The 57,671-nt window shown below is 71.6% G+C and carries 48 protein-coding genes and 1 pseudogene (1 of these 49 cut by a window edge); 16 read left to right on the top strand and 33 right to left on the bottom strand.

The genetic code is table 11. The features are described from left to right. Positions 1 to 17: 17 nt before the first annotated feature. The 3 genes from ACQEU1_RS05445 to ACQEU1_RS05435 form a co-directional block, all read right to left on the bottom strand. Entirely contained in the window at positions 18 to 1,304 is a 1,287-nt protein-coding gene (locus ACQEU1_RS05445) for an ABC transporter substrate-binding protein (RefSeq protein WP_433196852.1), read from the bottom strand. A 246-nt stretch (positions 1,305 to 1,550) separates the two neighbouring features. Beyond that, a complete protein-coding gene (locus tag ACQEU1_RS05440; RefSeq protein ID WP_433196850.1) occupies positions 1,551 to 1,934 on the bottom strand; it encodes a VOC family protein in 384 nt (127 codons plus the stop codon). Positions 1,935 to 1,983: 49 nt separating this feature from the next. Then, a complete protein-coding gene (locus ACQEU1_RS05435) occupies positions 1,984 to 2,586 on the bottom strand; it encodes a TetR/AcrR family transcriptional regulator (RefSeq protein ID WP_433196848.1) in 603 nt (200 codons plus the stop codon). Positions 2,587 to 2,676: 90 nt separating this feature from the next. Here ACQEU1_RS05435 and ACQEU1_RS05430 point away from each other — a divergent pair, with 90 nt between their 5' ends. Next, positions 2,677 to 3,459: an MBL fold metallo-hydrolase gene (locus ACQEU1_RS05430; protein ID WP_433196846.1), complete on the top strand. Its 783-nt coding sequence runs from the start codon at positions 2,677 to 2,679 to the stop codon at positions 3,457 to 3,459. 4 nt (positions 3,460 to 3,463) lie between these two features. Here the strand turns inward: ACQEU1_RS05430 and ACQEU1_RS05425 are convergent, their stop codons facing one another. Together ACQEU1_RS05425 and ACQEU1_RS05420 are read right to left on the bottom strand one after the other, a co-directional pair. Further along, the gene (locus ACQEU1_RS05425; protein ID WP_433196844.1) at positions 3,464 to 4,183 is read right to left on the bottom strand and encodes an ABC transporter permease; all 720 of its coding nucleotides are present in this window, start codon (positions 4,181 to 4,183) and stop codon (positions 3,464 to 3,466) included. Positions 4,184 to 4,212: 29 nt separating this feature from the next. Further along, positions 4,213 to 5,094 (bottom strand): ABC transporter ATP-binding protein, encoded by an 882-nt coding sequence (locus tag ACQEU1_RS05420; RefSeq protein WP_433196842.1) that lies wholly within the window; start codon positions 5,092 to 5,094, stop codon positions 4,213 to 4,215. Positions 5,095 to 5,229: 135 nt separating this feature from the next. Between ACQEU1_RS05420 and ACQEU1_RS05415 the strand changes: the two genes are divergently transcribed. From ACQEU1_RS05415 to ACQEU1_RS05405, 3 genes are read left to right on the top strand one after another with little or no spacing between them, the layout of a single operon-like run. Further along, positions 5,230 to 6,351 carry a sensor histidine kinase gene (locus ACQEU1_RS05415; protein WP_433211337.1) on the top strand — a complete coding sequence of 374 codons (1,122 nt, stop codon included), beginning with the start codon at positions 5,230 to 5,232 and terminating at the stop codon, positions 6,349 to 6,351. Next, a complete protein-coding gene (locus ACQEU1_RS05410) occupies positions 6,348 to 6,950 on the top strand; it encodes a response regulator transcription factor (protein ID WP_433196838.1) in 603 nt (200 codons plus the stop codon). The genes ACQEU1_RS05415 and ACQEU1_RS05410 overlap by 4 nt, the downstream gene beginning before the upstream one ends. 12 nt (positions 6,951 to 6,962) lie before the next feature. Continuing rightward, positions 6,963 to 7,616 carry a GOLPH3/VPS74 family protein gene (locus ACQEU1_RS05405; protein WP_433196836.1) on the top strand — a complete coding sequence of 218 codons (654 nt, stop codon included), beginning with the start codon at positions 6,963 to 6,965 and terminating at the stop codon, positions 7,614 to 7,616. Positions 7,617 to 7,622: 6 nt separating this feature from the next. On the opposite strand, the gene ACQEU1_RS05400 is transcribed toward ACQEU1_RS05405, so the two are convergent. Then, positions 7,623 to 8,402, bottom strand: coding sequence for a helix-turn-helix transcriptional regulator (locus tag ACQEU1_RS05400; protein WP_433196834.1), 780 nt, complete (start codon positions 8,400 to 8,402; stop codon positions 7,623 to 7,625). Between the two features lie 196 nt (positions 8,403 to 8,598). Between ACQEU1_RS05400 and ACQEU1_RS05395 the strand changes: the two genes are divergently transcribed. Next, positions 8,599 to 9,633: an SDR family oxidoreductase gene (locus tag ACQEU1_RS05395; protein ID WP_433196832.1), complete on the top strand. Its 1,035-nt coding sequence runs from the start codon at positions 8,599 to 8,601 to the stop codon at positions 9,631 to 9,633. On the opposite strand, the gene ACQEU1_RS05390 is transcribed toward ACQEU1_RS05395, so the two are convergent. The 9 genes from ACQEU1_RS05390 to cmdF are packed head-to-tail and all read right to left on the bottom strand — an operon-like array spanning position 9,621 to position 19,087. Further along, complete coding sequence (locus ACQEU1_RS05390; protein WP_433196830.1) at positions 9,621 to 10,433, bottom strand: VOC family protein; 813 nt, start codon at positions 10,431 to 10,433, stop codon at positions 9,621 to 9,623. The genes ACQEU1_RS05395 and ACQEU1_RS05390 overlap by 13 nt on opposite strands. 22 nt (positions 10,434 to 10,455) lie before the next feature. After that, on the bottom strand, positions 10,456 to 11,649 hold the full coding sequence (locus ACQEU1_RS05385; RefSeq protein ID WP_433196828.1) for an MFS transporter: 1,194 nt from the start codon (positions 11,647 to 11,649) through the stop codon (positions 10,456 to 10,458). Next, on the bottom strand, positions 11,646 to 12,191 hold the full coding sequence (locus ACQEU1_RS05380) for an adenylyl-sulfate kinase (RefSeq protein ID WP_433196826.1): 546 nt from the start codon (positions 12,189 to 12,191) through the stop codon (positions 11,646 to 11,648). The genes ACQEU1_RS05385 and ACQEU1_RS05380 overlap by 4 nt, the downstream gene beginning before the upstream one ends. After that, the gene (locus ACQEU1_RS05375) at positions 12,188 to 12,928 is read right to left on the bottom strand and encodes an NTP transferase domain-containing protein (RefSeq protein WP_433196824.1); all 741 of its coding nucleotides are present in this window, start codon (positions 12,926 to 12,928) and stop codon (positions 12,188 to 12,190) included. Before ACQEU1_RS05375 ends, ACQEU1_RS05380 begins: the two co-directional genes overlap by 4 nt. Beyond that, on the bottom strand, positions 12,925 to 13,521 hold the full coding sequence (locus ACQEU1_RS05370; protein ID WP_433196822.1) for a gamma-glutamyl-gamma-aminobutyrate hydrolase family protein: 597 nt from the start codon (positions 13,519 to 13,521) through the stop codon (positions 12,925 to 12,927). The genes ACQEU1_RS05375 and ACQEU1_RS05370 overlap by 4 nt, the downstream gene beginning before the upstream one ends. Further along, a complete protein-coding gene (locus tag ACQEU1_RS05365) occupies positions 13,518 to 15,866 on the bottom strand; it encodes a PEP-utilizing enzyme (protein WP_433196820.1) in 2,349 nt (782 codons plus the stop codon). Before ACQEU1_RS05365 ends, ACQEU1_RS05370 begins: the two co-directional genes overlap by 4 nt. Then, positions 15,863 to 16,651, bottom strand: coding sequence for a class I SAM-dependent methyltransferase (locus tag ACQEU1_RS05360; protein WP_433196818.1), 789 nt, complete (start codon positions 16,649 to 16,651; stop codon positions 15,863 to 15,865). The genes ACQEU1_RS05365 and ACQEU1_RS05360 overlap by 4 nt, the downstream gene beginning before the upstream one ends. Before the next feature lie 17 nt (positions 16,652 to 16,668). Continuing rightward, on the bottom strand, positions 16,669 to 17,493 hold the full coding sequence (locus ACQEU1_RS05355; RefSeq protein ID WP_433196816.1) for a sulfotransferase domain-containing protein: 825 nt from the start codon (positions 17,491 to 17,493) through the stop codon (positions 16,669 to 16,671). 13 nt (positions 17,494 to 17,506) lie between these two features. Then, on the bottom strand, positions 17,507 to 19,087 hold the full coding sequence (cmdF, locus tag ACQEU1_RS05350; protein ID WP_433196814.1) for a tyrosine 2,3-aminomutase: 1,581 nt from the start codon (positions 19,085 to 19,087) through the stop codon (positions 17,507 to 17,509). A gap of 310 nt (positions 19,088 to 19,397) precedes the next feature. Here cmdF and ACQEU1_RS05345 point away from each other — a divergent pair, with 310 nt between their 5' ends. From ACQEU1_RS05345 to lnt, 5 genes are all read left to right on the top strand, one after another. Next, on the top strand, positions 19,398 to 19,982 hold the full coding sequence (locus ACQEU1_RS05345) for a TetR/AcrR family transcriptional regulator (protein WP_433196812.1): 585 nt from the start codon (positions 19,398 to 19,400) through the stop codon (positions 19,980 to 19,982). Between the two features lie 44 nt (positions 19,983 to 20,026). After that, on the top strand, positions 20,027 to 20,797 hold the full coding sequence (locus tag ACQEU1_RS05340) for an SDR family NAD(P)-dependent oxidoreductase (RefSeq protein WP_433196810.1): 771 nt from the start codon (positions 20,027 to 20,029) through the stop codon (positions 20,795 to 20,797). 94 nt (positions 20,798 to 20,891) lie between these two features. After that, complete coding sequence (locus ACQEU1_RS05335) at positions 20,892 to 22,460, top strand: sigma-70 family RNA polymerase sigma factor (protein WP_433196808.1); 1,569 nt, start codon at positions 20,892 to 20,894, stop codon at positions 22,458 to 22,460. A gap of 99 nt (positions 22,461 to 22,559) precedes the next feature. Then, the gene (gene mptB, locus ACQEU1_RS05330) at positions 22,560 to 23,966 is read left to right on the top strand and encodes a polyprenol phosphomannose-dependent alpha 1,6 mannosyltransferase MptB (RefSeq protein ID WP_433196806.1); all 1,407 of its coding nucleotides are present in this window, start codon (positions 22,560 to 22,562) and stop codon (positions 23,964 to 23,966) included. Then, on the top strand, positions 23,953 to 25,428 hold the full coding sequence (gene lnt, locus ACQEU1_RS05325; RefSeq protein ID WP_433196804.1) for an apolipoprotein N-acyltransferase: 1,476 nt from the start codon (positions 23,953 to 23,955) through the stop codon (positions 25,426 to 25,428). Before mptB ends, lnt begins: the two co-directional genes overlap by 14 nt. Before the next feature lie 24 nt (positions 25,429 to 25,452). Here lnt and ACQEU1_RS05320 read toward each other — a convergent pair whose 3' ends face one another. From ACQEU1_RS05320 to ACQEU1_RS05275, 10 genes are all read right to left on the bottom strand, one after another. Beyond that, positions 25,453 to 26,376 (bottom strand): ArsR/SmtB family transcription factor, encoded by a 924-nt coding sequence (locus ACQEU1_RS05320; protein WP_433196802.1) that lies wholly within the window; start codon positions 26,374 to 26,376, stop codon positions 25,453 to 25,455. Positions 26,377 to 26,556: 180 nt separating this feature from the next. Further along, positions 26,557 to 27,015 carry a peptidase inhibitor family I36 protein gene (locus tag ACQEU1_RS05315; protein ID WP_433196800.1) on the bottom strand — a complete coding sequence of 153 codons (459 nt, stop codon included), beginning with the start codon at positions 27,013 to 27,015 and terminating at the stop codon, positions 26,557 to 26,559. Between the two features lie 102 nt (positions 27,016 to 27,117). Continuing rightward, positions 27,118 to 28,548 (bottom strand): phenylacetate--CoA ligase family protein, encoded by a 1,431-nt coding sequence (locus ACQEU1_RS05310; protein WP_433196798.1) that lies wholly within the window; start codon positions 28,546 to 28,548, stop codon positions 27,118 to 27,120. After that, entirely contained in the window at positions 28,548 to 35,435 is a 6,888-nt protein-coding gene (locus ACQEU1_RS05305) for a beta-ketoacyl synthase N-terminal-like domain-containing protein (protein WP_433196796.1), read from the bottom strand. The genes ACQEU1_RS05310 and ACQEU1_RS05305 overlap by 1 nt, the downstream gene beginning before the upstream one ends. Before the next feature lie 108 nt (positions 35,436 to 35,543). Continuing rightward, a complete protein-coding gene (locus ACQEU1_RS05300; protein WP_433196794.1) occupies positions 35,544 to 36,818 on the bottom strand; it encodes a cation:proton antiporter in 1,275 nt (424 codons plus the stop codon). 16 nt (positions 36,819 to 36,834) lie between these two features. Beyond that, on the bottom strand, positions 36,835 to 38,130 hold the full coding sequence (locus tag ACQEU1_RS05295; RefSeq protein ID WP_433196792.1) for a cytochrome P450: 1,296 nt from the start codon (positions 38,128 to 38,130) through the stop codon (positions 36,835 to 36,837). Then, a complete protein-coding gene (locus ACQEU1_RS05290; protein ID WP_433196790.1) occupies positions 38,124 to 39,119 on the bottom strand; it encodes an alpha-hydroxy acid oxidase in 996 nt (331 codons plus the stop codon). The genes ACQEU1_RS05295 and ACQEU1_RS05290 overlap by 7 nt, the downstream gene beginning before the upstream one ends. Further along, positions 39,116 to 40,666 carry an NAD(P)-binding domain-containing protein gene (locus tag ACQEU1_RS05285; RefSeq protein ID WP_433196788.1) on the bottom strand — a complete coding sequence of 517 codons (1,551 nt, stop codon included), beginning with the start codon at positions 40,664 to 40,666 and terminating at the stop codon, positions 39,116 to 39,118. The genes ACQEU1_RS05290 and ACQEU1_RS05285 overlap by 4 nt, the downstream gene beginning before the upstream one ends. Next, positions 40,651 to 42,183 carry a class I adenylate-forming enzyme family protein gene (locus ACQEU1_RS05280; protein ID WP_433196786.1) on the bottom strand — a complete coding sequence of 511 codons (1,533 nt, stop codon included), beginning with the start codon at positions 42,181 to 42,183 and terminating at the stop codon, positions 40,651 to 40,653. Before ACQEU1_RS05280 ends, ACQEU1_RS05285 begins: the two co-directional genes overlap by 16 nt. After that, positions 42,170 to 43,711 (bottom strand): NAD(P)-binding domain-containing protein, encoded by a 1,542-nt coding sequence (locus tag ACQEU1_RS05275; protein ID WP_433196784.1) that lies wholly within the window; start codon positions 43,709 to 43,711, stop codon positions 42,170 to 42,172. The genes ACQEU1_RS05280 and ACQEU1_RS05275 overlap by 14 nt, the downstream gene beginning before the upstream one ends. Positions 43,712 to 43,774: 63 nt before the next feature. Between ACQEU1_RS05275 and ACQEU1_RS05270 the strand changes: the two genes are divergently transcribed. Beyond that, positions 43,775 to 45,271, top strand: a complete 1,497-nt coding sequence (locus ACQEU1_RS05270) for an aromatic amino acid ammonia-lyase (protein ID WP_433196782.1) — start codon at positions 43,775 to 43,777, stop codon at positions 45,269 to 45,271. A gap of 257 nt (positions 45,272 to 45,528) precedes the next feature. Here the strand turns inward: ACQEU1_RS05270 and ACQEU1_RS05265 are convergent, their stop codons facing one another. The 5 genes from ACQEU1_RS05265 to ACQEU1_RS05245 all read right to left on the bottom strand — a co-directional run bounded on the left by ACQEU1_RS05265 (position 45,529) and on the right by ACQEU1_RS05245 (position 50,867). Next, positions 45,529 to 46,758, bottom strand: a complete 1,230-nt coding sequence (locus tag ACQEU1_RS05265; protein ID WP_433196780.1) for a sensor histidine kinase — start codon at positions 46,756 to 46,758, stop codon at positions 45,529 to 45,531. Then, positions 46,755 to 47,444 carry a response regulator transcription factor gene (locus ACQEU1_RS05260; RefSeq protein ID WP_433196778.1) on the bottom strand — a complete coding sequence of 230 codons (690 nt, stop codon included), beginning with the start codon at positions 47,442 to 47,444 and terminating at the stop codon, positions 46,755 to 46,757. Before ACQEU1_RS05260 ends, ACQEU1_RS05265 begins: the two co-directional genes overlap by 4 nt. Before the next feature lie 217 nt (positions 47,445 to 47,661). Beyond that, positions 47,662 to 48,453, bottom strand: coding sequence for a glycoside hydrolase family 20 zincin-like fold domain-containing protein (locus ACQEU1_RS05255; RefSeq protein WP_433196776.1), 792 nt, complete (start codon positions 48,451 to 48,453; stop codon positions 47,662 to 47,664). A 34-nt stretch (positions 48,454 to 48,487) separates the two neighbouring features. Beyond that, positions 48,488 to 50,182 carry a HAMP domain-containing sensor histidine kinase gene (locus ACQEU1_RS05250; protein WP_433196774.1) on the bottom strand — a complete coding sequence of 565 codons (1,695 nt, stop codon included), beginning with the start codon at positions 50,180 to 50,182 and terminating at the stop codon, positions 48,488 to 48,490. Continuing rightward, positions 50,172 to 50,867 (bottom strand): response regulator transcription factor, encoded by a 696-nt coding sequence (locus tag ACQEU1_RS05245; protein ID WP_433196772.1) that lies wholly within the window; start codon positions 50,865 to 50,867, stop codon positions 50,172 to 50,174. The genes ACQEU1_RS05250 and ACQEU1_RS05245 overlap by 11 nt, the downstream gene beginning before the upstream one ends. A gap of 80 nt (positions 50,868 to 50,947) precedes the next feature. On the opposite strand from ACQEU1_RS05245, the gene ACQEU1_RS05240 reads away from it, so the two are divergent. From ACQEU1_RS05240 to ACQEU1_RS05225, 4 genes and pseudogenes are all read left to right on the top strand, one after another. Further along, entirely contained in the window at positions 50,948 to 51,982 is a 1,035-nt protein-coding gene (locus ACQEU1_RS05240; RefSeq protein ID WP_433196770.1) for a peptidoglycan-binding protein, read from the top strand. Further along, positions 51,979 to 52,647: pseudogene (locus ACQEU1_RS05235) on the top strand (ABC transporter ATP-binding protein); the annotation flags it as partial. The gene ACQEU1_RS05240 and the pseudogene ACQEU1_RS05235, both read left to right, overlap by 4 nt. A 179-nt stretch (positions 52,648 to 52,826) precedes the next feature. After that, the gene (locus ACQEU1_RS05230) at positions 52,827 to 53,996 is read left to right on the top strand and encodes an ABC transporter permease (RefSeq protein ID WP_433196768.1); all 1,170 of its coding nucleotides are present in this window, start codon (positions 52,827 to 52,829) and stop codon (positions 53,994 to 53,996) included. 14 nt (positions 53,997 to 54,010) lie between these two features. Next, positions 54,011 to 54,547, top strand: a complete 537-nt coding sequence (locus ACQEU1_RS05225) for a hypothetical protein (RefSeq protein WP_433196766.1) — start codon at positions 54,011 to 54,013, stop codon at positions 54,545 to 54,547. Positions 54,548 to 54,584: 37 nt separating this feature from the next. On the opposite strand, the gene ACQEU1_RS05220 is transcribed toward ACQEU1_RS05225, so the two are convergent. From ACQEU1_RS05220 to ACQEU1_RS05210, 3 genes are all read right to left on the bottom strand, one after another. Then, positions 54,585 to 55,604: an LLM class flavin-dependent oxidoreductase gene (locus ACQEU1_RS05220; protein ID WP_433196764.1), complete on the bottom strand. Its 1,020-nt coding sequence runs from the start codon at positions 55,602 to 55,604 to the stop codon at positions 54,585 to 54,587. Beyond that, on the bottom strand, positions 55,601 to 56,185 hold the full coding sequence (locus ACQEU1_RS05215; RefSeq protein WP_433196762.1) for an NADPH-dependent F420 reductase: 585 nt from the start codon (positions 56,183 to 56,185) through the stop codon (positions 55,601 to 55,603). The genes ACQEU1_RS05220 and ACQEU1_RS05215 overlap by 4 nt, the downstream gene beginning before the upstream one ends. Positions 56,186 to 56,258: 73 nt before the next feature. Continuing rightward, positions 56,259 to 57,038 (bottom strand): alpha/beta fold hydrolase, encoded by a 780-nt coding sequence (locus tag ACQEU1_RS05210; RefSeq protein WP_433196760.1) that lies wholly within the window; start codon positions 57,036 to 57,038, stop codon positions 56,259 to 56,261. A 67-nt stretch (positions 57,039 to 57,105) separates the two neighbouring features. On the opposite strand from ACQEU1_RS05210, the gene ACQEU1_RS05205 reads away from it, so the two are divergent. Next, on the top strand, positions 57,106 to 57,671 hold the beginning of the coding sequence (locus ACQEU1_RS05205; RefSeq protein ID WP_433196758.1) for an ABC transporter substrate-binding protein/permease. The gene runs 904 nt beyond the window's last position; only the first 566 of its 1,470 coding nucleotides appear in the window; it begins with the start codon at positions 57,106 to 57,108; its stop codon lies off the right edge, out of view.

Raw genomic sequence — 57,671 nt, 5'->3', positions numbered from 1 at the left:
GATTCGACTCGAACCGGTCATTCGGCGGCTTTCTTCGCCTCCTTGACCGCGGTGTTCCAGGCGTCGGCCGGGTTCTTGCCCTGCTCGACCGACTGCAGGGCGGGGCCGAACGCGGTCTCCTGGATCTGCCCGTCGGCAGGCCCCTTGTACTGCGCCGCCTTGACCTTCTGCACCTGCGCGGCGAACAGCGCGCCGGCCTTCACGTTGTCGAAGTAGGTGTTGACCTGCTCCAGCAGTGCCCTGTTCTCCAGGGCGTCGACCTGGCTGGGGAAGGTCCCCCTGGCCCGGAACGCCTTGATCTGCTGCTCGGGGGCCGTGAGCCAGGCCGCGAGCTCCGCCGCCTTGCCGGGGTTCCTGCTCTGCTTCGGCACGGTCAGGTAGGAGCCGCCCCAGTTGCCGCCGCCGTCCGGGAACGCGTCGGTGACGGCCCACTTCCCGGCGTTCTCCGGCCCCGCCTGGGCCTCGATGACGCCGAGCATCCACGACGGGCACGTCTTCGTGGCGAACCTGCCCAGCTTGAACCCGGTGTTCCACTCGTTGCTGAAGGCGGTCAGCTTCGCCGACTGCCCTCGCGCCACGGCGTTCGTGACGGCGGTCCAGTCGTACCTGATGTCCTGGTTGGACTCGACGACGAGCGTGTCGGAGGTGTCGAAGTAGCCGACGTCGTGCTGGTTGTGCATGGCGTTGAAGATCTGCGCCGCGCTGTCGAACCAGGCGACGCCGGAGACCGCGGCCACGAACCTGTCGCCCGCCGCGAAGTAGCTGTCCCAGCTGGAGAACAGGCGCTTGACCTCGTCGGGATCGGACGGCAGCCCTGCCTCGGCGAAGAGGTCCTTCCGGTAGCACATGGCGAGCGGGCCGATGTCCGTGCCGTAGCCGATCAGCCTGCCGTCCCTCGTCGTGGCGGCGTCGGCCTTCCACTTGAGCCAGCGGTCCGGCGTGACCTCGTGCGGGCCGACGTCCAGCAGGTCGTGGAACTGGTCCGACTTCGCCATGACCTGGCTGAGGTAGCCCTCCTCGACCGCCTCGACGTCGGCGAGCCCGGATCCCGCGCCGAGCTTCGTGAACAGGTTCTGGTGGTGCGGAGCGCCCTGGCCCGTCTTGCGCTGGACGATCTCGACGTCCGGGTGGGCCGCCTCGTACTCGGCGAACAGGTCCTCGTAGCCGAACTCGTTGAACGTGGCGATGGTCAGTTGGGTCCTGCCATCGGCGGTCCGGTTCGCGGATCTGCCCGCGCCGCAGGAAGCGACGGCGACGGACAGGACGACCCAGACCACCGCTGTGACCCAGCGGTGGGAACGCACGGAAGAACTCCTCGGGCGACGGCGGCGGATCCTGGGAGCGTTCCCAGGTTGCGGGAGTGTGAATTCCGCGCGGAAAAGTGTCAAGTGTCACCGCTCGCCGGGTGAGCTGAGGCGTTCTAGTCGTTAGGCAGCAAAGAGAACAGCGTCAACGCTGGTGAGTCGCGACCTTCGATGAGGGGTGGCCGAGATGGGAACGCTCCCAGAAATCGGCCGATTTCAAGGCCGGTGTAGGCGCCGCGGCACCGTTCAGGCGACGCAGAACTCGTTGCCCTCGGGGTCGAGCATCACGACGTGCCCGAGCACGTCGCCGTCCTGTTCCTCGCGCACGGCCGTGGCCCCGGCGGCGACCAGTTCGGTCACCTTGGCGCGGATCAGGTGCTCGCGCTCGACCATGTCCCACGGACCTTGGCCCGCGACCCGGATGTCGATGTGCATCCGGTTCTTCGAGGACTTGCCCTCGGGCACGCGGAGGAACCCGATCGCGGGACCGCGGCCGTCCGGGTCGACGATGGAGGCGCCGTCGGGGAAGTCGTAGCCGGCCTCCTCGACGTAGCCGAGCGCCGTCGCCCAGAACGCCGCCAGTGCACGTGGGTCGGCCGCGTCGCAGCCGAGCGTCCAGTGGGAAGCCATGCCCGGCAGGCTACCGGCGCACGGCTTCGGGTGCTGGGGAAACCGGACCTCAGGCCTGCACGAGCGCCCGTTCCATCGCACGGCGGGCGTGGGTCGCGGCCGACGGGTCCTGCTGCAGCTGCACGGCCGAGTTGAGCGCGAAGCCCGCGGCCAGGATCTCGAAGAGCGCCTGGCCGACGTCGAACGGCCGGGGGAGCTCGCCGCCCTCCACGGCGGCGTCGAGTTCGGCGCGGAGCTGGTCCTGCCAGCCGGACCACGCCTCGACGACGGCGTCGCGGACCGCGCCCGGCCGTCCGTCGTACTCGCTGAGCGCCGCCGTCAGCAGGCAGCCGCCGGGCAGCAGCGGTTCGGTCAGGTACCGCACGGAGTTGTCGCACAGCACGCGCAGGCGGCGCAGGCCGGACGGCTCGGCGAGGGCGGGCTCCACGTGCAGGCGCCAGAAGTCGACGAACGCCTTGTCCACAGTGGAGATCTGCAGCGACTCCTTGGTGCCGAAGTGCTTGTGCACCCCGGACTTGCTCATCTCCAGCTCCTCGGCGAGCCGGCCGATGGTGATGCCCTCGAGGCCTTCTTCCGAGGCGATCTCGGCGGCGCGGGTGAGGATCCGCGCTCGGGTCAGGAGCGCCTCGGCGGCGGAACGGCGCGGCGACATGGGACGAGAATAGCGTACGAGCGTTCGATATTGATTTGGAGAACGCTCGTACGCTAAATTCCGCCGAAACCACCGACGGAGGAGTGCGGGATGCGGGTGCGACGACTGGGCTGGGCGGGCGTGGAGGTCGAGGCGGCGGGCAGGAGGCTGCTGATCGACTACGTGCAGGACCTCTCGCCGCTGTTCACGGGCTGGAAGGCGGGCGTCGGGGTGGCGGCGGCGAGCGGTGAGGCCACGGCGGCGCTGGTCACGCACCTGCACCGCGACCACACGGACGCGGCGGCGCTCGCGAGCGTGCTGCCGCCGGGCGCGCCGGTGCTGCGGCCCGCTCGCGGTCACGGCGACGACGTGGACAACGTGGCGACGTTGCTGAGCGAGCGCGAGATCGTGGACCACCGGCTCGCGGCCGAGGTCGTGGACACCTGGTCCACCAGGGAGTTCGGGCCTTTCCGGGTCACCGCCGTGCCGTCGGCCGACGGGCTGGGCGACCCGCAGCTGAACTGGGTGGTCGAGGCGGACGGGCAGCGGATCTTCCACGGCGGCGACACGCTGTTCCACGGCTGGTGGTGGCTCGTGGCCCGGCGGTTCAGCCCGTTCGACGCGGTGTTCGTGCCGGCCAACGGCGCGGTCGTCGACGCGCCGCACCTCCAGCCTCCGAGCCCGGTCACCGCCGCGATGGACCCGTTCCAGGCGGCCGCGGCGGCCAACATCCTCGGCGCCCGGCACGCGGTGCCCATCCACTACGAGACGGAGCAGCCGTTCAAGATCCCCGGCTACGTCGAGGTGGCCGATCCCGAGCGGGAGTTCCGCGAGCACGCGGGCGAACGCGCCCACGTGCTCGCGGTGGGGGAGTGGCTCGACCTGGCGGCGTGAGCCGTCACCGGCGCGGTTCCCAGCGGAACATCCGCGAGGCGGCCACCGCCGCCACGACCACCCAGGCGAGCGTCGGGAGCAGCAGGACCAGCGAGTCCGCGACCGGAACGCCGCCGGTCCACGCGTTCACGACCAGCTCGGTCGCCGCTCCGCCCGGCAGCAGCCGCTTGAGCAGCGTCAGCTCGCCGGTCCCGGTGATCCCGACCCAGCTCGCGGCGGCGATCACGCCGAGGCTGACGGGCAACGTCGTGACCTGCGCGTGTTCCGGCGAGTTCGTCAGCCCCGCGGTGGCCAGGGCGAGGCCGACCATCATCAGCACGGTCGTGACGACCGCGAGCGCCAGCAACGCGAGGTTGTCCGGTGTGGTGGTGACCGCGGCGAGCACGGCCATGATCGCCACGACCTGCACCAGCGCCACCGCGGTGGCGGGCAGCACGAGCCCGGCGAGGATGCCCGCGTCGCTCGCGGCGGTGGAGCGCAGCCGCTTGAGGAACAGGTTCTGGCGGCGGGAGGCCAGCGTCGTGACCGAGCTCGCGTACAGGCCGAACGCGCAGACCGTGAACATCACGATCGCCGCGATGTAACCCAGGCTGCCGAGCTGGGAGAAGACCTCGTGCTGGTAGATGAAGAACGCGCTGACGGCGATGGGCATGACGAAGCTCGTGACCAGCACCGACCGGTTGCGGAAGAGCTGGGCGAGTTCGCTGAGGAAGATCGGGAGCACTGCAGTGTCCTTTCCGGACTGAACGGGGATCAGGAACCGATGGCGCGGAAGACGTCGTCGAGGCGCGTGGGTCCTGCTTCCAGGTCGCGCAGCTCGACGGCGTTGTCCTCGGCCCAGCGCAGCAACGCCGACATCGCCTTCTGGAGCTCGAACGTCTCGACGAGGTACCGGCCGTCCGCCTCGCGGGTGGCGTCGAGCGGCAGCACGGGCGCTCCCGTGCCGACGCCGAACCGGATCACCGACGGCAACGTCCTGGTCAGCTCGGCGACGGTGCCCTCGCGGTGGAACCGGCCGCGGTGCATGAGCCCGATGCGGTCGGCGTGCTGCTGCGCCTCTTCGAGGTAGTGCGTGGTCAGCACGACGGTCGTGCCCGCCTCGCGCATCCGGTCCACTGTGGACCACAGGTCGTCGCGGGACTGGATGTCGAGGCCGGTCGTGGGCTCGTCCAGGAACACCAGCTCGGGCGTGCCGTACACGGCCGTGGCGAAGTCGAGGCGCCGCTTCTCGCCGCCGGACAGCTGCGAGACCCGCGTGTCCGCCTTGCGGGTGAGGTCGACGACGTCGAGCACGCGGGCGACCTCGTCGGTGCGCCGGGTGAGCGAACCGACCAGCCGCACGGACTCCGCGACCGTCAGGTCCGGCGTGAACCCGCTGTCCTGCAACATGATCCCCATCCGCGGGCGCACGGCGGCACGGTCTGCCGGCGAGTGCCCGAAGACCCGCACGGTGCCGCTGGTGGCCGCGCGATGCCCCTCGACGGTCTCCAGCGTCGAGGTCTTGCCCGCGCCGTTCGTGCCCAGCAACGCGTAGAGCTCACCGCGCCGCACGTGGAACGACAGGTCCTGCACGGCGTGGAAGTCGCCGTAGACGACGTTCAGCTTGTCCACTTCGATGACGGGTGTGGTCGACATGCCGTTGATTCCACCGGCCGCGACGATCCGGCGGCAGTGTCACCACGTCATCACCCGGCCATGACATTTGTGCCCCGAAGGCATGACGTGGCGTCACTGGTGGCGTCCCGCGACCGGGGAAATACTGGGCAGGTGATGACGCCCGTACCGCCCAGCTACGCCTCCTCCGCGCGGGGACGGATGAGCAGGCTGAACATCACCACGCAGCTCGCCGTGATCATCCCGGTCGGGACGGCGCTGGTCGTGTTCGACTCCCAGACCTGGTGGGAGGCCGCCGTCCTGGTCGTGGGCGTGCTGACGTCCATTGTGGCCGTTGTGCGCTGGGCGAGGGACGACATCCACGTTCACGCGTTGCCGTTGCTGGGAACCAGTGCGGCCGTGTGGGTCTTCGGCGCGCTGGTCAGCGGTAGCGCCACGGCGTTCTACAGCATCACGGTCGTGGGCCCGCTCATCGTGCCGCAGATGCGCCGCCACCGGATCGCGGCGGCCGCGGGGCTCGTCGCGTTCGTCGCGGTGGCGGGCGCGTCGAGGTTCCTGGTGTCGCAGGGGAACGCGCTCGCGATCGCGTTCGAGTTCGTGCTGGTCCCCACGGCCGTCATCGTGGTGACGCTCGGGTTCATGTTCGCCAACGACGCCTTCTACCGCGTCCTGGCTGAGCTGGACGAGGCGCGCGAGCACGAGCGGGAGCTGGCCGTCGCACGGGAACGCATCCGCTTCGCGAGCGAGCTGCACGACATCCAGGGCCACACGCTGCACGTGGTGAAGCTCAAGACCGCGCTGGCCGAGAAGCTGGTGCGCCGCGACGCGGACCGCGCGGAGGAGGAACTGCGGGAGATCCACGCCCTCGTCGGCGACACGATCCGGCAGACCAAGGAACTCGCCTACGCGCAACGGCGGCTCAACCTCGCCGGCGAACTGGAGAACGCGAAGAACCTGTTCGAAGCGGCGGGAATCCGCGTGCGGATCGTGCGCACGGCGGCCGTCGGCGACGCGGCGGGCGAACTGCTGGGCCAGGTCCTGCGCGAGACGACCACCAACATCCTCCGCCACGCCCAGGCCGCGCAGGTGCGGATCACGCTCTCCGAGTCCGCGATCACGATCGTCAACGACGGCGCGTCCGGCGACGACCGGCCGGACCTGCGCGGACTCTCCACGCTGAGGGACCGCCTGGCCGGCTTCGGCGGCGAACTGACGGCGACCAGGGCGGACGGCGAGTTCACCACGGCCGCGACCCTCCCGGCGGGGGTGGCGCGATGACGACCGTGGTGCTGGCCGACGACGAAGCCCTGCTGCGCAAGGCGATGGCGGCGCTGCTGCCGATGGAGGGCGACATCACCGTCCTGGCCGAGGCCGAGGACGGCGCCCAGGCCGTCACCGCCACCCTCGAACACCGCCCGGACGTCCTGGTGATCGACCTGGAGATGCCCACCATGGACGGCCTGGACGCCGTCGCCGAGATCCGCCGTGCCCTGCCGTCCCAGGTGGTGCTGATGCTGACCAGGCACGCCCGCCCCGGCGTTCTGCGCAAGGCCCTCAAACTCGGCGTGCAGGGCTTCGTCAGCAAGTCGGCCGACCCCGCCCACATCACGACGGTGATCGCGGCACTGCACGGCGGCAGGCGCTGGATCGACCCGGACGTCTCCGCACTGGCCGTGGCCGACGACTGCCCGCTCACCGACCGCGAGGTCGACGTCCTGCGCGTGACCGCCCAGGGCTACTCGGTCGCCGACATCGCCCGCAAGCTGCACCTGGCCGAGGGCACGGTCCGCAACTACCTGTCGAACGCGATGCAGAAGACCCAGACCAAGACCCGTCACGAAGCCGCCCGCTACGCACGTGAACACGACTGGCTCTAGAGAGGAACGCGCATGCTGATCGTCGAGGACCTCGCCCTGCTGCTGATGGACGACGAGTCCGGCACCCCGGCCGCCGCCGGCACGCTCTACCCCACGATGGGCGGCGCCGTCCTGGTCGAGCTCGCCCTCGCCGGCCTGGTCGACGTCGAGGACAGGAAGGTCGTCGCGACCGGCGAGGCGCCCGACGACCCGCTGCTGCGGGCCGGCTACGACAAGGTCACCGAGAAGCCCAGGTCCGTGGACTCGCTGCTGCCGAGGATCGGCGCCGACACGTGGTCCGCGGTGGTGGACCGGCTCGTGGAACGCGGCCTGATCGCCAGGGAGAAGAAGCGGGTGCTCGGCGTGTTCCGGATGAACACGCTCCCGGCCACCGACGCCACGCACGAGCAGGAGGTCCGCCAACGCATCCGCGCGGTGCTGGTAGACGGCGAGACCCCGGACCCGCGCACCGCCGCGCTGACCGCACTGCTGTCCGCGAGCGGCGCCCTCCCGGTCCTGCGGCCGCCGCTCGCGTGGTCGGGCGAGGTCAGCAAGCGGGCGAAGGAGCTGGAGCGGGGCAACTGGGGCGCGGAGGCGGTGAGCGCCGCGGTGACCAGGACGGCGGCGGGGATCGCCGCGTCGACCGCGGCGGTCACGGCCGCCGTGGTGGTCACGACCGTGACCTGACAGCCGTCACGCGCCGTGCACCAGCCGGACCGAGGCCGAGCCCAGCAGCGCGAGCTGGTCGGCGGCCTCGGTGCCGGCGTCCGGGTGGTAGACGACGAGCATGATCCCGTCGGTCCCGCTGACGAGGTACTTCTCCCGGTTGAGCGTGAGTTCGCCGAGCTGTGGGTGCAGGAACCGGACGGTGGCGCTCATCCGCGGGCGGACGTCGTGACGGGCCCACAGGCGTTGGAAGAGCGGGCTCGCCAGGGTGAGCTCGCCGACGAGCTCGATGAACCTCGGGTCGTCGGTGGCCGTGCCCGCGGCCTGGCGGAACCCGGCGATCAGGTACGCGGCGGCCATCTCCCAGTCGGGGAACATCTCCTGTTCCTCGGGGTCGAGGAACACGTCGCGCAGCCGGTTCGCGCCGGGGGTGAGCCGCGGTGAGAGGGCGGTCGCCAGCGGGTTCGCGGCGAGGACGTCGAGGTAGCGGCCCTCGACGAACGCCGGGAACGGCAGTATCGCGAGCAGCTTGGCCGTGCCAGTGGGCACGACCTCGCGGCGGGCACGGCGGCGTCGGCGGGGTTTGTCGGCGGCGAGACCGAGCAGGTGCTCCCGCGTGTCGTCGTCCAGGCGCAGCACGTCCGCCAGCGACTCCAGGACCTGCACCGACGGGTGGCGGTCGCGGCCGCGTTCGAGCCGCAGGTAGTAGTCGGCGCTGATGCCCGCGAGCATCGCCACCTCCTCGCGGCGCAGCCCTGCAACCCGCCGCACCCCGTGCACCGGGATGCCCGCCTGCTCGGGCGTCACGAGCTCCGTCGCGCCCGCAGGAACTCGCCGAGCAGGTTCGGATCGTCGGTCATGCCACCACGGTAGGACGGCGGGCCGGTGCGTGAGGGGTCCTGTCACTCCCCAGGCCGCAAGGGGCCCTGGCAGTGCGGCACGTTCGGGCGAAACATCGTCGGTGACCGCATCACACCGCACCTGACCAGGGAAAGTGAACGACATGGCTGACGTTCTGGTGACCGGGGGCTCCGGCTTCATCGCAGGCCACATCATCATCCGGCTGCTGGAGGAGGGTCACGACGTCCGCACCACCGTGCGGTCACCCGGCAAGGAGAAGGCCGTCCGCGCGATCCTCGCCGACGCGGGCTTGAAGGACGACTCGGCGCTCACCTTCGTGGCCGCCGACCTGATGGACGACGAGGGCTGGGCCGAGGCCGTGGCGGGCCGCGAGCACGTCCTGCACGTCGCGTCGCCGGTGCACCTGCAGCGCGTCGAGAACGAGAACGACGTGATCGACCCCGCGCGCGAAGGCACCCTCCGCGTGCTGCGCGCGGCCCGCGACGCCGGGGTGCGCCGCGTCGTGCTCACCTCCGCCTTCCACGCCGTGGGCTTCGGGCACCCGCACACGCACGGCACGTTCACCGAGGAGGACTGGTCCGTCCTCGACGGACCGGGGATGGACGCGTACGGCAAGAGCAAGATCCTGGCGGAACGCGCCGCGTGGGACTTCGTCGCGCAGCAGGGGAACGGGATGGAGCTCGTCACGTTGCTGCCCGTGGCCGTGATGGGACCGGTCATGGGCGACGCCATCTCCGGCTCCAACCACGTCGTCCAGCGCATCCTGGACGGGGGGATGCCCGCGTACCCGAACATGTTCATGCCGATCGTCGACGTCCGTGACGTCGCCACCGCGCACGTGCTCGCTATGACCGCACCGGACGCGGCCGGCCAGCGGTTCCTCGTCGCGAGCGGTCCGTCGATCGCCCTGAAGGACGTCGGCGCGCTGCTGAAGGACGACCTGGGCGACGCCGCGAAGAAGGTGCCGACGCGCACGCTGCCCGACTTCGTGGTCAGGATCGCGTCCCGCTTCAACCCCGAGCTGAGGTCCGTCGCCGCCGACCTCGGGTTCGTCAAGGTCGTCTCGAACGACAAGGCGCGCCGCGTGCTCGGCTGGCAGCCCCGCCCGGCGCGCGAGGCCGTGATCGCGGCCGGCCGGAGCATGGTCGAGAGGGCGCTCGCCGGTCAGTCGTCGTAGGGGTCGTCGGCGGGCGAGGCGGTGTCCCAGTCGGTGGCGAGGTCGGGGTCGATGATCGCGAACCGGGTGCCGAGCGGGTCGGCGAGCACCGCCACCTGGCCCAGGGGAGAGGGGTGGGGCTGGAAGCGCAGGCGCGCGCCCGCCGTGCGGGCCCGGTTCAGCGTCTCGGAGAAGTCCAGGCCCGCCGGGACGGTGAAGTGCGCGATCCAGCGCGGCGGCACGGTCGCGGGGGTGTCCGGTGCCATCCGGACGCGGCCGATCACGGTGTCGCCGCCGGTGGAGTAGACGACGTGGTCGACGGCCTTGCCGTCGCCGACCTGCTGCTGCCGGTAGCCGAAGAGCGCCCGGTAGAACGGGTCGGCCTGGCGCGGGCCGCGGGTGACGAACTCGAGCCAGCCGAGTGAGCCGGGCACGCCCGCGGTGAACCCGCCGCCGTCGACGGGCTGGGCGATGCCGACGGTCGCGCCGCCGGGGTCGTCGACCAGCACCTTGGCCACGAGGCCGGGCACGGTCTGCGGGCTCGCCTCCAGCACGGTGCCGCCGAGCGTGCGCACCCTGGCGCTCGCGGCGGTGAGATCGGCGACGGCCAGGTACGGCGTCCAGTCCAGCGTGGCGCGGTCCAGCGGGCGGACGCCGGCGACCGGCTCGCCGTCCAGCAGGGCGACCGCGTAGTCCCGGCCGGCGTCGTCCCGCGTCCAGTGGTGCTGCCAGCCGAACACGGTCTCGTAGAACCGCGTGCTGCGCTCGGTGTCGTTGGTGGCGAGCTCGACCCAGCAGGGATGTCCCGGTCGGATGATCATGGGATCGATTGTGCCCTGACGCTCAGGGGCGCCGTCCGCAGCGCCGCAGCAGCACCCCCGCGAGAGCCGACACCAGCGCGAACAGCAGGACGGGCAACCGGTAGCCGCCCGCCTCCTGGCGCAGCAGGCCGAGCACGATCGCGCCGCTGGACGCGCCGATCCCGGTCCACAGGTAGATCGTCCCGGCGATCCGTTCGAGGTCGCGCAGCCCGAACGTCTCCGGGGTCAGCAGCAGCACGACGAGGGAGCTGTTGCCCACCGCGATGCCGAGCAGCGCGGAACCGGCGAACAGCACCGGCATCGTGCCGCCGACGCCGAGCAGGACGAACCCGGCCGCCTGGAGCACGCAGGTCAGGGTCGCCAGGTACGTCGTGGGCCACGACCGCAGCAGCAGTTCCGCCGCCACCCGGCCGATCCCGGCGAACGCGGCCACCACGGCACCGGGCAGCGCGGGCGAGCCGACCGCGGACTCCTGCCAGACGAACAGGACGTGGTAGACGCCCGCGAGCTGGGTGAGGGTCAGCAGGGTGCTGCCGACGAGCAACGCCCAGAACACCGGGGTGCGAACGGCCTCGCGCAACGGTGTGCCGTCGTGCACCGGCGGGGTCGCCGCGCTCGGAGGCAGCGCGGGCCGGCGCAGGAAGACCAGGGCGTTCACCGCGACCAGCAGGGTGAACCCGAGCACCATCAGCACGGCCGCGCCGCCCAGGCCGCCCGCGGTGAGGCCCCAGCCGACGATCGGCGCCCAGACCATCCCGCCCGCGCTCGACCCGATGAACGCGACCGAGAGCACGCGGTCCCGGTTGACGGTGCTCTTGATGACGAACGTGCTCACCACCAGGGTGCCGCAGCCGGCGATCGCGATGCCCAGCAACGACATCGTCAGGTAGAGCTGCCACGCCGTGCGGGAGGTGGCGATGAGGGCGATCGCGACCGCGCAGGCGAGCGCACCGCCCGCGACCACCCGCCGTGCGGGCAGCCGGCGGCACAGGACGACCACGAGCGCCGCGGCCAGCGCGTTCACCAGGCACTGCAGGCTCGCCGCGAGGTCGAGCTGGGTGGTGGGGATCGACCGCGCCCGCACGATCGCGTTGAGCAGCACCGGCTGGCCGTAGGAGAGGATCCCCATGCTGGTGCCGAGCAGCACGGCCGAGGCTGCCGCGAGCGTGCGGTCGTCCTTGCGCCACAACGGTTGCCGCGTGGCCGTTCCGCTCACGACCACCGGCCGGTGACGGCGTGCACGATCCGGTCGGCGGCGTGCTCCGCCGTGGTGTCCCCGAAGTTGTCGATCACCAGGTCGGCCGCTTGGGGGAACTGCGCGAGCTCGTCCACCCCGACGACGTTGCGCAGCGGGGCCAGGCCCGGTTCGAGGTTGCCGTGGTCGTAGAAGGCGGACCTGCCCGCACGGCTCTTCAACGCGGCCAGCGGCACGCGCAGCCAGACCTCCAGGTAGTGCTCGACGTTCTCCCGGTTCCAGCGCTGCACGTCGTGGAAGAGGGAGATGGTGGCGCACAGCACGAGGTGTCCCTGCCCGGCCAGTTCGCGGGCCAGCCGCGCGTAGTACGCGGCCACCTCCCGCCGTTCCGCCTCGGTGTAGCCGGGGGAGGCGGGCATGATCCGACGCATCCGGTCGCCGTCCAGGAGCACCGGCCGGCGTCCGGCGCCGACCAGCCTGCCGGTGACGAGCGACGCCACCGTGCTCTTGCCTGCCCCGGACAACCCGGTGATCCACACGACTCCCGCGTCCACTCCGGTCACCCCTCCTGTGCGTCGAGCAGGTCGAGCACGGGCAGGCCCGGCTCCACATCGGACGGACTGTCGAACTCCCACCACGGGCCGTCGTTGCGCACCCCCGCGACCAGCACGCCCTCGGCGCGGATCAGGTGGCCGAGCAGGCCGGTCATGTCGAGCGCCGCGACCCGCGCGTCGGCGGCACGGGCCCGCCGCAGCACCGCCCACGACGGCGGTGTCAGCCGCAGCAGGCCCATGTACTGGCCCTGCACCTCCGTCAGGTCGCGCGGCCGTGAGCCGATCTCGGTGACGAGGCCGTCCGCGTCGATCCGGAACGACTCGGCGTCGCTGCGCGGATCGTCGAACCGTTGCCGCCACACGTCTTCCCAGCCGGTGTCGTACGCGACGGCGAGGTCGGCCGAGGAGTGCACGAGGCGGCGGACGGTCGTCGCGGAGTAGACGATGTCGCCGTAGGACACGACGACCGGGCCGGAGGTCAACCAGTCGTGCGCGGCCGCGAGCGACTCGACCATCGTGCTGTGCTGCCAGTCCGGGTTCTCGAACGTCCGCAGGCCGCTGCCGGCGAACCTGCCTCCCTGCCAGCCGGTGACGACGCCGATCTCGCCGGCACCGCCCGCGCGCAGGGCGGCCACCTGCCGGTCGAGCAACGTGCGGCCGCGCAGCTCCATCAGGCACTTGGGCCGGTCGTCGGTGTGCGGCGCCATCCGCGCGCCCCGCCCGGCCGCCAGCACCACGGCCCTCACCGCCGCACCCGCTCGAACAGGCGGTGTACCAGCAGAACGTCCCGCGGGTCGGGCGCGGGTTCCCGTTCCGGATGCCACATGATCCCTTCGACGCGGGCGTCCCGGTGCCGGACCGCCTCGACGACGTCGCCGCACCACGCTGTCGGGACCAGCGCGGCGGGCAGTCCGTCGACCGCGAGGTCGTGGTAGCTGTTCACCACCCGCTCGCCCTCGGCGGAGGTGATGCGGTGACGGGTGCCGACGTGCCCTGCCACCGGCCTCAGCCAACCACCGAAGGCGTCCGCGATCAGTTCCATGCCGCGGCACACGCCGAGCACGGGCAGGTCCTGCTCCATTGCGAGCGCCAGCAGGGTCCGTTCGGTCAGGTCGCGTTCGGGCTGGTCCCCGCCCAGGTCACCGCCTCCCGTGAACAGGAACCCGTCGAGGTTCAGCTCGTGCGTGGCGTGGACGGCCGCCGCGGCGTCGTTGGGCAGGGGGACCGCGACGACACCGCACGCCGTGAGGAAGGCCCACCAGCGGGAGTCCAGGGCCCACCGGCGTTCCCCGGTGCGGTCGTCGTCCACGCACCGCTGGGTGATCCCGATCCTGGTCACGCGATCACCGTCACCAGGCCGCCGGCGGCGTCGAGTTCGAGCACGCGGGCGCGCGACCACTGGTCGAAGAGCGCTGGGCCCGCGCCGATCACCGCCGGGATGCCGAGTTCGAGCGCCCGGATCGCCATGTGCGAGTTCGCGCCGCCGAACGCGGTGACGAGCCCGGCGATGCCGCGGGTGAACAGCCAGTCGTAGCCGGGGTCCGCGCTCGCGACCAGCACGATGGCGCCGTCCGGGGTGTCGCCGTCGTCGACGCGGGCGACCCGCGCCGTCACCTTGCCCCTGGTGACGAAGTTCGGCCGGATCTGCGGCAGGGCGAAGCTCCGCACGTTCGCCGGGCCGGTCACGAGCGGGGGCAGCACCACGGTCTGGCTCACGGCGTGGGCCGCCCGTCCCCGTGCCGCGACCTCGCGCAGCACCGGCAGGTCGTGCGCCGGTCTCCCGGTGAGCGATCCCAGTGTTGGCACGTCGAGGTAGCTCAGGTCGTCGACGCCGCAGCCGGACCGTTCGCCGAGCCGCCGCACGCCGGTGAGCACGTCCCCGAGCACCGAGGTGAAAGCCAGCTTGCCGTGCTCGCGGCCGCGGATCGCCGTGGCCAGGAACTCCATCAGCCGGTCGGCGTCGAAGGAGAGGCCCGCGCGGCGCAGGAGCGCCTCGATCCGGCGCCGCTGGTCGCCGGTCAGCTCGAACGGCGTGGCGGCACGGACCGGACGCTCTCGCGAGGACCAGTCGAAGTAGCGTTCCGGGGCCTCGTCGTAGCGCGGCGACCGGATGTCGTACGTGCCGGGCCGCAGGTGGCCGTAGCGCTGGAGGAACTCCGCGCGGTCGAGCACCGCGAAGTCCTGGCGCATCTCACCGGCCACCAGCCCGAGGCCGCCGACGAAGCGGGCGCGGTCGGCGAACGAGAAGACACCTTCCCGCACCAGGTCGTCGAGGAAGTCGGTGGCCACGAACGCGGCCCTGGCCAGCGCCGCGAACGGGCTGGAACCGTAGCCGGCGCACACGTCCAGCCTCGCCACCAGCGCCGGGCCGCAACAACCGAGCTCGGGCCCGCCGCACTCCGCCGCGTGCACCTCGTCGGTGGTCATCACGGTCAGCAGGCGCAGCCGCGCGACGTCCTGCTGCCACAGGTCGCCCAGCACCAGGTCGTCGGTGAACCGGCGCAGGACGTCCGCCAGCAGGTCGCGCTCGGCGGCGCTGAAGCCGTTGGGGCTCAAGGCTTCCAGCCGCCGCGCGGTGCTGAAGGTGCCGGCCGGGACGGCGAGGTGGGACTCGACCTTGTCGTGCAGGTACGGCTTCGCGACCAGTTCCTCCAGCCAGTGCCGCACGAGCCGGTCGGCGAGCTCGCCGGGCACCTCGCGCGGCACGAACGAGGTGAGGCTCGCGGCCACGTCGACGTACGGCAGCCCGGAGAACTGGACCATCAGCTCCGTGCCGGTCAGGTCGCGGTACCTGTAGCGCGACCGGGCGGCGGCCCAGACGCGGTCGGTGATCAGGTGCCGGTACAGCGAGCACGCCAACGGCCTGGGCCGCAGCCCGATCATCTCGGCGGGGTTCCAGTCCGGCATCACGCCGTAGACCGCGAGACCGCCGAGGGCACCCGAGCGTGCCGCGACGGTCTCGGCCAGCTGCCGAGCGGTGTCGTCCACCGTCACGCGATGCGCGTCCGGTGCCACCGCCGTCCTGCCCACCGCGAGGGACCTGACCTGGAGCAGGATCAGCTCGCCGAGATCGGACAGCGCGAACTCGACGTCCAGGTGCTGCTCGTCGCCCAGCAGCCCGCGCAGCTCCGCGAGCAGGTCCCAGACCGCGCCCACGAGGGGATCCGGCGCCTCCTCCGAGCTCGCCCACGCCACCCCGTACGAGAGGTGCAGGTCCGCCTGCCCGTCCCCGGTCACGGCGTCGGTCCGGTCGGTCCCGGTCCAGTTGACGACCCGGTACGGCGCGCCGCTGCTGGGATCGCAGGTGAACGCGACCCCGCTCGCCCGGACGTGCTCGAGCAACGGCTGGATCAGCACCTGGTCGTCCGCGTCCGCCCGCCCGTAGGACGCGAACACCTCGGTCACGGCCGGCACGACCTCGGCCGAGGTCCGCGCGGGCACCGACTGGAACCGACCGGCGTGGGAGCCGGTCGCCGCGTCCTCGACCACCGCGCTGCTGCGCACCATCAACGGTCCCGCCGCCCACTCGTGCCGGCGCAGGTCCGCGAGCAGGCGGTCCGGCGCGTTCCGCCACTCCCGCAGGGTGAAGTGCGTCAGCGGCAGCACCCGCGCCGTCGTCAGCAACGGCCGCAACCACAGCAACGTCTCCGCCTTGGTCCCGAGCCGGACCGGGGACGCGGTCACCCCTCGCTGCCCTGGGCCACCCACGCCCTGGTGGTGTACGGGACGTCTATCCAGTCGCCGGCCTCGGAGCGCACCAGAGCACGGATCTCGTCCACCAGGTCCGCGAACCCGTCGCCCGCCTGGAGGCCGAGCGTCGAGTGGGAGGCCCAGGCGTCGCACCACGGTTCGCTGGCGAGGCGGAAGACCTCGGTGCCGGACAGCGCGACGGCGTTCTCGAAGAGCCCGCTCGCCGCGATGACCTCCGTCTGGTCCGCCCGCCGGGTTCCGTGGCTGTAGCCGGGGACGCGGTCGCGGATCAGCCCCTCGATCCGTTGCTGCAGCGGGTCGTCGAGCACCCGGTGGTTCCACAGGCACGCGAAGTACCCGCGGTGGCGCAGGATGCGGGCCGTCTCCGCGAGCGCCCGCGGCTGGTCGGTCAGGTTGAACGACGAACCGAACGTCACCAGGGCGTACGCGCCGGACTCCCGCCCGGACGACTCGCCCGTCCCGTCGTACCAGCGCACCCGCGAGTGTCCATGCGTCCGTTGCTCACCGAGCGCGCGCATCGCGGGTGTCGGCTCCACCGCGTCGACGGAGAAACCGCGCCGGAGCAAGGGTTCAGTGAGGTGCCCGGAACCCGCGCCGACGTCGCAGACCGGGTCGCCCGGCCGGACCTCGGCCACCCGCAGCAGGGCGTCCACGACGGCGGGGACGTACTCGGCGCGGTGCCGGTACGTGGCCGCGAACGCCGAGTAGTCGGACTCGGGGCGCAACGCGGACGGGAGGTCGGTGAACCCGTGGGGCATGCGGTGCTCCTGTTCCGTCAGTTGATCCGGTAGCCGAGACGCGCCGCCGTCTCGACCAGGTGCGGCACCCGGAACCGGTCCGACAGCGCGTCGCGGCCGAACCACTCCCGCCACTCGTCGACCTGGCCTCGGCGCATGATCATGGGAGCGTTCTCGCCGGCGACCTCCTGCTCACGAGCGCGCATGGCCGCGAAGCTGCTGCGCTCGACCGCCCGCGCGACCGACTGCTCGTCGGCGTCGAGGCCGAGCGTGCGCAGCAGCCGCGTCATCGCGTCGGCGGGACGGGTCTTCAGCTCCTCGAAGCGGACGACGGCCGAGCGGGGCGCGCGGTCCGCCGCGTCCAGCCAGGCGCGGTGGAAGTCCACCCAGCCGTCGACGGTGATCGGCGGTTCGCCCACCTCTCCCTTGCCGTCGAGGAACTCCGGGAAGCTCACGTCGTCGATGGCGAGGTAGGAGAGCAGCGTGGGCGCGAACCCCTGGAAGAACCGGTACGACGAGTGCAGCGCGTCTCTCGGATCCCGCACGAGCAGCACCACGGTCTCCGGCGCGATGTCCGTGAAGTACTCCGGGCTCAGGTGGTTCTTGAAGAACCTCCTGGCACCGGGAACGGCGGTGGACGGCCCGGTGGTCCGGCTGCGGTAGTGGCGCGTCTTCTCGTCGGCGGGCGCGTGCGGCAGTCCGTCCGGCCCGATCTCGTCGACGTGCGGGTCGACGAACGTGTGCCCGAGCTCGCGCAGCACGTTGCCCAGCAGCGCGGCTCCCGAAGCCGGGTAGGCCGCCACGATGACGTCGTCGGCGACGACCAGCCCGGCGTTGCGCAGATGCCGTTCGCGCATGGTCATGGTGTCGCCCCGCTCAGAGGTCGGCGGGGACGTCGAGGGCGGGCAGCAGCGCGTCGGCCTCGTCGGCCAGCGCGGTGTCCCTGACCGCGGTGAGGAAGTCCGCCGCGACGCCCTTGTCGTCGCGGAACGCGGGCACCCTGGCGGCCAGCAGGTCCAGCAGTCCGCGCACGCCGGGGCTGAACCGCTCGGCGCCGGTGATCGAGGCCGCCTGGTGGCAGGCCGCCACGAGGACCGAGACGATGACGTTCACGTTGTCGATCAGGCGCAAGGACTTCCTGGCCGCGATCAGGCCCATGCTCACCACGTCCTGGTTCTGGCCGTTGGACGGGATCGACTTGACCGACGCGGGCGCGGCCAGGTCCAGGTTCTCCGAGGCGATGCTGGTGGCCAGGTACTGCGAGCCCTGCAGGCCCGAGTAGAGGCCCTCGTCGCCGAGCGCGAGGAACGCCGGGAAGGCCTTGTTGAGGTGGGGGTCGAGGATCCGGTTGAGCTGCCGTTCGGCCAGCACCCCGATCTCGGTGAGCGCGATGTTCAGGAAGTCGGACGCCATCGCGAGGTACTGGCCGTGGAAGTGGCCGCCGTGGAAGACGGTCTCCGGCGTCTCGAAGATCAGCGGGTTGTCGTTGCAGGAGTTGAGCTCCTCCTCGACGATCCGCCGGCAGTAGGCCATGGCGTCGAGCACGGGCCCGAGGATCTGCGGCACGCAGCGCAACGTGTAGGCGTTCTGCAGGTAGTCGTCGACCGCGCCGACGTCGTCGCCCGCCTTCGCGCTGACCAGGGCCATGATGTCGGAGTGCTCGCGGGTCAGCCCGCTGCCGGCGAGCAGCCGCGTGATCACGGCCGCGACCTCGCTCTGCCCGCGGTGGTTCTTCAACGCGTGCCCGCGCTCGGCGAACGCCCCGGTGGACCCGCCCATCACCTGGATGAACGCGGCCGACGCCCACAGCGCGAGGCGGAGCAGCCGTCTGCCCCTGACCAGCGCCAGCGCCGAGACGCCCGCCATCGCCGAGGTGCCGTTGATCAGGGCGAGCCCGGACTTGTAGCCCATCCTGACCGGCTGGAGGCCCTCCTCGGCGAGCACCTCGGCCGAGTCGCGGACCACCCCGTCCTTGCGCACGCGGCCCGCGGCGATGAGCGGCAGCGCCAGGTGCGCGAGCGGCGCCAGGTCACCGCTCGCGCCGAGCGACCCCTGCTGCGGGACGACCGGGTGCACGCCCCGGTTCAGCAGCTCGCCCATCAGCCGCAACGCGTCCGGCTCGATGCCCGAATAGCCCTTGATCAGGCAGTTGAGGCGGGCGACCTGCATCGCGCGCACCGCGTCGTCCGCGAAGAGCTCGCCCCCGCCCGCCGCGTGCGTGCGCAGCAGGTTCTCCTGCAGCTCCGTCTCGAAGCGCGGCGGGACGTTCATGTAGACCATCTCGCCGAAGCCGGTGTTCACGCCGTAGATCGGCGTCCCGGCGGCGCCCCACTTCTGCACGCGCTCCCTGGCCAGCTCGACCTCGGTCATCTGGTCCTCGTCGAGTTCCACGAGGACCTCGTGCCGCGCCACGAGGGCGACGTCGTCGACGGTCAGGCCCTCGCCTCGAATGAGCACAGGAATCTCCATTCGTGTGCGGAGTGGTCGGCGCTGAACGCATTCCCGTCAGTGCCGGGATTCGCGCGCTTCGATCTTCGATTCGAAGGACGCTAGCAGGGAACGGGCCGGTAGGACTGCTGCCGAGGCTGTCGTTGAGTGTTTTTGATAATCAGCGTTGCGGCAGTGCGCAATCCTTGCTATTGATTTCAGAGGGGCGCGCGCGAACAAGGTCGCGATGAATTTGGCGCCGTATACGAACAATGATCGCGGCTTTGCCGACGTGACGCGCTGTGTGGACTGCCAGGTCCAGAAAACGTACCGTGGGGGAGTGAAGCTCACCGCGAAGGGCCAGGCGACCCGGCAGCGCATCATCGAGGGCGCGGCGGCACATCTGCGCAGCGACGACGCGGGCGGCGTGACCCTGGACGACATCAGGGCGATCACCGGCACCAGCAAGGGCCAGATCTTCCACTACTTCCCGGACGGCAAGGAGGAGCTCTTCCTCGCCGTCGCCCGGTTCGAGGCGGAGCGCGTGCTCGCCGACCAGCGCCCGCACCTCGGCGCGCTGACGTCGTGGACCGCCTGGGAACGCTGGCGTGACGCCGTTGTCGCACGATATCGGGCGCAGGGCCGCAGCTGCCCGCTCGGCGTGCTGATGAACGAGCTCGGCAGCACGCCGGGCGCCCACGAGGTGATCAGCACGCTGCTCGCCCAGTGGCAGGCCGAGCTGCGCCAGGGCGTGCTGGACATGCAGGCCGCCGGCCTCGTGCGCGCCGGCGTGGACGCGGACCGCATGGCCGCGGCCCTGATCGCGGGCATCCAGGGCGGTGTGCAGGTGCTCCGCTCGTCCGGCAGCGCCACCCACCTGGAGGCCGTTCTGGATCTCCTCATCGACCACCTGCGCGGCCACTGACTCTGGACTTGCGGGTCCAAAATTGGGCTCCTAACTTCGAGTGCATGGCACAACGACTGCAGGGCAGGACCGCCCTCATCACCGGTTCCACCAGCAACATCGGCCGCGCGATCGCCCTCGCGTTCGGCAGGGAAGGCGCGCACGTCGTCGTCTCCGGCCGTGACGAGACGCGCGGCGCGGAGGTCGTCGCACAGATCCGCGCCGGTGGCGGCAAGGCCGACTTCGCCCGCGCCGACCTCGACGGTTCCCCCGCCGCGAGCAGCGCGCTCGCCGAGGAGGCGCGGACGCTGCTCGGCGGCCGCGTCGACATCTTGGTGAACAACGCCGGGATCTACCCGTCGCCGAGCACCCTCGACACCGACGAGAGCACGTTCGACCGCATCTACGACGTCAACGTGAAGGCGCCGTTCTTCCTCACCCAGGCCCTGGTCCCCGGCATGATCGAGGCGGGCGCCGGCGCGATCGTCAACCTCGGCTCCTGGATCACCCGGCTGGGCGTGCCGCGCGGCTCCGTCTACAGCTCGACCAAGGCCGCGATGGAGACGCTGACCCGCGCGTGGGCCTCGGAGTTCGGCTCGCAGGGCGTCCGGGTCAACGCCATCTCGCCGGGTGTCATCGCCTCGGACGCGTGGGACGAGGCCTCGCGAAGCATCTCGAACGCGATGATGCGCGGTACTCCCGCAGGCGAGGCGGGTGCGCCGGACGCGATCGCGCACGCGGCCGTCTACCTGGCTTCGGACGACGCCGAGTTCGTGCACGGCGTCGTGCTGGACGTCGACGGCGGGCGGACCGGAGTGGCGGTCGTCGCTGTGTGACCTGGGTCACCTATCGCCCCGGTTTCTGTGACCTGAGGTGAGACTCGCCGGTCTCCCATGGCGTAGAGGAACTCGGTCGGCGAAGGGTGCGGAAGTGACGGGTCGGGAGTGGCTGGGGCAGGTGGACGCGGAGCAGGTGGAGGCCGCGCGGACCGGTGATCGGACGGCGCTCGACGCCGTGGTCGCGGGGTGCCTGCCACTGGTCTACAACGTCGCCGGTCGGGCGTTGCACGCCGACGCCGAGGTCGACGACGTGGTGCAGGAGACGATGGTCCGGGTGATCCGGGGCATCGACGCGCTGCGCGAGCCGGACCGGTTCCGGTCCTGGCTGGTGGCCGTCACGATCAACCAGGTCCGCGAGCACTACCGCCGCCGCGACCTCGCCCCCGCGCCGCTGGAGGAGTACGACAGGGCCGACCCCGGCGCCGAGTTCGTCGAGACCGCGTTGTCCCGGCTGCACTTCGCCCAGCAACGCCGTGAGGTCGACGAGGCCGCGCGCTGGCTCGACCCGGCCGACCGCGAGCTGCTGGCGCTGTGGACGCTCGAACGCGTCGGGCAGCTCACCAGGGCCGAGGTCACCGACGCGCTCGACCTCGGCGCGCACGCCGTCACCGTGCGGGTCAGCAGGCTCAAGGGCCGCCTCGAAACGATCCGGCACCTGGTGCGCGCCCTGTCGATGGAACCGCGCTGCGCGGGCCTCGACCGGGCCGCGCAGGGCTGGAACGGCGAGCCGAACCCGTTGTGGCGCAAGCGACTCCTGCGGCACGTGGACGACTGCGGACGGTGCGGCCGCGGCGTGGACGACGCCATGCCGGTCGAGCGCATCCTCACCGGCGCGGCGCTGCTCATCGTCCCGGCCGCCTACCTGCCGCGGCTGCTGGAGAACCTCGGGGACGTGACGCCCGAGCTCGTCGCGCACTCCGTCGAGGCCCCGACGCACCTCGCCGAACCGGTCGGCGTGTTCGGGAAGCTCGCCGCCAAGCCGGTGCTCGCGGTCGCGGGTGCGGCCGCAGTGTGCGCGCTCGTCGGTGTGGTCGGCACGATCGTGTTGTTCCCGTCCGACCCGCCGGCGGCGGTCGCCGTGCCGAACACCCCGCCGCCGACGACGTCCGTCACGTCGACGGAGCTGTCGAGCGCGGCGCCCACGTCGTCGTCGGCTCCCACCACGACGTCGACCACGACCACTACTACGACGACGACCACGACGACGCAGGCCCCGCAACAGGTCAAGGTCGCGACGGCCGAGGAACGCGTCCTGGCGTTGATCAACGACACGCGCGCCGCGGCCGGACTGCCCGCGCTGACCGTCGACCCGGCGCTGGTGACCGCCGCCGACCGGCACACCAGGGCGATGATGAGCGACGGCTGCGGCCTGTCGCACCAGTGCCCCGGCGAGAGCGGCCTCGGCGAACGCAGCAGCGCGGCCGGCGTGAAGTGGAGCTCCGTCGCGGAGAACGTCGGCATGGGCGGTCCGGTCAAGGACAACGTCGAGGCGATCTCCAAGATGGCGCTCGGCCTCACCCAGGGCATGATCGACGAGAAGCCGCCGAACGACGGCCACCGCAAGAACATCCTCAGCAAGTCGTCCACGCGCATCGGCATCGTGGTGATCCGCGACGCGAAGGGCACCGTGTGGATGACGCACGACTTCGCCGGAAGTTGAGCGTGAACGCCGGTTCAAAAAAGATCATCCTGAAGTAGTACGCGGGACGCGACCCCAGCCCGACGCGTGACGATCCGTCCGGAAAGCACTGTCTTCCTCGTGCAGACCGTCACTCTCCGTCCCACGACCACCGACACTCCGGAGCTGTTGCGCTGGACGGGTTTCGGCGGTGCGCTGCTGCTCACCGCCGGTGCCTGGGCCGTGAGCGCGAGAGCGGGCGCGGTGGCGCTGGGCGTGGCGATCGCGGGTGCCGGGCTGGTCGTGCTGACGTGGGCGCTGCTCGGCCGCACCCGGCCGGACGCGTCGTGGCTGCGGCGCACGCTGGCGTGGTGGTGCGGCCCGTTGCTGGTCGCGCCGCCGTTGTTCAGCCAGGACGTCTTCAGCTACCTGGCCCAGGGCGAGGTGGCGCGGGGCGGCTTCGACCCGAACGTGGTCAGCCCGGCGCTGGGTGCGAGCGCGGAGGCGGTGGCGCGGGTCGGCGTGTACTGGCGGGAGACGCCGTCGCCGTACGGGCCGTTGTTCAGCACGATCGAACGGGCGATCACCAGCGTGACCGGCGGAAACCCCGTGGCGGGCATCGGGTTGCACCGCCTCGCGGCCGTCGCCGGTCTGCTGCTCGTCGTGTGGGCCGTGCCGCGGCTCGCCGAGATGGCCGGGGTGCGCGAGAGCGCGGCGTTGTGGCTGGGCGTGATGAACCCGTTGGTGCTGTGGCATCTCATCGGCGGTGTCCACAACGACGCGTTGATGCTCGGCCTCATGCTGTCGGGCACTGTCGTGGCGTTGCACGCGTTGCCCGAGCTTCGCTGGTGGCAGTACACGGCCGGAGTCGTCCTCATCGGACTGGGCGCGCAGGTCAAGCTGCCGGCGCTGGTGGCGCTCGCGGTCGTCGGCACCGCGCTGGCCCGCAGGCTCGGCGGGGGCTGGGTCCGGCTGATCGTCTCCGGGCTCGCGATGCTCGCCGCGTTCGTGGTGGTCTCGGTCGTGACGTCACTGGCCGGGCAGACCGGTTTCGGCTGGGTGCAGGCCCTCGGCACGCCGTCGAAGGTGAACAGCTGGATGGCGCCGACGAACTGGCCGGGCTATCTGGCGGGTGCGGTGTTCGGCCCGCAGACCGGTCAGGCGATGATTTCCTCGGCACGGATCGCGGGGCTCGTGCTGATCCTGGGCGCGGTGGTGGTGCTGGTCGGCCGCCAGCTGCGCGGACGGATCTCCGAGGTGACGTCGCTGGGGTTGATGATGAGCGTGATCGTGGCGCTGGGGCCGGTGGTGCAGCCCTGGTACCTGCTGTGGGCGCTGGTGCCGCTCGCCGCCTGCCTGCCCGAGGGCGTGTGGCGGGACCGTGCCGCCGTGCTGGCCGGGGTGTTCGCGCTGGTGGTGCCGCCACTCGCGGGCAACTTCACCGGGCGCGTGCCGGAGCTCGTGGCCGCCTACGTCGTCGGGATCGCCCTGGTCGGCGGCGCGTACCTGGTCCTGCGCCGGGCTCGGGTGTCCGTTGCGCAGGCTTGACCTCGCGCGCTACGGCGCGGCTCTGGTCTCCGGTGGTGCGTTGGCCCTGAGCTTTCCCCCGCGCGTGCTGTGGTGGCTCGCCGTGCCGGCGTTCGTTGTGCTGTGGCTGGTGCTCCGAAGCGCCGGTGCGCGGCGGTCGGCCGGGCTCGGGTTCGCGTTCGGGCTGGCGTTCTTCCTGCCGCACCTGTGGTGGATCCAGCACTTCCTGGGCAACGACTTCGGGCCGTGGCCGTGGCTGGTGCTCAGCGCCCTGATGGCGTTGTTCATCAGCGGGGTGTGCGCGCTGTTCCCGTTGGTGTCTGTTCTGCCCGCCGCACCTGTGTGGGCGACTTTGCTGTTCGTGTTGCAGGAGACCCTGCGCGGACTGATCCCGTTCAACGGCTTCCCGTGGGGCCGCGTCGCGTTCGGCCAGGTGGACGGCCCGTTCGCGCGGCTCGCCGTGCTCGGGGGCGCGCCGCTGGTGACGTTCGCGGTGGTGTTCACCGGCTTCGGCCTGGCCGCGTGGTTGCCGCGGTGGACGCGTGCGTGGGCCCTCGTGCCGGTCGTCGCCGCTCTGGTCGTGACGCCGCTGATCTCCGTTGAGGCCCAGACCGGCCAACGCACCATCGCCGTCGTGCAGGGCAACGCGCCGGACGTGGGCCTCGGCCTGCTCTCCGAGAACGCCACCCTGCGCGCCAACCACCTGCGCAAGACCGCCGAGCTGACCGCGTTGATCCGCGGCGGCGCCCTGCCCAAGCCCGATCTGGTGGTGTGGCCGGAGAGCGCCACCCGGACCCGCGACCGCGACCCGGTGATCGACGCCGCGATCGCCGACCTGGGCGTGCCGACGCTGGTCAGCGCCCTGCGCAACGGCGAGAACTCGGTGATCACCTGGGACCCGAAGACCGGCCCCGGCCAGTCCTACGCGAAGCAGGAGCTCGTGCCGTTCGCCGAGCACATCCCGCTGCGCCCGCTGGCCCGGATCTTCACCCCGTTCGCCGACCAGCCGGACCTGGTCGCGGGCAGCTCACCGGGCGTGCTGGACGTCGCCGGAACCCAGGTGGGCGTCGGCATCTGCTACGAGGTCGCCTACGACTACGTGCTGCGCGAGAGCACGGCCGAGGGCGCCCAGGTGCTGGTCGTGCCGACCAACAACGCCTGGTACGGGCGCGGCGAGATGACCTACCAGCAGCTCGCCATGGCCCGGTTGCGCGCCATCGAGCACGGCCGCGCGGTCGTGGTGGCGGCGATCAGCGGCGTGAGCGCCGTGGTGCGGCCGGACGGCAGCGTCGTGAAGTCGACCGGCATGTTCACCGAGGACCTGATGGCGGACTCGGTGCCGTTGCGCACGGACCTGACGTTCGCGACCCGGTTCGGCGGTGCGCTCCACGTGCTGCTCACCGCCGGAGCTCTCGGGGCGTGCGTGGTGGGTCTGTGGACGCGGCGGCGAGCACGGCGGGAGCCTGCGGCTGCCCCTCGCTGAACCGGCGGAGGGGCAGCCGCCGACTCAGTTCTTGCCGAGCAGCGCCGACCCCAGCAGCGTGCGCTGGTGCAGCACCGACAGCCCCTGCCGTTCGGTCGTGAGCAGACCCGCCTCCCGCAGCACCGACGTGTGCCTGCTGACCGCGGACGGCGACGCGCCGAGGCGTGCCGCCAGCTCGGTCGTGGTGGCACCGGTGCCGATGGCGGCGAGCACCGCCGATCTCGTGCTGCCGAGCAACGCCGACAGCGCGTTCTCGTCGCGCCGCCCGCTCGCGAGCTGCCGCTGCCAGGTCCAGTCGTGGTGCAACGGGTACACCACGGTCGGGGGAAGACCCGGATCAGCGAACGCGACGGGTGTCCGGCGGCAGAAGTACGACGGCACCAGCCGCAGACCGCGTCCGCCGAGGTGCAGCTCGCGGTCGTGCGCGTACTGGACCTCCAGCACGGGCGGCCGCCAGTTCATCAACGGCCACATGCCCTTCAGCAGTCCCTCCACCGTGGACGCGAGCCCGTTGCGGTGCACGCGGTCCGTCTCGACGGCCTCGTCGATCAGCTCCGCGTACGGCTCGACGACCGCGCGGTGGTAGCGGGCGAGCGCTTCGGTGAGGCCCAGCAGGGACTCGCCGTCACCCGCCGCCAGAGGACGTGTCCACGACGGTGTGGGACGCACCTCCTCCAGCCGCCCGAACTCCTCCCGCAACCGCTGCCGGGGCGTCGACCGGATCGCGGCGAGCGCGCTCCCCAGTCCGTTCGCCCCCTCTGGCGGCGTGAGGAAGTCGGGGAAGTACGGCCCTTTCGGGGCCAGCACGGACAGCATCCGGACGCCCGACGTGATCACCTGCCGGTCGCCGTTGCGGCGGATGTCGCGCAGCCACGGCTGCAACAACAACCCGCTGTCCAACTCGGTCAGCCGAAGCCAGCTGAACACCATTTCCCAGAGTGGGTCCACCCTTTCCGCTACCTGCGTACGCTCCAGATCACCGTCGGAAAAATGGATGCGCAACACAGCAACCTCCCCAGGCCAGGTCACCGCGCATAACGATACTGGGCGTGTCACTCCGCCATTTATCGCAACGAAAACCGGACGCGAGACCAGGGTCTTCGCGTCCGGTTCACGTTGTTTTCAGGCTCAGCCGCAGCTGGTGCTCACCCACTGGTGCGAGCGGACCTGGTAGGTGCCCGCGAGGTCACCCTTCTGGCCCTGCTTCGTGCAGCCGATCGAGTTGTTGTAGCCGGTGTTGCGGTAGAACCTGACGCCCTTGGCGGAGGACGTACCGCGGTTGTAGACCGACTTGACCTCCTTGGTCGTGGCCCAGGAGCACTTGATGGCGCCGGCGGTCCAGTCCGAGTCGGCCACGTCCCACATGCAGCGGCCGCCCGTGCCGCCGAAGCCGTTCCAGAAGCAGACGTTGCCGGTGTTGCAGTCCCACGCGGCGAGCGCCTGACCGGTCTCCGAGTCGAACGCCGCGCCCACGACGGCGGCCTCGGCGGCCGGTGCCTCCGCCTGCGCGCTCGGCGCAGCGATGGCCACGGTGAACAGCATGGCGAGTGGCATCAACGCCAGCACAACGCGCCTGACAATGCTCAAGATATTTCCTCCCTAACCGCACCCCGGAATTCGGTCAGGCGCAACTTTAAGCAGCGGGAGGATGTTTCGAAAAGCTATTGCTCTGTGGCGCAAAAGCACATTTCAGGCTCGTCGGGTGTACCTGTGTTTCACCCCGACCGGGAAGTGGTCCGGATCGCCGTGCGGCCGCAGCACGACCTCGGGCAGCTGCCGTTCGGCGGGCACGTAGTGCGCGAACTCGCTGTTGAGCCTCAGCAGCTGCGTCCTGACCGCCTCGGCGATCACGCCCGCGTCCGGTTCCGCGCCCGGCGCGGCCTCCACGGTGATCCGCAGCCGCCGGTCCCGATCCTCGTCCTCGACCGACTCGATCACGAACTTCCCGGTGACCGTCTCGCTGATGCCCGGCTGTTCCAATCCGACCGTCACGTTCTCCGGATAGACGTTCGCGCCGAAGAACGACACCGTGAACAACGACCGCCCGAACAGGAACACGAACGGCAGCTCCGGCCCTTCGTGCGGGGTGAACCCGTTGCGGGAGCAGATCTCCAGCATCTCGGCGTGGCCGAAGATCCCGCCCTCGTCGCCGATCCGGTACCGCAGCAGCGGGATCCCGCCATCCGCCGTGAACACCAGCGTGCCGTCGTGCACCTCGAAGAACCTGCTGCCGGGGTCGTACTGCACCAGCGTCGGCAACCGCGAGTCCCCGAACACCTCGCGCGCCTCGTCCGGATGCTCGGCGAAGAACTGCCGGATGCTCACCGACTGCGCCGTCTCGTTCCCCAGCACCCCGGAATCGGCCGTGCCGTAGAGGGAAGCGACGTCCTTCTTCGGATTCGCGATGCCCGCCCTGGCCGACACCAGGTCCCGCCACTGCTCGCTGAACACCTCACCGGCCAGCACCAGCTTGATCCGGTACGCCTCCCAGCCCGTGCCGCTGTCGATGACGTCCTTGACGAACGGCGGGTACCCCAGCAGCACCACCTGCTCGAAGTGCGGCGCCAACTCGGGCAGCACGCGCAGGATCTCGGCCTTGTTGTTGCCCGGCGCCACCACGGTGATCGGGCACCCCTTGGCCGCCAGGTGCCGCACGCAGGCCTGCGTGAACAACCCGCCCACCCACGTGCCGAGCGGGAAGCACACCACGGCCAGCGTCTTGGTCGTGTCGGCTTCGAACCCGCCGACCAGCACCTGCTCGAACCGCCTGGCGGTGTGCAGCTCGTCCTCCAGCGCCCGCGGCCAGACCGTCGGCCTGCCGCTGGAGCCCGACGACACCGCGATCATGTCCGAGCCGGTGAGCTCGCCGTTGCGGCAGAGTTCGGGCAGCGGGTACCGCTCGTGGTAGCTCGCCTTGTCGAGCAGCGGCAGCCGCTGGAAGTCGGCTTCCGTCCGGATGGTCGCAGGGTCGATGTCGTTGGCCTGCAGGAGTTTCGCGTACGCCGGCACGGTGGCCGCGGTGCGGTGGAACAGGTCCAGCACCCAGTCCGGGTTCGCGTCCCCTGACTGGAAGAACTCGTCGAACGCCTGGTGCACGCGCGTCTGCCGGCTGGTGTCCATCAGCCGAGCCTAGCCAGCCAGTCCTTGATCGCCTGGGCCGTGGTGGCGGCGTGTTCGGCGAGCACGGTGTCGTGGTCGCCGGGAATTTGCCTGGTGTCGCAGGGGAATGGCCACCTCGCTCGCCAGTCCCCGTCCCGCATCTCCGGGGTCGGGCCTGCCTGGAGCAGGAGGGTCGGCGTGGTGGACGGCTGCGGGCGCCAGCCGTCGAAGAGGCGCACGTAGCCGCCACCGGCGAGGGTCGCGGCGTCGGTGGGGAGGTAGTTCGGGATTCTGGTTTCCGCGGCTATCAGGGCGAGGGCTCGTTCGTCGTCTCTCGTGAGGACGCCTTCGTCGGTGTCGATGAGGACGACGGCTTTCGCGTTGACCCGGTCGGCCAGGGCTTGGGCGACCACTCCACCCAGGCAGTGTCCGATGAGGACTGCGTTGTTCGGGATCGCTTGGGCGTGGTGGGTCAGGAGGGTTTCGACGTCCGCGGGGAGGGCCGGGTCGTCGAAGCCGGGGTAGGGCAGGAGCAGCACCTCGTTGTCGAAGTGACTGGCGAGGGTGAGGGGCAGGTGGTCGGGCGGGGTGAGGTAGCTCGGGAGGTAGACGAGGGTCGGCGAGGTCGTGCCTTCGGTGAGGCGGAGCGGGGATCGGCGGGGTGGGGTGGTGGAGGTGGGGAGGGCGTAGGAGGCGAGGTAGCGCAGGGCCATCGCCTCGCGCGGGCCTTGCCGGTGGAGGACGCGGTGGTAGAGGGCGCCGATGCCTTCGCTGCCGCCGAAACTGTCAGACCTGCTTGAGACGATTGGAGTGGGGACCCGATCCCCCCAGGGGGCCTGCGAGTCTGGATCGATCCCCGAGGCGGGCCGGCCGGCCAGCGCCGCCTGCACGTGGGCGACGAGGTCGGGGAGGGTCGGGTGGTCGAACACGAGGGTGGCGGCCAGCTTCAGGCCCGTGGCCGCGTTGATGCGGTTGCGCACCTGCAACGCCGTCAGCGAGTCGAAGCCGAGTTCGCCGAACTCCCTGTCCGCGGGCAGCGCCGACGCCTCCGGGTAGCCGAGCACCGACGCCACCGTCGCGCGCACGCCGGCCTCGACGTCGTCCCATCCCGCCGTGGGAGGCGGGGCGGGGGCCAGTTGGATCGGCACCAGGACCGGCTCGGCGGTGCGGAGGGCTCGGTCCAAGGCGGCCATTCCGGTTTCCGGGGACATGGCGACCACGCCGTCCGCCGGTAGCTGCGCGCCCATGCCGGACTCGGTGTCCCACAGGCCCCAGGCGAGGGAGAGGGCCGGGAGGCCGCGGGCCGTTCGGTGGCGCGCCAGGGCGTCCAGGTAGGCGTTGGCGGCGGCGTAGTTCGACTGGCCCGGGCGGCCCAGCACGCCTGAGGCCGAGGAGTACAGGACGAAGGCCGTCAGCGGGAGGGCGGCGGTCGCCTCGTGCAGGTGCCAGGCGCCTTGTGCCTTCACGGACATCACGGCGGCGAGGCGGGCCGGGGTCATCGAGGTCAGGAGGCCGTCGTCCAGGACGCCTGCCAGGTGGAAGACGGCGCACGGCGGGTGGGTGGCGACGAGGGCGAAGACCGCGTCGCGGTCGGAGACGTCGCAGGTCTCCACCGACACCTGGCAGCGGAGGTCGGCCGCCCAGTCCGGCTTGCGGCCGGAGCGGCTCGCCAGCACCAGGTGCGGGGCCTTCGTCGCCAGGTAGCGGGCCAGGGGTTCGGCCAGGGCGCTGGTGCCGCCGGTGATCAGGACCGGGCCGTCGAACGCGGGGAGCGGGGCCGAGGGTGGAGGTGCCGAGGCCAGTTCTGGTTGCAGGATCGCCGAGTCGGTGATGGCCAGGCGTGGGGTGGTGGTGACCAGCGGGGTGGCGGACGGGGTGCGCAGGTCGACCAGGGACAGGGTGGGGTGTTCGGCCTGGGCGCTGCTGACCAGGCCCCAGATCGCGGCGGCGGTCAGGTCCGGGTCGGCCGTGGTGGCATTGCGGGTGACGACCGTCAGCCGTTCGGAGGACGTCGCCAGCCAGGATTGGAGGTGCTCCAACGTCGCCGTCACGTCGGTTGCCTCGTGCAGCGTGCCGTCCACGCGGGTGGGGGACGCCGGGACCCAGGTGAGCTGGTGGACCACGTCGAGCCGAAGCGGGCGAGTGGTCAGGGACTCGATCCGGGCGACCAGACCTCCGGACGTGTCGGTCACCAGGACGCGGAACGTGTCGGGCGCCGTGCGGGTCAGTTGGGCGCGCACGGCCGTGGCGTCCGGTTGGACGAGCTCGATGCCGTTGAAGGCGAACGGAACGCGCACGTCGGCGGTGTCCGAGGCGAGCAGGGAGGCGTGCAGGGCCGCGTCCAGCACGCAGGGGAACGGGCCGCCGGGCAGGGAGATCTCGGCGAACACGGAGTCGTCCGACCGCCACAACGCCGTGACGCCCTGGAAAGCCGGGCCGTAGTGGTAGCCGCGGGCGGCCAGGGCCGGGTAGTCGACGGGGACCGGTGTGGCGCCCGGAGGAGGCCAGGCGGCAGGGGAGTGCACCGGGCCGTGCGCGCGAACGGCGGTCGTGGAGACGTGACGGGTCCAGCCCGAGGCCGAGCGGGACCAGATGCTGACGGTCCGCTCCTGGTCGACCAGGACCTGCACCTCGACGTCCGCGTCCAGGACCAGGGGTTCGTGCACCACGAAGTCGTCCAGGCGGTCGCCGGTCGCCTGCCACGCCATCTCGACGAACGCCGTGGCGGGCACCAGCACGTCCGTGCCCACGTGGTGGTCGGCCAGCCACGGGGAGCGGACCGCGGACAGCACCGGCCCGGACGGGGTGGTGCCGGACGGGAGCCAGTAGCGCTCGCGTTGGAACGGATAGGTAGGCAGGTCGCAGCGTCGAGCCAAGGGCAGAGCGGCGCTCCAGTCGACCGGGACTCCGTGCACGTGCAAGGTCGCCAGCCCGTCGAGAACGCCGTCGGACAGTGCCACGAACGTCCCCGATGCGGACTCTTGCGCCAGCAGCGCGAGGGTGGCGGACGGGCCCACCTCGGCGTACGCGGTGGCACCGAACGCCGAGAGGGCGCGGATCGAGGAGGCGAACAGCACGGTCTCGCGGGCCTGCCGCACCCAGTAGCCGGCGGCGGCCACGGCCGAGGTCTCCGCAGCGCCGGTCAGGGTCGAGAAGAACGGGATCCGCGGCACCGAGTACGTGATCGACTCGGCCACCGACCGGAACTCGTCCAGCAGGTCGTCCAGCAGAGCGGAGTGGAACGCGTAGGTGCCGAGCGGGCGTCCTGGCACGTCGGCCAGCGCGGCGGCCGGGCCGGAGAGAACGGCCGAACGAGGCCCGTTCACCGCCGCCACCGAGACGCCGAGGGAGTCCGCCAGCCGTTGTGCCTCAACGGGATCGGCGCGCACCGCCACCATCGCGCCGCCGCGCAGGGCCGCCATCGCCCGGCCTCGGGCCGTCACCAGGCGCACGGCGTCGGCCAGGGAGAAGACGCCGGCCACGCAGGCGGCGGCCAGCTCACCGACGGAATGGCCCGCCACCGCGGCCGGGCGGACGCCCGCGGAGTCGAGCAGCGCGCACATCGCCACCTCGTAGGCGAACAGCGCGGGCTGGGTGTACTCGGTCGAGTCCACCAGCGGTCCGGCGATCGCCTCTTCCAGCGGAAGGTCGAACATCGAGCACACGTCCGAGAACACCCTGCGGAACACCGGGAACGACGCGGCGAGGTCGGCCCCCATCCCCGGTGACTGGGAACCCTGTCCCGTGAACAGGAAGGCGAGCGAGGACCGTTGCACGGTACCGACGACTACAGACGGGTTGGGCACGCCGGCCGCGAGGTCGCGCAACGCCGAGACCGAGCCGGACAACACCGCCGCCCGGCGAGCCAGATGAGCCCTGGACGTGGCGAGCGAGAACGCGATGTCCACAGAGGACCCCTCGACGCCGAGCAACGCGGCGGCGTGCGCCCGCAACCCCTCGTCGTCATCCCCGCTGACCAACCAGGGAGCAGACCCGACACCGGGAGCCTGAACCGGCCGGGCGGGCGGCTCCTCCACGATCACGTGCGCGTTCGTGCCGCTGATCCCGAACGACGAGATGCCCGCACGCCGAGGCCGGTCACCAGGCCAGGGCACCGAGGAAGCCAGCAGTTGCACACCGGACCACGTGACGTGTGGCGAAGGCGTGTCGGCGTACAGGGATCGAGGCAGCACCGAGTGCCGCATCGCCCACAGCACCTTGATCAGCGACGCGATCCCGGCCGCCGCCTGCGTGTGGCCGATGTTCGACTTGACCGACCCGAGCCACAACGGCCGTGCGCGCCCCGAACCGTAGACCGACACCAGCGCGGACGCCTCGATCGGATCTCCCAGCGTCGTCCCGGTCCCGTGGCCCTCGACTACGTCCACATCGGACCCGCGCACCCCGGCGTCGGCCAGCGCGGCACGGATCACCGCCTGCTGGGCGGGCCCGTGCGGCGCGGTCAGCCCGTTCGACGCGCCATCGGAGTTCACCGCGGACCCGCGCAGCACCCCGAGCACCGGATGCCCCAGCCGCAGCGCGTCGGAAAGCCGTTCCAGCAGCACGAGACCGGCGCCCTCGGACCACCCGGTGCCGTCCGCCGAAGCCGAGAACGACCGGCACCGGCCGTCCGGTGACAGCGCCCGCTGCTGGCTGAACGCGACGAACGGCCCTGGCGTGGCCATCACGGTCACGCCACCGGCCAGCGCGAGCGAGCACTCGCCGTCCCGCAGCGAACGGGCGGCCAGGTGCATGGCGACCAGCGACGACGAGCAGGCGGTGTCGATCGTCATCGACGGCCCGCGCAGCCCGAGGACGTAGGAGATCCGCCCGGACGCCACGCTGCCCGTCGAACCGAGGGCGAGGTGCGACTCGATGCCGTGCCCGTCCACCCGCCCTGCGTGGTTGTTGTGCATCAACCCGACGAAGACCGCGGTGTCGGTCCCGGCCAGCGAGGTGGGCGCGATCCCGCCGCGCTCGACCGTCTCCCACGCGACCTCCAGCAGCAGCCGTTGCTGCGGGTCCATCGTGACCGCCTCGCGCGGTGAGATGCCGAAGAACCCGGCGTCGAAATCGGCCGCGTCGTGCAGGAAACCGCCACGGCGCACGTAGGTCGTGCCCACGGAGTCGGGCGACGGGTCGTAGAGCGAGGTGTCCCAGTCGCGGTTCGCCGGGAACTCGCTGGTCGCGTCGACCCCGTCCGCGACCAGCCGCCACAGGTCCTCCGGCGACTTCACCCCGCCGGGAAAACGGCACCCCACGGCCACGATCGCGATCGGCTCGGCCCCACCGCCCGCGCCGGCGTCGGGCACGACGGCACCGCCGCCTTGCAACGACTCCAAGTGCGCGGCGACCGCGGCCGGCGTCGGGTGGTCCCACACCAGGGTCGCCGGCAGCGGCAACCCGGTCCGCTCGCTCAGCCGATGCCGCAACGTCATGCCGTCCGCCGACGTCATCCCGGCGTCGGCGAACGCGATGTCCAGGCCGGCGACGCCGAACGCCGCCACCTCGTCCAGCACGAGCCGGGAGAACGACCCGGCGAACGGCACCGCGGCGGCCCGCAGCACGTTCCGCCGCGCCTTGCCCGATCCGGTGCGGGGAACGGCGTCCACGAACCGCACCTCGACCGGAACCTTGTGCGCCGACAGCACCTCCGCACAAGCTCGCAGGAGCACGGCGCCGTCGGCGGACCCGACGACGAACGCGACCGGCACCTCGCCGAGCACCGCGTCCGGCCGCGCCACGACGGCCGCGTCCCGCACCCCCGGCAGCCCGAGCAGCACGGACTCGACCTCCACCGGGTCGACGTTCTGCCCGCCACGGATGATCAGGTCCCCGACCCGCCCGGTCACGTGCAGCGCGCCGTCCTCGCCGAACCGCCCGAGGTCACCGGTCAGGTACCAGCCGTCCCGCAGCACCCGCGCCGTCTCGTCCGGCCGCCCGTGGTAGCCGGAGAAGAGGCCGGGCGACCGGACCTGGATCTCTCCGTCCACGATCCGCACCGACACGCCCGCGGCCGGCGCCCCGATGCTGATCGCCCCGCACGTCTCGGTGGTGCCGTAGAGATCGAGCAGGGGAGCTCCGAGTGCCGCGCTCACGTCGGAGATCAGCCCAGGATCACTCGGTGCTCCGGCCGTGAGGCAGAACCTCAACGACGGCACGGGAGCGGGCGACGACTCCAGCAGCAGCCGGTACGTGGTGGGAACGCCCGTGAGCACGGTCGGCTCGTACGAGGCGAGCAGGCGGTTCAGCTCGGCCGGTGACACTCGGCCGCAGACGCGGGCCTGAGCGCCGAGCGTCAGCACGGCCAGCAGGCACATCGTGTGCGCCCAGCTGTGCGCCAGCGGCAACGGCCACAGCAGCCGGTCGGCGGAGGACATCCCGAGCACCGGCCCGTAGCAGGTCGACGGCGACCACAACCCGGCCCGCTGGGTCGACACCGCGCCCTTCGGCGCCCCGGTCGTGCCCGACGTGTAGAGCATCCACGCGGGCTCGTCGAGACCCAGGTCGTCGCGCGGCAGCCCCGCGCCCGACGACGCCAGCGCCTCGGCATCGGTCAGCACCCGCAGCCCGGCGGGCAGCTTCGCCACCAGATCCAGCGAGGTGACCACCAGCGACGGCGTGCAGTCCGCCAGCAACGCGCGCAGCTCCGCGGCTGTCGCATGTGGACTGAGCAGCACGCAGACCGCGGCCGCCCGCGCCACCGCGAACACCGCCTCGACCAGGTCCACGCCGTCGTCGAGCAGCACCGCCACCCGCGCCCCGCGCTCCACGTCCAGCCCCGCCGCGAGCCGCCCGGTGCGGCCGGAAAGCTCGGACCACGTGACGGTCCTCCGGTCGTCGCTGTAGGCGTCCCTGGAACCGAACTCGCGGGCGTTGCCGGCGAGCAGCTCGGAAATCGATCTCAAAGCAAGTACCTCCCCGCGATCGAAGGTAGCGAAACGATCACGGGGAGGAATGCCAGAACTTTGTGCTCTATAACTTCAGTGTAGGCTGAACAAAAGCTTGACCAGGGGTCAACGAACCGGCACAGGTGCCTTCACATCGGCCTCGACGTCGAGGTGGTCGGGCAGCGAGGCTCGGTAGATCGGCATCGCCGCGGCCGTGGTGACGATCGCGACGGCCACCAGGATCGCGAACATCTCCGGCGTGACCAGCTCGTAGGCCAGCCCGATGTTGATGAAGATGAGGATCATCAACCCGCGGGCGTTCATCAGGCCGCCCACCGCCGACGCGTACCGCCACGAGTAGCCCTGCGCGCGCACCACGAGCCCGCAGCCCAGGTACTTGCCGGCGAACGCGGCCAGCATGATCACCGCGAGCGGGAGCCACAGCGCGCCGCCGGAACCGAAGCCGGACACCTGGGTGTTGAGGCCGCTGAACGCGAAGAACACCGGCAGCAGCAGGATCGAGTTGAGGTCGGTGAGCTTGGTCTCGAGCTCGTGGCGGACCACGGCGGACTTCGGCATCGCGAGTCCGGTGATGAAGCCGCCGAACACCGAGAAGACGCCGATCCAGTCGGTGAACCAGCCCGCCACCAGCACGACCAGCAGGATGATCGCCATCATGTCGCGGCTGAGCTTGCCGTCGCGTTCGGCGCGTTCACCGAGCTTGGCGAGCCACTTGCGGCCGAGGGTGAGCATGAGGACCGCGAAGATCGCCGCGCCGATGATGGTGCGCAGGGCTCCGGACGGGCTGCCGGAGGCGCCGACGGCGATGATCAGCGCGAGGAACGCCCACGCCACGGCGTCGTCGATGGCGGCGGCGACCAGGGTGAGGCCGCCGATCGGGGTGTTGGCGATGCCGCGTTCCTGCAGGATCCGCGCCAGCATGGGGAACGCGGTGATCGACAGGGCGCCGCCGACGAACAGCATGAACACCCAGAGGCTCGATCCCTCGGGGCTCAGGGTGTCGAAGAACAGCACGGCGGCGCCGGCTCCGAGCAGGAAGGTCGGCACGATGCCGGAGACGGCGAGCACGCCTGCCTTGCGCGCGTTGGGTCCGGTGGTGAGGCCGTGGTCCAAAGAGGACCCGACGAGGAACATGTAGAAGGTGAGCCCGATCGTGCTGAGCACGTAGAGGGTGCTCTTGACGTCGGCGGGGAACAGCTGGGCCTGCACGCCGGGGGCGACGGCGCCCAGCAGCGCCGGTCCCAGCAGGACGCCGGCGACCATCTCGCCGACGACCCTGGGTTGTCTGATCAGCATGGCGAGGCGCCCGCACACCGTGGTCGCGACGAGCACGACGGCCAGCGCGGCGAAGACCTGCAACGCGAAGTGGATCTGGTTCACCGGGATCTCCTGGGGATCAGTGCCGGACCGGGCAACCCTGCGTGTCGTGGGTGTCGAAGTAGCGGCCCGCCGGCCGGAGGTGGTGGGCGTGCAGCACCATCGCGGTGCCGAGGACGAGCTGGACGACGCTGCGCCAGACGTCCTCCCAGCGGTCGCGCAGGCGCAGGTACCGCAGGCGCCGGTGGGGTGCGGGGCCGTCGCGGACGAGCAGGCACGGGCCGCGGCTGGGCAGCGAGCGGGTGTGCGTGACGGTGGAGTGGAGGGTGACGCGGCGCAGCACCTCGCGGGCGGAGGCGCGCATGGCGATGGGGGAGAGCCGCCAGGCGGGGCAGGGGCGGTTGGCGGCGACGCCGAACGGGATGTGGTGCTCGGTGCGGGCGGCGGTGTTCTCCCAGCGGCCGGGGTCGAACGCGCCGGGGTCGTTGTAGCCGGTGGCGTGGTAGGCGGGGTAGCTGAAGCACAGCACCGATCCGGCGGGGAACGAGGTGTGCTCGTCGAGCACGATGTCGTCGGTGGTGATGCGGTGGGCGATGCCGAACAGCGGGTAGAGCCGGAAGGTCTCGTCGAGGACGTGCGCGAAGTAGCGGTCGTCGTGGATTCTTCGGGCCACGCCGGGATGGTGGGCGAGGGCGAGCAGGAGGTGGGCCATCGCTTCGGCCATCTGCACGACGGCGGTGTTGAAGTAGGTGCCCTGCAGGTAGTGGACCTGCTCGGTCTCGGACAGGGTCTCGGGCAGCGGGTGGCGGACGTCGGGCAGCCGGATCTTGAGGTAGCGGGTGAGCCGGGCGCGGCGGGCGGGGTGGCGCAGGCCGGTGCACTTCAGGGAGGTCACGACGTCGGTGGCGTGGTCGACGATGAGGTCGCGGGCGTGGCGGGGGCAGGGTTCGCCGAAGACGAGCTCGTAGAAGTACTCGGCCCACACGGGCATCATCAGTTCGCGCAGCCGGACGTGCGTGACGCGGCCTTTCAGGACCTCGTCGAGGACCTTGGCCGTGCAGCGGGTCGCGGTGGCGGCGAGGTCGGTGCTGGGTCCGGCGAGGAACGTGCGGGTCGTGCGCGCCACGTCGTCGTAGCGCGGGCCTGCTTCGAGGTGTTCCTGGTGGACCTCGGGGCCGGGGGAGAGCCAGTACCAGAAGAGGTCGGAGAGGCCGGCGCCCTTGCTGCGGCCGTTGGCGGCGGGGTGGCTGTAGAGCTCCTGGAAGCGGTCGGGGCCGACCTGGTCGTTGGGGAACGTGATGGCGTTGTCGCCGTTGACCTTCTCGAACACCTTGGCGCGCAACGCGACCACGCGTGCGGGTAGCCAGTTCAGCACCGCGCCACCACCATGTCCGGGGTCAGGTCGCCGCCGCAGAGGGTGAGGACGTGCAGGAACTCGTCGCGCAGCACGTCGAGGACGCGGCGCACGCCCTGTTCGCCGTCCGCCGCGAGCCCCCACAGCACGGGCCTGCCGAGGCCGACGCCGGTTGCGCCGAGGGCGAGGGCCAGGGCGATGTCGCCGCCGCTTCGGACGCCGCCGTCGAGCACGACCGGTACGCGTCCGGCGACGGCGGAGACCACGGCGGGGAGTGCGTCGAGTGCGGCCGGGACGAGGTCGAGCTGCCGGCCGCCGTGGTTGGACACGACGATGCCCGCGACGCCGTGCCCGATCGCGACGACGGCGTCCTGCGGGTGCAGGATTCCCTTGACCCACAACGGAAGCGTGGTCATCTCGCGCAGCCGGTCGACGTGGTCCCACGAGAGCGTGGGCGACATCTCGATGGCGCGCAGCGAAACCCCGGCCAGGTCGCGCATGTTCTCCGCGGCCAGTCCGGCGGGCAGGTCGTGGAACCCGTGCGCGAGGTCACGGCGGTGGCGGCCGAAGACGGGGGAGTCGGCGGTGATCACCACGGCTTCGCAGCCCGCCCGTTCGGCGCGCCGCACCAGCGCCTCCGTGACGTCCATGTCGGGCTGGACGTAGAGCTGGAACCACACCGGCCCGGTGGCCGCCGCGACGACGTCGGCGATCGGCACGGTCGAGGCCATGCTCGACACCAGCACCGTGCCGGACAACGCCCGTGCGGTCGCCAGTTCGCCGTCGGGGTGGGCGAGCTTGTGGAACGCGGTGGGGGAGATCAGCACGGGGAAGTCGTCGTGGATCTCCTCGCCCCGCAGCACGCGGGGCAGCAGGGCGAGGCGGCGGAAGGCCGCCTCGTTGTCCGCGAGCACGACCTCGTCCCCGACCCCGCCCGCGAAGAAGTCGTAGTGGACGGGGTCGAGCACCGCGCGTGCCTTGTCGTGCAGTTCCGCGAGCACGGGGTTCACCGGAGGTACTCCCGCAGCGGTGCCTTGTGGACGTTCTCGCTGTCCCACTCGTTCTCGAGGTTCTCGGTGACGTGGTGCTCGTCGACCAGGTCGCCGCCGCGGTACCGGCGCACGACGGGGTGCAGGTAGCGGCCGTCGAGCCCGCTGGTGTCCTGCTGCGAGGTGCGTCCTGCGGTGATGTCGAACGGGTTGACCTTGTCGTGGTCGGCGCCGTACTCCAGCGTGACCGTCAGGTACGACTCGACGTCGCCGAACTCGCCGCGTGCGACAGCCTCGGGCAGGTGCGCGAGCGGGACCTCCTCGACGTAGCGGACCGTGCCGTCCTTCAACGTCAGCACGGCGTCGGCGAGGAACGCGAACAGCTGCCACAGCGCGGAGGTGCGGTTGACCCGTTCGACGATCGCCTCGGTGACGGCGTCCGCGGTGGGCTCGACGGTCCGGCTGGGCCAGTCGACACCGTGGTAGCGCTGCTCGGCGATGCGGTGCAGCGCGCGCACTCCGTAGCGGAAGCCGTGGATGAACCCGCTGGTCGACTTCTTGAAGTCGCGCATCTGCGTGATCGTGCCCGCGAAGAACATGTCCGGGACGTTCACCGACTCCCACGCCGCGGTCTGGTCCGGGAAGCGGTCCTTGATCGTGAGCCGCGGGCGGCACTCGGGGGAGAAGATCGAGGCGTCGAACCGGAAACCGGTCGCGAGGATCACCCGGTCGTAGCGGATCTCCTTGATCACCTCGTCGACCCGCTGGAAGCTGACCTTCACGTAGAGGTCGTCGCCGTCGCGGCGGATGCCGACGATGTGCCCGTCCAGCAACGCGTTCTGCGACTTGAGCTGGTAGGTGTCGAGGAAGTTGTTGTTGACCGCGCGCAGGTGGCCGACGAAGTGCGTCTGCCACGCGAGCTTCAGCGATCCGGGTCCGGCGAGGTGGATGACGGAGGTGGTCTCCATCAACGCGTCGGCGGTCTCGAACGCCGAGTTGCCGCGCCCGATGATCAGGACCTTCTTGTTGACGAAGTCCTGCGGGTCGACGGAGACGTCGTAGTAGTGCTCCGCGTGCTCGACGCCGTCGATGTCGGGCACGTACTGCTGCGAGACACCGGTCGCGACGATGATCCGCTTGGCGCGGTAGGTGCCGCCGTGCTGGTCGGTCACCACGAAGTCGTCCGGCCGGGTCACCGAGACGACCCTGGTGTCGTAGCGGATCGGCAGGTCGTTCTTGACGGCGAAGTCGCCGAGGTAGCGGACCATGTCGTCGGCCTGCGGGAAGTAGCGCGGGGTGTAGGAGGTGAACAGCAGCGCGGGATCGTCGGACAGCAACGAGTTCCAGTCGACGCGCAGGTTGAGCTCGGGGTCGTCCCAGCCCGTGTAGACCTTGTTGATGGAGATCAGCTGCCGGTGCCGGGGGAAGCGGGTGAAGAACGTCCCCGCGGCCGCGCCGGACTCCAGCACCAGGTGGTCGCGTCCGGCCTGCTTCAGCAGGTAGGACGCCTGCAACCCCGCCGGGCCCGCGCCGATCACGAGAACCTCGGTCGTTACCTCGCTGGACAAGACCTTCTCCTTAGCTCGCGCTTGTCGGGTTTGCCGCTGGGGGCGACGGGGACTTCGGTGATCGCGGTGACCTTCCTCGGCGCGCTGGCCGCGCCGAGCCGTTCGGTCACGAGTCGCTGGAGCTCCTGGAGTCCGGGCGCGCGGTCTCTGGGCACGACGAACGCGTGCGGTGCCTCGCCGGTCTCGTCGTCGGGCACCGCGACGACGTAGGCCTCCGCGACGTCCGGGTGCTCGGCGATCACCTGCTCGATCGGGCCGATGTAGTGCAGGGTGGCGTTGACGATCACGACGTCGCGGGCCCTGCCGGTGAGCCGCAGGTAGCCGAACGCGTCGAAGCGGCCCAGGTCGCGGGTGCGGACCCAGCCGTCGGCGAAGACCTCCGCGGACTGCTCGGGATCGCCCCAGTAGCCGCAGGCCTGGCCGGGGGTGCGGACGAACAGCTCGCCGTCGCGCACCTCCACGTCGACGGGCGGTTTTCCCACCGTGCCGGGGGGATCGTCCGGGGTGGCCATCGAGATCATGCCGGTCTCGGTCTGGCCGTAGCCGTGGAACAGCACCGGCCCCAGGGTCTCCAGGGCCTCGCGGTGGCGGTCGGGGGTGAGCGGGGAGCCGGAGACCAGCAGGGCCCTGAGCGACGACAGGTCGGCCGGGGATTCCTGTTGTGCTGCCACGAGTTTGGCCAGGCCCGGGACGGTGATCACGCGGGCGGTGGCCTTCAGGTCGGTGATCGCGGTGGCCGGGTCGTCCGCCACGACGATCGTGCCGCCGGCGGTGAGGGTGAGAACGGCGTACTCGAACATGACCTGGCTCGACAGCGAGCCGAACACCAGGTAGCGGCCGAGTCTCGTGGCCAGGTCCCGGATCGCGGGCGGCCAGGCTTCCGGGTGCGCGGTCCAGGAGTCGGTCATGGACGCGTAGGTCTGGGCGCACGCCTTGGGGGCGCCGGTGCTGCCGCTGGTGTGGATCAGCCGGGCGATGTCGCCGGGGCGGCCGTCGCACCGCAGCGGGTCGGGGGAATCCGGGAGGCCGGGGGAGTGCGCGAGCAGATCTTCGACGGCCAGGCGTGTGAGCGGTCCGTTCGCACCGCCCACCGCCGCTCCGCCGCCCACTGCCGCTCCGCCGCCCACTGCCGCTCCGCCGCCCACTGCCGCTCCGCCGCCCACCACCGCCGTGCCGCCCACCACCGCCGTGCCGTCAGTCACCACCGCCGTGATGTCCAGCCCGAGCAGGTGGGCGACCTGGGCGTCCGTCAGCCCAGGTCGCACCCCCACCACCCGCGCTCCCACCACGTGTCCCGCGAGGATCGTCGCGAACGCCTCGACGTTCACCCCGAGCAGCAGCGCGAGCCCGTCACCGGGCCCGATTCCCCTGCGGCGCCACCCGGTCGCGATCCGCGCGACCAGGTCCAGCAGCGCGGTGCCGGTCACCACGCGGGTGCCGTGCTCGAACACCGGCCGGTCCCCGGCGGCGCCGAGCACGTCCAGCACCGCCCGCGGGAACGGCTCACGCGCCGGCAAGGCATTCCTTCACGAACACCACCAGCGGCTGCTGGTGCACCTCCGGCAGGTCCCAGTGGTTCTCGAGGTTCTCGGCGAGGTGGTGGGTCGCGGCGAGCACGCCGTGCCGGTAGTAGCGGACCACCGGGTGCAGGTAGCTCGCGTCGGCCGCGTTCACCGGGTCGTTCTCGGCCACCCGCGGGATGGTGATGTCGAACGGGTCGATGGTGTCGTGGTCGGGCCCGTACTCGAGCGTCGCGACGAACCGGTGCTCGGCGGGGCCGAGGCCGCCGTCCGCGACGAACGCGACCGGCACCTCCTCGGAGTAGCGGGCCCGCGCGCCGGTGACGCTCACGACGTCGCCCATGACCGCGAACTGCTGCCACAGCGCGGAGGAGGTGTTGACGCGGGCGATCACGGCGTCGCTGATGGCCTCTGGGGAGAGGTCGAGGTCCTCGCCGTGCCAGTCGACGCCGTGGTTGCGGGCGCTCAGGACGCGGTGCAGCGCGCGGGCGCCGTAGCGGAAGCCGTGGATGAACCCGCTGGTGGACTTCTTGAAGTCGCGCGACTGGGTGATCGTGCCCGCGAAGTAGAGGCCGGGGATGTTCGTGGACTCGAATCCTGAGGTCTGCTGCGGGAAGCGGTCCTTGATGATCAGCGTCGGGGCGCAGTCGTCGGCGAAGATCGAGGCGTCGAACTTGAAGCCGGTGCACGCGATGATGCGGTCGTACTCCAGTTCGCGGACCTTCTCGACCGTGCGGGCGTAGCGGAACTGGATCCGGAAGCCGCCATCTGGCCGTTGCTCGATGCGTTCGATCGACCCGTCGATGACGGCGTTCTCGCTCTTGAGCTGGTAGGTGTCGAGGAAGTTGTTGTTCACCGCGCGCAGGTGCCCGACGTAGTGCGTCTGCCAGGCGAGCTTCACCGAGTGCGGGCCGGCGACGTGGATGACGGCGGCGTGCTCGACCAGCGCGTCGGCGGTCTCGAAGCCGGAGTTGCCCTTGCCGATCACGAGCACCCGCTGGTCGGTGAACGACTCCGGGTCCGTGTCGAACGTGTCGTAGCGCTCGGCGTGCTCGATGCCGGGGATCTCCGGCACGTACAGCTGCGAGACGCCGGTGGCCATGACGACGTTCTTCGCGTGCCAGGTCCGGTCACCGGCTGCCACGACGAACCCGGTGCCGTCGCGGGAGATCCGCGTGACCTCGACGTCGTAGGTGACGTTCAGGCCGGCCGCGCAGTCCTGGAAGTAGCGGACGATGTCGTCGGCGTCCGGGAAGTACTTGGGCGTGTAGCGGGTGAACAGCAGGTCCGGGTCGTCGAGCAGCAGCGAGTTCCAGTCCATCCGCATGCGCTGCTCCGGGTCGCGGAACCCGGTGTGGACCTTGTTGATGGAGATGAGCTTGCGGTGCCGCGGGTAGCGGGTGAAGAACGTGCCGGCCCCGCTGCCCCGTTCGAGGACGGCGTAGTCGCGACCGTCCCGCTCGAGCAGTGCGGCGAGCTGCACACCGGCCGGTCCGGCGCCGATGATCAGGTAGTCGTGAGCCATGGACGGGGAAGCTACCCACGCGATCTCAGAACTTTCTGAGATCGGCTGCCTACCGTCCGTGCGGTGACCACGACCGCTTCAGACACGTCCGTGGACCTGGGTTCGCCCCTGACTCCAGCGCACCTCGCCCGCGCTTGCGCGCCGTTGCCCGTGCTGGCCGGCACCGACGTCTTGGACCGCGTCCAACGCGGCCGCGCCTACCTGCGCACGGTGCTGGCCGACGACGAACGCCCGGTGTACGGCGCCAAGACCGGGTTCGGTGCCCTGGTGGGGTTCGCGGGCCGCGCCACCGAAGCCGACCAGTGCGACAACACCCTCGCACACCTCGGCGCGGGCCAGGGCCCCGACCTGCCGCTGGACATCACCCGCGCGGCGATGCTCGTGCGCACCTGGTCGCTCGCCCAGGGACTGTCCGGCGTGTCCGCGCACGTCGTCTCGGGCCTGTCCGCGATGTTCGCGACCACGTTCGTCCCGGCCGTGCCGCGCTACGGGTCCGTCGGCGCCAGCGGCGACCTGATCCCGCTCGCCTACGCGGCCCAGGCGTTGCGCGGCCGCGGCCACGCCTACCTCGACGGCGTCCGCCGGCCCGCGGCCGAGGCGCTGACGGCGGCCGGACTGTCACCGCTGGAACTGGACGGCCGCGACGCCCTGGCCCTGGTCAACGGCACCTCGGTCACCACCGCCGCCCTGTCGCTGGCACTGTCATCGGTGCGGGCCTCCCACCGGGCGCTGGCCTCGCTGACGTGCCTGCTGGTCGACGTCGTCGGCGCCGACCCCGGCTTCGCCGACCCCAGGCTGATCTCCGCGTTCGGCCACTCCGGCGCCGTGACCGTGGCCTCGTGGATGCGTTCCACACTGGACGGGACCGCGCCGAGCGGACTGCGGGCGTTGCAGGAGCCGTACAGCATCCGCTGCTCACCCCAGCTCCTCGGCGCCGCCGAGGACGCCCTGCGCTACGTCGACGGCGTCGTGGCCGCGGACCTCGGCGGCGTCAGCGACAACCCGCTGTTCTTCCCGTCCGACGACCTGGTCGCGCACGGCGGCAACTTCTTCGGCCAGCCCGCGGCCTTCGCCGCCGACGTCCTGGCCATGGTCACCGCGTCCCTGGGCAACCTCGCCGAACGCCAGCTCGACCTGCTGGTCGACCCGGCCCGCAACACCGGCCTGCCACCGATGCTCGCCGCCGGCCCAGGCCGCCAACACGGCTTGCAGGGCGTCCAACTCGCCACGACGGCGTTCGTCGCCGAGATCCGCCGCGGCGTGCTGCCCGCGAGCACGCAGAGCCTGCCGACCAACCTGCACAACCAGGACGTGGTGCCGTTCGGCACGCAGGCCGCACTACGCGCCTACGACCTGGCAGACCTGCTGCGACTGCTCTGCGGCTCCCTCGCGCTGGGACTGCGGCAGGCAGTGCACGTAGGCGGCCGCCGCCCGACCGCACCCCGGTGCGCGGCACTGCTGGACGCGCTGGCGGCGGCGATCGACCCGGTGGACCCGGACAGGCCGCTGGACGAGGACGTCCGGGTGGCGGCTGAGGTGGTGGTCTCCGCGGAGTGGTGATGAGGCACGGCTGTGGTGCACGCTCGGGCGGCGGCCGCGCGCACCACAGCCGCCTCGCAGGTCCCGCCAGCCGGGCGCAACCCGACCGCCGTGCGCACCCGACCGCCGTGCGCATCTCACCCCCGAAGTCACCCCACCCCTGAAGTCACCCGTCGCCGCAGTCACCCACCCGCCGTGGCGCCCCACCCGCCCCGGTCACCCGCCACCGCAGCACCCCGCCGCCACCCCGCCTCAACCCCCTGCCCGTGAGCGCGCTCTCACGGGCAGGCGCTCGACAGCCTCTCCCGCTCCGCCGCCCGCCTCCCCGCCACCGGAATCCTCAGCGTGAACCGCGCCCCCACCCCCGGCCGCCCCGAAGCCTCCACCGTCCCGCCGTGCCCCGTCACGATCTCCCGCACCAGCGCGAGACCCAGCCCGAACCGTCCCTCGCCCGGCCCGTGCCGGAACCGCTCGAACAGCCGCTCCGCGTCTTCGGGCGCGAAGCCCGAGCCGTTGTCCGCGACGACCAGCTCCACCTGGCCGTCCGCCTCCCGCACGCTCACCGCGATCCGGCCGCCCTCCGGCGTGTGGCGCACGGCGTTGGCCAGCAGTTCGTCCACCGCGCGGCGCAGGCCCGTCTCGATTCCGGCGACGACCAGCGGGTGTCCCGGGTGGTCGAGGGTGAGGGTGATGCGGCGTTCGGCGGCCCGTTCGGTCTCGCCCACGACGGCGGCCTCGGCGATGTCGGCCAGGTCGACCGGTTTGCCGTCGCGCGGGTCCAGCTGGGCTGACTGGAGGAGGTCGTCGACGACGTCGGCGAGGCCGCGGATCGAGCGGGCCAGTGCGTCGAGGTTGGAGCGCTGCGAGTCGGGGAGGTCCGCGGCGGCGGCGAGGAGCTGGGCGCGCAGGTAGGCGCGGGCGATCGGGGTGCGGAGCTCGTGGCTCGCGTCGGTGAGGAACCTGCGCTGGCGGGCGAGGGCCTCTGCCCAGGGTTCGACCGTGCGGCGGCCCACGCCGAAGCCGATCAGCGCAGCCACGAGCAGGCCCGCGACGAGCGCGATGGCCAGTGCCCACAGCAGGTGCGCGCGGTCGGCGAGCTGGTAGCGCAGGTCGAACACGGCCTGGACGGTGGTGCCGCCGGCGCCCGGTGAGGTGAGGACCATGTACTCGGTGCCGTTCGCGGTGACATCACGCGGAACGGCGGTGCCCGAGGCGTGCACGGCGTCGATGTCGCCGCGCACCGGGAACCCGGCGGGTACCTCGAACGGGCCGACGTCCAGCACGCCGTTCTCCAGCACGAACACCCACGCGCACTTCGGCGCGACGCCCGGCACGCCGTAGGTGATGTTGTACCGCAGCTCGCGCGACACCTCGGTCTGCTGCGCCTGCACCATGACCGTGTACGCGATGGCGCCCACGAACGCGATCATCACCGTGATCGCGAGTCCCACCAGCAGGCTCACCCGCTGCCGGGCCCGCCGGAACTCGGATCGCTCCCACGCCGTCACAGCGCCCCCAACCGGTAGCCGACTCCCTGGACCGTCTGCACGACCGACCGGCCCACCTTGGTGCGCAGGTAGTGGACGTAGGTGTCCACAATGGACTGCGAGGGTGCGTCGGAGAACACCGTGCGCCGCAACGCCGCCCGCGTGTGCACGGTCTCCGGATGCGTCGCGAGCACCCGCAGCAGCGCGAACTCCCTGGTGGTCAGCGGGACCTTCTCGCCGTCGGGCAGCACGACCTGGTGCTGTTCGAGCTCCAGGCTGCCGGCGCCGATGCGCAGCACGGCGGCCAGTTCCGCGGAACGGCGGCACAGCGCCCGCAGCCGCGCGGTCAGCTCGCGCAGGTCGAACGGCTTGGCCAGGTAATCGTCCGCGCCGGCGTCGAGGCCGTCGATCCGGTCGAGCACCGACCCCATCGCGGTGAGCATCAGCGCCTGCGTGCGCACGGACCGGGAACGCAACCGGGACACCAGGTCCAGCCCGTCGAGCACCGGCAGGGAGCGGTCGATCACGACCACGTCGTACGGATGGGTGAGCGCGAGGTGCAGCCCGCGTTGCCCGTCGAACGCGACGTCGACGTCGTACCCCTCGCCGCGCAGCACCGCGGCGAGCAGCTCCACCAGCTCCCGGTCGTCGTCGACGAGCAGCAGCCGGAAGCGGTGGAACGACCGGAACTTCGAAGAGGCCCGCACGGCTGTCACGATCGCACGCGTCCACCGGATCGAGACAGATCATGACGACCGGCCAACAGGCAACGGACATGTTCACGGACGTGACGGCAAGGCCGGGTGCAGCGGAATTTCCCGCGCCGGACAGGGAACCCTGCCCGATCACCCCCGCTGATCAAACTTAAACATGTGAACCGGGGCAGTGGCGTGACCTGCGTTCACGGCACTGCTGTGAACGCGGCTACCAGGCGGGCGCGACGGCCCGCGTCGTGTCCAGTCCACCGACCCAGCCCGCTGTCGCGACCGCACGCAGCCCGGCGTCGCCCTCGGCGAGCTTCCCGTGCGGGCCCAGCACGTCCGCGCCGTCCTCGTGCCAGCGCACCGGCAGTTTGCCGTGCCGTTCCAGCAAACCGGCGAACTTCGTGGTCAGCTTGGCCGTACCGATGTGCACCCACCGGCTCGGGAACAGCTCCAGCAGCTCGATCGTCGCCGGGCTCAGCTCCGGCACGACCGTGATGCCGTGATCGCGCCCGTACTCGACGAGCTCGCGGATCGCCTCCGGGTCGCCCTCGGGGAACACGTGCAGCACGTTCAGCTTGTAGGCGGCCATCCGGTCGATCGCCTGGCGCATCTCCGCCGGCGGCAGCAACGCGCTCGACACGCCCCGCCACGCGAACCTGGGGGAGTCGCGCACGTCGGCCGCGCGGACCGTCGCGTCCCTGGTCATCAGCTGCTTGAACGACTGCACGCCGTGCCGCAGCCCTGCCTGCGTGCCGGCGCGGAGCATGACCGCGTCGTTGCTGACCAGCAGCGCGTACCCCTCGGGGCCGAGCCCGCGCATCGCCGGGTCGTGCGACACCATCAGCATCCCGTCCGGCGACTCCGCCAGCAGGTAGCCGGTCTCCCGGAAGACGTGCTCGCGCAGCAACGCGGCCGCGGTGCGCGCCTGCCCGGTCACCCGGACGGTCACGTCTTCGGTCAGGACGAACGAGCCCGTGCGACGGGGCGCGCTCGCAGGCATGGGAACAATCACCGGTTTCCTCTCCAGCGAACTAACGCTGGGTGTATCAGGTGAGTTCCGGCAATCGGACGCGGAACGTGGTTCCGATGCCTGTTGTGCTGGTCACATCGACCGTTCCGCCGTGCGCCTCGACGAGCTTGCGGACGATCGCGAGACCCAGTCCGCTGCCGCCGGTGCTGCGGCTGCGGGACTTGTCCGCGCGCCAGAACCGGTCGAACACGTGCGGCAGGTCCTCCTCCGCGATGCCCGCGCCGGTGTCGCGGACGGTGATCACGCAGGCGTCGTCGTGCCTGGTCCCGTCCACGGCGACCGAGCCGCCGGCCGGGACGTAGCGCAGCGCGTTGCCGACGAGGTTGTCGAGGACCTGCCGCAGCCGCAGCGCGTCGGCGCGCACGAAGAGCCCGGGGTCGGCCGTCACCGACAACGTGACGCCGGCCTGCGCCGCCCGAGCTTCGTGGGCTGCTTGGACCTGCTCCAAGGCTGCGGCGACGTTCACCCGTTCGAGGGTCAGGCGGAGGGAGCCCGCCTCGGCCACGGCCAGATCTTGGAGGTCGTCCACGACGTGCTGGAGCACGAGCGCCTCCTTGAGCAGCAGGGTGATCAGCGCCGGGTCGAGGTCGTGGACGCCGTCCTCGGCCGCCTCCAGCCAGCCCCGGATGTTGCTCAACGGCGTGCGCAGCTCGTGCGCGACATCGCCGACCATCGCCTTGCGCGCCTGCTCCAGCTGCGCCCTGTTCGCGGCCATCGTGTTGAACGCCCTGGTCAGGCCCGCGATCTCGTCCTGGCCGCGCACCGGCACCGGAGGGATGTCCCCGCCGCCGGACAGGTGCGTCGCCGCCGCCGTCAACGCCCGCAACGGCCGGGTGATGCGCGCTCCCGCGAACGCCGCCACCCCGACGGCCACCAGCAGCACGGCCGCCGCTGCACCGACGACCCGCCAGCCGTTGCCCGACAACGAGATGGCGGCGGTCGGCGTGCCGGTCGGGTTCGTCAGGTAGAGCAGCACCGGCTGCGCCACGTACGGCGTGAGCTGCTCCTTGCGGGACGCGGCCACGCACGCGGCGACGGCGGGCTCGTCCGGTGGCTGCACACCGGACTGCTTGCGCGACGGCGTGAAGTCGGGGTCGAGGTCGACCGGCGGCAGCTGACGGCGCGCCAGGCACGCGGTGACCAGGTCCTCCAGGTCGAGCAGCGCGGCGAAGTCGGCCCTGGTGTCGAACGGCAGGTCGCGCTCGCGGCAGTCGAAACCCGCCTCGCCCTTCTTGACCAGGCGCAGGCAGTAGAGCGTGCCGGTCGGGTCCTCGCGGTCGCGGAAGTCGATCGGCGTGCGGAACGGCCCGAGCACGCGCTTGTCGATCCGGTCCGCGGGCGCGCCCGGCACCAGCACCGGGTCGACCTCCAGCGGGTCCACCACGGCCGCGGCTTTCGCGGGCAGCTGACCGCCGTCGCCGCCCCGGTCGGCGACGGTGCGGCCGTCCTTGGTGACCAGCACGATCCGCCGCCCTGGGTGCTCGCGGACCAGCGAGTCGACGTAACCGTCCACTTCGGACCAGTCGCGGTGGTCTGCCGCGTAGCCGAGCAGGGTGGTGTAGATCCTGTTGTCGGAGGCCAGTTCGCGGCCCTGCTCGCGGGCGATCGACGCCCGCGTCAGCTGGGTCGCGAGCCACGCCGTCGCTGCGATCGAGCACACCGCGATCAGGACCACGACCACGAGCAGCCGGGTGAACACGCTACGGCGCATCAGCGCGCCCGGCCGTGAGCTTGTAGCCGATCCCGTACACCGTCAGCAGGTGCGCGGGGGTGCGCGGATCGGTCTCGATCTTGCGGCGCAGGTTCTTGACATGTGTGTCGATCGTGCGCGCGGTGAGGAAGCTGTCGATGCCGTGCATGCGTTCCAGGAGCTGCTCGCGGCTGAACACCCTGTCCACTTCGGACGCCAGCACCTCCAGCAATCCGAACTCGCCCGGCGTGCACTCGACCAGCGCGCCGCGCACCGTCACCTCGTGCCGCAGCTGGTCCACCACGATCGGCCCGACCCGCAACGCCGGCGCGGGGGCACGGGCGGGCAGTCTGCGCAGCAACGTCCGCACGCGCGCCACCAGTTCGCGCGGGCTGAACGGCTTGGTCATGTAGTCGTCCGCGCCGATGCCCAGCCCGTGCAGCAGATCGTCCTCTGTGGACCGGGCCGTCAGCATCAGCACCAGGACGTCCGAGTCCGCCCGCAGCGCCCGGCACACGTCCAGCCCGCCCAGGCCCGGCAGCATCAGGTCCAGCACGACGAGCGCGGGGTGGTGCCTGCGGGTGGCGTCGAGCGCGTCCCGTCCGTCGTGGACGACCAGCACCCGGTGGTGGTCCTGCTCCAGGTAGCGGCGGACCAGCTCGGCCTGGTTCTCGTCGTCCTCCGCGACCAGGATGAGAGCGCTCACCGGGCCGATCATAGGGACGCCCTCGCCGCTCTCACCGGTTCGACACAGGATCCTCACAAGTGCCTCCGAAGATCAACGGCATGCGCAGGACAATCGTCGCGGCCACCGTCGTGGTAGTGGTCGTCATCGCCGTCGTGCTGGTGGTGCGCGGCAGGCCACCCGAGCCTTCCGCACCCCCGCCCGCCGCCGTGAAGACCACGACCGTGCAGCTGGGCGACCTCACGAACACCCGCACGTTGCAGGCCCAGCTGGGCTTCGGCGCGGCCCGGCCGGTGAAGGGCGCCGCGGGCACCGTCACCAAGCTCCCGGCCCCCGGCCAGACCACCGAGCTGGGCAAGGAGCTCTACCGCGTCGACGACCAGCCCGTGGTCGTCTTCATCGGCGCGACCCCGCTGTTCCGCGCCTTGGACGCGCCGGGCCTGAAGGGCTCCGACGTGGCCGTCCTGGTGGACAACCTCGCCGCGCTCGGCTACTCGGTCGGCACCCGCCCGAAGGACGCGACCAAGGCCGAGCTCACCCCGCGCGTGGTCGACGCCCTGAAGAAGTGGCAGAAGGCGCTCGGCGTCGAGCAGACCGGCACCCTCGCGCCCGGCCGCGTGCTCGTCCTGGACCGCCCGATGCGCGTGGGCGCTCTCAAGGCCCAGCTCGGTGCCGCGGCCACCGAGGACCTGTTCGAGCTCACCCCCACGACCCGGCTGGTGACGGTGCAGATCCCAGTCACCGAGGCGGGCGCGCTGAAGGCGGGCATGGCGGTCACGGTCGTCCGTCCCGACAACCGCCCCGTCCCCGCGAAGGTCACCTCCGTGACGCCCGTGGCCGCCCCGCCCGAGAACGGCAGCGGCCCGAAGGCGGACATCGTCGTGACCCCGGACAACCCTGCCGACGTCGAGGACCTCGACACCGCGCCGGTCCGCGTGACGGTGGTGTCGGAGAGCCGCACCGGCGTGCTGACCGTGCCGCTGGCCGCGCTGGTGGCGTTGAAGGAGGGCGGCTACGCGTTGCAGCTGCCCTCCGGCGCCTTGAAGGCCGTCCGAACGGGGCTGTACTCGCAGGACAAGGTCGAGGTCTCCGGCGACGGCGTGGCGGAGGGCCTGGAAGTGGTGACGGCGTCGTGACCCCGGTTCTGGCCCTGCACTCGGTGAGCAAGCACTACCCCGGCGGCGTGACGGCGCTGGACGACGTGTCGCTGGAGATGTCGGCCGGCGAGCTGCTGGCGATCGTGGGCCCGTCCGGCTCGGGCAAGTCGACCCTGCTGCACCTGGTCGGCACCCTGGACCTGCCGTCGTCCGGCGTGGTCGAGCTGGACGGACAGGACGTGGCGAAGCTGCCGGACCGGCGGCTGTCGGCGTTGCGGGGGAGCCGGCTGGGGTTCGTGTTCCAGCAGTTCCACCTGTCCGACGGGCTGACCGCCGCGGAGAACGTCTCGACCGGGCTGCTGTACGCGGGGGTGAAGCGCAAGGACCGGCACGGCATGGCGGTGGAGGCGCTGCACCGCGTCGGCCTCGGGCACCGCGTCGGGCACCGGCCGCAGGAGCTGTCGGGAGGCGAACGGCAACGGGTCGCGATCGCCCGCGCGGTGGTGAACAACCCGGCGCTGGTGCTCGCCGACGAACCGACGGGCGCGCTCGACACCGCCAACGGGCAGGCGGTGCTGGAGCTGCTGAGGGAGCTCAACGCGCAGGGGACGACGATCGCGCTGATCACGCACGACCGGGACATCGCCGCCTCGCTGCCGCGCCGGGTGGAGCTCAGGGACGGCCGCATCGTCGCCGACACGGGCACAGGCAGAACTCAGGCCCCGGCCGCCCACCGAACGGCGTCCGCCGCCACTGCGGATCCTCCCGCCCTCCGCGCTCCGGGCCTGGCGAGCGAAGACCGGACCGCCCTTCCGCCCGTCGCCACCCCGGACCCGCCGACTCTCCGCATCCCTCGTCCCACCTCCCCTCGCGGAGGCGCCTGATGACCCGCCTCTCCCCGCGCGACCTGCTCTCCGTCGGCTCCCAGGGCATGCGCACCCGCCGTCTGCGCGCCGCCCTCTCCGCCCTCGGCATCGCCCTGGGCACCGCCACCGTCGTGGTCGTCACCGGCATCCCCGCCTCCAGCCAGCAGGCGTTGCTCGACGAGCTCACCACCCTCGGCACCAACCTGCTGCGCGCCCAGCCGGCCCCGCGCCAGGACGACCCGGTCAAGCTGCCCCCGGAGTCCGTCGCGATGGTCGAGCGCATCGGCCCGGTCACCGCCGCCGCGGCCGTCGCCAACACGCACACCCGCGTGCGCCGCAACGACCTGCTCGACCCCGGCCACAGCTCCGACATCACCGTCCTGGCCGCCACCCCGACCCTGCTCGACACCGTCAACGGCCACCTGAGCAGCGGTGAGTTCCTGCCCAGGCCGGACTTCCCCGGCGTGGTGCTCGGCAACGTCGCCGCCCAGCGGCTCGGCATCCCGGACGTCGGCGCCCGGCCCGCGATCTTCGTGGGGGAGCGGTGGTTCACCGTGACGGGCGTGCTGGGGCCGCTGCCACTCGCGCCCGACATCGAACGTTCCGTGCTCGTCGGCTGGGACGCCGCCCGCACCCAGCTCGGGTTCGACGGACGCCCGACCGTCGTGTACGTGAAGGCGCGCGAGGAGTCCATCGAGGACGTCCGCGCGGTGCTGCCCGCCACGCTGCACAGCGAGATCCCCGGGCTGGTGCAGGTGAGCCGCCCGTCGGACGCCCTCGCCGCCAAGCGCGCCACGCAGAACTCCTACAGCGCCCTGTTCCTGGGCCTCGCCGGGGTGGCGTTGCTGGTGGGCGGCGTGGGCGTGGCGAACACGATGGTGATCTCCGTGCTCGAACGCCGCAGCGAGATCGGCCTGCGCCGGGCACTGGGCGCCACCCGAGGGCACATCCGCTCGCAGTTCCTGACCGAGGCGATCCTGCTGTCCGGCCTCGGCGGCCTGGCCGGCACGGTGCTGGGCGCGCTCGGCGTCGCCGGGTACGCCACCCTGCACCGGTGGCCGCTCGTCATCCCGCTCGAAGTCCTCGCCCTGGGGGTGCTCGCCGCGTTCGTCGTGGGCGCCGCCGCCGGGCTCTACCCCTCCCTGCGCGCCGCCCGGCTCACGCCGACGCAGGCGCTCGCCGCGTGAACGAGAGGAAACCGATGAAGAAGGCCACCCTGGCGTTGGCGCTGCTGTTCCTGGCCGCCTGCGCGAAACCCGACGCGGGCCCGGAGGTCGCCTCGCTCTCGACCCCGTCGAGCAGCGCCGCCCCGACGTCCGCGAAGCAGGAGGACCGCCCCCGCGAACGGCTCGACATGACGCCGGAGGACATCGAGGCCCTCCAGGCGCCCCACGACCAGTGCATGGCGGAGCAGGGCCTCGACCGCAAGGGCCGCGCCGCCGAACCCGGCAGGCCGCAGCCCACCAAGGAGGAGCTCGACCGGGCGCTGAAAGCCTGCGAGCACAAGGACCCGCTGCCGCCGTGGGAGAAGGACGCCACGAACCCGGAGGCGCTCGACTTCGCCAACCGGGTCGTGCAGTGCCTGCGCGGCAAGGGAGTCCGCTACGTCGAGGTCCACAACGAACCGGGCGCGGCCACCATCAGCTACGCGCTCGGCGGCCCGAACAACGACGCGGCGTCCATCTCGCTCGGCCTGGAGCACGCGAAGGAGTGCGAGATCGCGTCCTCCAGGAAGTGAGCCAGGTGTGGCTCGGCGATCTCGCCGAGCCACACCGTCAGGCCAGCATGTCCCGCACCATCGGGACGACCTTCGTGCCGTACAGCTCGATCGTGCGCATCAGCGACTCGTGCGAGAGCCCGCCGATGCCGTACTTCAGGTCGAACCGGCTGGCGTCGAGCTTCTTCATGGTGCGCGCCATCTTCTCGGCCACCGTGTCCGGCGAGCCGACGAACAGCGCGCCGTGCGGGCCCACCTCGTGCGCGTACGACTCCGGCGTGGGCGTGGCGAACCCGCGCGTCTTGCCGAGGCGTCCGATCACGTCCAGGTAGTGCGGCCAGAACTCCTCGCGCGCCTGCTCGTCGGTCTCCGCCACGTGGCCGGGGGAGTGGATGCCGATCGGCAGCGGGTCGCGGCCGAACTTCTCCAGCGCGTGCTTGTACAGCTCGGAGAACGGTGCGAACCGGCCAGGGTGGCCGCCGATGATCGCCAGCATCAGCGAGAACCCGTACGACGCGGCGCGCACCACGGACTGCGGGCTGCCGCCTACGCCGATCCACGTCGGGAACGGCGCGGTGTACGGCACGACGTCCTGCTCGGTCAGCGCCGCGCGGGTCTTGCCCTGCCAGGTGATCGGGCCGCCCTTGAGCAGCTCGGCGAAGAGGTGGGTCTTCTCTTCGAAGAGGTCCTCGTAGTCGTTGAGGTCGTAGCCGAACAACGGGAACGAGTCGATGCTCGACCCGCGGCCCAGGATGATCTCGGCGCGGCCGTCCGAGACGGCGTTCAGCGTCGAGAAGCGCTGGAACACCCGCACCGGGTCGTCCGAGCTGAGCACCGTCACCGCCGACCCGAGGTGGATCGTGGACGTGCGCGCGGCGATCGCGGCCAGCACCACGTCGGCCGCCGACAGCGGCATGTCCGGGGTGTGGTGCTCGCCGATGCCGAAGAAGTCGAGCCCGACCTGGTCGGCCAGCACGCCCTGCTCGACGACGTTGCGGATGGTCTGCCCGTGGGTGATCGGCGTGCCGGACGCGTCGTGCGTGACGTCGCCGAAGGTGTCGAGGCCGAACGTGGTCATGACTGCTCCTTCAAGAAGGTCTCGAACTCGTGCCGGTGGGCCGCGACGCCGAACAGCGGGCTGCCGGGTTCGAGCAGCCGTCCGGCGGCCAGCGGGCCCATCGGCACGGGGTCGAACCCGATGCGGTCCAGGAACTCCGCGACGGCCTTCAGCGCGTCGGGGTCGTTCCCGGCGAACCCGACCGCGCGACCGGCGGCGGGTTCCATGTCCTGGTAGGCGACGTGGTTGAGGGTTTTGACGACGTGCGCGCCGGTCAGCCGTTGCGCGACCTCCTCGCTGGTGCCCAGCGGGTGCTCGGCGGGCGGCCAGTGGTTCATCGCGTCGACGACGACCTTGCCCGCGAACGTCCTCGGTTCCAGCGACGGGAACCGGTGCCACGGGATGGCCAGCACCACGAGGCCGGCGTCCCCGACGGCGTCGGCGGCGGTCTGCGCGACGGCACCGGGCGCGAGGAAGTCGACGATCATCTCGATCCGCGCGGGATCTCCCGACCCCGCGATGCCCACCTCGTACCCCGCCGCCAGGGCGAGGCGCGCGACGACGGGACCGACGTGGCCCGCCCCCAGAACAGCGATCTTCACAGCACACCCGACCCGGTTAGTTGATGTGTCATCAAGCCTAACCGGACCGCCCCCCGGATAATTCCAGGGGGTGCTAGAGGGTCGCGCCGAGGAACCTCTCCAGGTGCGGGTTCACGTCGCCGGCGTGCGTGAGGCTGAGGAAGTGCGCACCGCCGTCGACCAGCACCAACGGCTCGGCCTGGGGGAGCGCGGCGACCAGCGCCTCCGCCTTCGCGAAGGGGTACGCGAGGTCCGCGGTGCCGTGCAGCACGAGTGCGGGCACGTCGATCGCACCGACCTGGTCCAGCACGCCCTCGCGGGAGACCAGCGCGCTCATGATCAGCCGCAACCGGGCGGGTTCGACGGCGCTCCACTTCGGCGTCCAGTCCGCCGGGTCGTAGTCGCCCAGGCAGATCTTCGCCACGGCCTCGATCACCGACTCCGGCCCCTGCGCGATCCACACCTCGGCGAGCTGGTCGTACGCGGCGGCCACCTGCTCGTCCTCCGGCTCGCCGGACGTGCCGAGCAACGCCAACGCCGTGACACGTCCGGGAGCGAGCAACGCCACCCGCAGCGCCGCGAACCCGCCCTGACTGGTGCCGATCACGGCCGCTCGCGGCACGTCCAGCGCGTCCAGCACGGCGAGCGCGTCGCGGGCCACGTCCCAGTGGTCGAACGGCCCGGTGGCGGGGGTGTCGCCGTGGCCGCGCTCGTCGATCGCGATCAGCCGGTACCGGTCACCGAACGCCGCGACCTGCGGCGCCCACATCGTCACGTCCATCAGGAAGCTGTGCAGCAGCACGACCGCCGGGCCGTCACCGCCGTGGTCCACGTAGGACACCAGCTGCCCGTCCGCCGTGGTCAGCGTAGCCATGCCGCACACCCCGTCCCGCATAGTGGATCTTCAGCGGCGCCCGCCCGGTTCGCTCTACCCTGCCCGGATGCGACAAGTGTTCAGGGGCGCGGTGCTGCTCCTGCTGCTGTTGATCGTCGTCCCCGCACCGGCGAACGCGCAACAAGAGCAACCACCGTTGGTCCGTGCCGGCACCGAGGGCACGTATCCGCCGTTCTCCTTCCACGACCCAGCGACCCAGGAACTGACCGGGTACGACATCGAGGTCGTCAAGGCGATCGGTGCCAAGGCCGGGTGGCGGCTGGAGTTCGTCGAGACGCAGTGGGACGCGATCTTCCCCGCGCTCGACGCGTCCCGCATCGACCTCATCGCCAACCAGGTGTCGCGCAACCCCGAACGCGCCGCCAAGTACGGCCTGTCGAGCACCTACACCTACTCGCGCGGCGTGATCGTGCGACGGACGGGCGACGACCGGATCAAGTCCGTCGCGGACCTGCGGGGCAAGACCACCGCCCAGTCCAGCACCAGCAACTGGGCGAAGGTGGCCCGCGACGCCGGCGCGAACGTCGAGGCGGTGGAAGGGTTCGCGCAGGCCGCCGCGCTGCTGCAGCAGGGCAGGGTCGACGCGATCGTCAACGACAACATCGCCGTGCT

The organism is Lentzea sp. CA-135723 (assembly GCF_050936595.1).
GTDB lineage: Bacteria > Actinomycetota > Actinomycetes > Mycobacteriales > Pseudonocardiaceae > Lentzea.
Note: the sequence above shows the minus strand (reverse complement) of the source record. Positions and strands in the feature narration are given on the sequence as shown.

Coding starts and splice junctions, on each gene's coding strand:
- ACQEU1_RS05440 (WP_433196850.1), bottom strand. CDS start 1,934: ATGGCTTCCCACTGGACGCTCGGCTGCGACGCGGCCGACCCACGTGCA.
- ACQEU1_RS05340 (WP_433196810.1), top strand. CDS start 20,027: ATGGCACAACGACTGCAGGGCAGGACCGCCCTCATCACCGGTTCCACC.
- ACQEU1_RS05405 (WP_433196836.1), top strand. CDS start 6,963: ATGCTGATCGTCGAGGACCTCGCCCTGCTGCTGATGGACGACGAGTCC.
- ACQEU1_RS05360 (WP_433196818.1), bottom strand. CDS start 16,651: ATGCCCCACGGGTTCACCGACCTCCCGTCCGCGTTGCGCCCCGAGTCC.
- ACQEU1_RS05410 (WP_433196838.1), top strand. CDS start 6,348: ATGACGACCGTGGTGCTGGCCGACGACGAAGCCCTGCTGCGCAAGGCG.
- ACQEU1_RS05435 (WP_433196848.1), bottom strand. CDS start 2,586: ATGTCGCCGCGCCGTTCCGCCGCCGAGGCGCTCCTGACCCGAGCGCGG.
- ACQEU1_RS05390 (WP_433196830.1), bottom strand. CDS start 10,433: ATGATCATCCGACCGGGACATCCCTGCTGGGTCGAGCTCGCCACCAAC.
- ACQEU1_RS05275 (WP_433196784.1), bottom strand. CDS start 43,711: ATGGCTCACGACTACCTGATCATCGGCGCCGGACCGGCCGGTGTGCAG.
- ACQEU1_RS05220 (WP_433196764.1), bottom strand. CDS start 55,604: ATGACCACGTTCGGCCTCGACACCTTCGGCGACGTCACGCACGACGCG.
- ACQEU1_RS05395 (WP_433196832.1), top strand. CDS start 8,599: ATGGCTGACGTTCTGGTGACCGGGGGCTCCGGCTTCATCGCAGGCCAC.
- ACQEU1_RS05230 (WP_433196768.1), top strand. CDS start 52,827: ATGACCCGCCTCTCCCCGCGCGACCTGCTCTCCGTCGGCTCCCAGGGC.
- ACQEU1_RS05240 (WP_433196770.1), top strand. CDS start 50,948: ATGCGCAGGACAATCGTCGCGGCCACCGTCGTGGTAGTGGTCGTCATC.
- ACQEU1_RS05420 (WP_433196842.1), bottom strand. CDS start 5,094: ATGTCGACCACACCCGTCATCGAAGTGGACAAGCTGAACGTCGTCTAC.
- ACQEU1_RS05430 (WP_433196846.1), top strand. CDS start 2,677: ATGCGGGTGCGACGACTGGGCTGGGCGGGCGTGGAGGTCGAGGCGGCG.
- ACQEU1_RS05250 (WP_433196774.1), bottom strand. CDS start 50,182: ATGCGCCGTAGCGTGTTCACCCGGCTGCTCGTGGTCGTGGTCCTGATC.
- ACQEU1_RS05415 (WP_433211337.1), top strand. CDS start 5,230: ATGACGCCCGTACCGCCCAGCTACGCCTCCTCCGCGCGGGGACGGATG.
- ACQEU1_RS05225 (WP_433196766.1), top strand. CDS start 54,011: ATGAAGAAGGCCACCCTGGCGTTGGCGCTGCTGTTCCTGGCCGCCTGC.
- ACQEU1_RS05355 (WP_433196816.1), bottom strand. CDS start 17,493: ATGACCATGCGCGAACGGCATCTGCGCAACGCCGGGCTGGTCGTCGCC.
- ACQEU1_RS05310 (WP_433196798.1), bottom strand. CDS start 28,548: ATGGACACCAGCCGGCAGACGCGCGTGCACCAGGCGTTCGACGAGTTC.
- ACQEU1_RS05210 (WP_433196760.1), bottom strand. CDS start 57,038: ATGGCTACGCTGACCACGGCGGACGGGCAGCTGGTGTCCTACGTGGAC.